The 55116-nt window shown below is 60.4% G+C and carries 55 protein-coding genes and 1 other RNA gene (2 of these 56 only partly in view); 28 read left to right on the top strand and 28 right to left on the bottom strand.

Annotated elements, in window-relative coordinates:
* Positions 1–170, bottom strand: partial view of a peptidoglycan-binding protein LysM gene (gene lysM, locus L4G42_RS13350; protein ID WP_237249989.1) — the 5' portion only. 277 nt of this gene lie to the left of the window's left edge; 170 of the gene's 447 nt are visible here — the first part of the coding sequence; the start codon lies at positions 168–170; its stop codon lies off the left edge, out of view.
* A gap of 171 nt (positions 171–341) precedes the next feature.
* Here lysM and L4G42_RS13345 point away from each other — a divergent pair, with 171 nt between their 5' ends.
* From L4G42_RS13345 to L4G42_RS13330, 4 genes are all read left to right on the top strand, one after another.
* Entirely contained in the window at positions 342–1229 is an 888-nt protein-coding gene (locus L4G42_RS13345) for a LysR family transcriptional regulator (protein ID WP_237249990.1), read from the top strand.
* A gap of 94 nt (positions 1230–1323) precedes the next feature.
* The gene (gene fdhD / locus L4G42_RS13340) at positions 1324–2163 is read left to right on the top strand and encodes a formate dehydrogenase accessory sulfurtransferase FdhD (protein ID WP_237249991.1); all 840 of its coding nucleotides are present in this window, start codon (positions 1324–1326) and stop codon (positions 2161–2163) included.
* A gap of 2 nt (positions 2164–2165) precedes the next feature.
* Positions 2166–4496, top strand: a complete 2331-nt coding sequence (locus L4G42_RS13335; protein WP_237259262.1) for an FdhF/YdeP family oxidoreductase — start codon at positions 2166–2168, stop codon at positions 4494–4496.
* A gap of 314 nt (positions 4497–4810) precedes the next feature.
* Positions 4811–5272, top strand: coding sequence for a glycine zipper domain-containing protein (locus L4G42_RS13330; RefSeq protein ID WP_037016408.1), 462 nt, complete (start codon positions 4811–4813; stop codon positions 5270–5272).
* Between the two features lie 70 nt (positions 5273–5342).
* On the opposite strand, the gene L4G42_RS13325 is transcribed toward L4G42_RS13330, so the two are convergent.
* On the bottom strand, positions 5343–5771 hold the full coding sequence (locus L4G42_RS13325; protein WP_237249992.1) for an acyl-CoA thioesterase: 429 nt from the start codon (positions 5769–5771) through the stop codon (positions 5343–5345).
* A gap of 52 nt (positions 5772–5823) precedes the next feature.
* Complete coding sequence (locus L4G42_RS13320) at positions 5824–7755, bottom strand: RecQ family ATP-dependent DNA helicase (protein ID WP_237260855.1); 1932 nt, start codon at positions 7753–7755, stop codon at positions 5824–5826.
* A 241-nt stretch (positions 7756–7996) separates the two neighbouring features.
* Between L4G42_RS13320 and L4G42_RS13315 the strand changes: the two genes are divergently transcribed.
* The 3 genes from L4G42_RS13315 to L4G42_RS13305 all read left to right on the top strand — a co-directional run bounded on the left by L4G42_RS13315 (position 7997) and on the right by L4G42_RS13305 (position 10342).
* Positions 7997–8803, top strand: coding sequence for a hypothetical protein (locus L4G42_RS13315; RefSeq protein WP_237260854.1), 807 nt, complete (start codon positions 7997–7999; stop codon positions 8801–8803).
* A 33-nt stretch (positions 8804–8836) separates the two neighbouring features.
* Positions 8837–9526 (top strand): hypothetical protein, encoded by a 690-nt coding sequence (locus L4G42_RS13310; RefSeq protein ID WP_237249995.1) that lies wholly within the window; start codon positions 8837–8839, stop codon positions 9524–9526.
* 96 nt (positions 9527–9622) lie between these two features.
* The gene (locus L4G42_RS13305) at positions 9623–10342 is read left to right on the top strand and encodes a hypothetical protein (protein ID WP_237249996.1); all 720 of its coding nucleotides are present in this window, start codon (positions 9623–9625) and stop codon (positions 10340–10342) included.
* 73 nt (positions 10343–10415) lie between these two features.
* Here L4G42_RS13305 and L4G42_RS13300 read toward each other — a convergent pair whose 3' ends face one another.
* Complete coding sequence (locus tag L4G42_RS13300; protein ID WP_237249997.1) at positions 10416–11957, bottom strand: phosphoenolpyruvate carboxykinase; 1542 nt, start codon at positions 11955–11957, stop codon at positions 10416–10418.
* Between the two features lie 191 nt (positions 11958–12148).
* Complete coding sequence (gene hslO / locus L4G42_RS13295; RefSeq protein ID WP_237249998.1) at positions 12149–13051, bottom strand: Hsp33 family molecular chaperone HslO; 903 nt, start codon at positions 13049–13051, stop codon at positions 12149–12151.
* Between the two features lie 98 nt (positions 13052–13149).
* Here hslO and L4G42_RS13290 point away from each other — a divergent pair, with 98 nt between their 5' ends.
* Positions 13150–13959, top strand: a complete 810-nt coding sequence (locus L4G42_RS13290) for a phosphatase PAP2 family protein (RefSeq protein ID WP_237249999.1) — start codon at positions 13150–13152, stop codon at positions 13957–13959.
* Between the two features lie 66 nt (positions 13960–14025).
* On the opposite strand, the gene L4G42_RS13285 is transcribed toward L4G42_RS13290, so the two are convergent.
* Positions 14026–14427: an RNA-binding S4 domain-containing protein gene (locus L4G42_RS13285; RefSeq protein WP_237250000.1), complete on the bottom strand. Its 402-nt coding sequence runs from the start codon at positions 14425–14427 to the stop codon at positions 14026–14028.
* A 118-nt stretch (positions 14428–14545) separates the two neighbouring features.
* Here L4G42_RS13285 and rimA point away from each other — a divergent pair, with 118 nt between their 5' ends.
* From rimA to rimK, 3 genes are read left to right on the top strand one after another with little or no spacing between them, the layout of a single operon-like run.
* Entirely contained in the window at positions 14546–15319 is a 774-nt protein-coding gene (rimA, locus tag L4G42_RS13280; protein ID WP_237250001.1) for a S6 modification regulatory phosphodiesterase RimA, read from the top strand.
* Between the two features lie 15 nt (positions 15320–15334).
* Positions 15335–15817: a retropepsin-like aspartic endopeptidase RimB gene (gene rimB / locus L4G42_RS13275; RefSeq protein WP_065987437.1), complete on the top strand. Its 483-nt coding sequence runs from the start codon at positions 15335–15337 to the stop codon at positions 15815–15817.
* Complete coding sequence (rimK, locus tag L4G42_RS13270; RefSeq protein WP_133773681.1) at positions 15814–16719, top strand: 30S ribosomal protein S6--L-glutamate ligase; 906 nt, start codon at positions 15814–15816, stop codon at positions 16717–16719. The genes rimB and rimK overlap by 4 nt, the downstream gene beginning before the upstream one ends.
* A gap of 81 nt (positions 16720–16800) precedes the next feature.
* Here the strand turns inward: rimK and L4G42_RS13265 are convergent, their stop codons facing one another.
* Together L4G42_RS13265 and ompR are read right to left on the bottom strand one after the other, a co-directional pair.
* Positions 16801–18114, bottom strand: coding sequence for an ATP-binding protein (locus L4G42_RS13265; protein ID WP_192171344.1), 1314 nt, complete (start codon positions 18112–18114; stop codon positions 16801–16803).
* A gap of 166 nt (positions 18115–18280) precedes the next feature.
* Positions 18281–19021: an osmolarity response regulator transcription factor OmpR gene (gene ompR / locus L4G42_RS13260; RefSeq protein WP_065987440.1), complete on the bottom strand. Its 741-nt coding sequence runs from the start codon at positions 19019–19021 to the stop codon at positions 18281–18283.
* 280 nt (positions 19022–19301) lie between these two features.
* On the opposite strand from ompR, the gene L4G42_RS13255 reads away from it, so the two are divergent.
* From L4G42_RS13255 to gshA, 3 genes are all read left to right on the top strand, one after another.
* Positions 19302–21626, top strand: coding sequence for a Tex family protein (locus L4G42_RS13255; protein ID WP_237250002.1), 2325 nt, complete (start codon positions 19302–19304; stop codon positions 21624–21626).
* Positions 21626–22009: a PaaI family thioesterase gene (locus tag L4G42_RS13250; RefSeq protein WP_122623487.1), complete on the top strand. Its 384-nt coding sequence runs from the start codon at positions 21626–21628 to the stop codon at positions 22007–22009. Before L4G42_RS13255 ends, L4G42_RS13250 begins: the two co-directional genes overlap by 1 nt.
* A gap of 197 nt (positions 22010–22206) precedes the next feature.
* Positions 22207–23793 (top strand): glutamate--cysteine ligase, encoded by a 1587-nt coding sequence (gshA, locus tag L4G42_RS13245; RefSeq protein WP_237250003.1) that lies wholly within the window; start codon positions 22207–22209, stop codon positions 23791–23793.
* Between the two features lie 391 nt (positions 23794–24184).
* On the opposite strand, the gene argA is transcribed toward gshA, so the two are convergent.
* Positions 24185–25483: an amino-acid N-acetyltransferase gene (gene argA, locus L4G42_RS13240; RefSeq protein WP_237250004.1), complete on the bottom strand. Its 1299-nt coding sequence runs from the start codon at positions 25481–25483 to the stop codon at positions 24185–24187.
* A 149-nt stretch (positions 25484–25632) separates the two neighbouring features.
* Positions 25633–26781: an acetylornithine deacetylase gene (gene argE, locus L4G42_RS13235; RefSeq protein WP_237250005.1), complete on the bottom strand. Its 1149-nt coding sequence runs from the start codon at positions 26779–26781 to the stop codon at positions 25633–25635.
* A gap of 166 nt (positions 26782–26947) precedes the next feature.
* Here argE and L4G42_RS13230 point away from each other — a divergent pair, with 166 nt between their 5' ends.
* Positions 26948–28315: a CYTH domain-containing protein gene (locus tag L4G42_RS13230; RefSeq protein WP_237250006.1), complete on the top strand. Its 1368-nt coding sequence runs from the start codon at positions 26948–26950 to the stop codon at positions 28313–28315.
* Between the two features lie 154 nt (positions 28316–28469).
* Here L4G42_RS13230 and L4G42_RS13225 read toward each other — a convergent pair whose 3' ends face one another.
* A complete protein-coding gene (locus L4G42_RS13225; RefSeq protein ID WP_237250007.1) occupies positions 28470–28940 on the bottom strand; it encodes an Lrp/AsnC family transcriptional regulator in 471 nt (156 codons plus the stop codon).
* 147 nt (positions 28941–29087) lie between these two features.
* Between L4G42_RS13225 and L4G42_RS13220 the strand changes: the two genes are divergently transcribed.
* Together L4G42_RS13220 and tfpB are read left to right on the top strand one after the other, a co-directional pair.
* On the top strand, positions 29088–29435 hold the full coding sequence (locus L4G42_RS13220) for a hypothetical protein (protein ID WP_237250008.1): 348 nt from the start codon (positions 29088–29090) through the stop codon (positions 29433–29435).
* 112 nt (positions 29436–29547) lie between these two features.
* Positions 29548–31332: a type IV pilus assembly ATPase TfpB gene (gene tfpB / locus L4G42_RS13215; RefSeq protein WP_237250009.1), complete on the top strand. Its 1785-nt coding sequence runs from the start codon at positions 29548–29550 to the stop codon at positions 31330–31332.
* Here the strand turns inward: tfpB and L4G42_RS13210 are convergent, their stop codons facing one another.
* On the bottom strand, positions 31333–32382 hold the full coding sequence (locus tag L4G42_RS13210) for an L-idonate 5-dehydrogenase (protein ID WP_237250010.1): 1050 nt from the start codon (positions 32380–32382) through the stop codon (positions 31333–31335).
* A gap of 14 nt (positions 32383–32396) precedes the next feature.
* Positions 32397–33167 carry a glucose 1-dehydrogenase gene (locus L4G42_RS13205; protein ID WP_237250011.1) on the bottom strand — a complete coding sequence of 257 codons (771 nt, stop codon included), beginning with the start codon at positions 33165–33167 and terminating at the stop codon, positions 32397–32399.
* A gap of 145 nt (positions 33168–33312) precedes the next feature.
* Here L4G42_RS13205 and L4G42_RS13200 point away from each other — a divergent pair, with 145 nt between their 5' ends.
* The 3 genes from L4G42_RS13200 to L4G42_RS13190 all read left to right on the top strand — a co-directional run bounded on the left by L4G42_RS13200 (position 33313) and on the right by L4G42_RS13190 (position 35097).
* Positions 33313–34251 carry an SPFH domain-containing protein gene (locus tag L4G42_RS13200; RefSeq protein WP_237250012.1) on the top strand — a complete coding sequence of 313 codons (939 nt, stop codon included), beginning with the start codon at positions 33313–33315 and terminating at the stop codon, positions 34249–34251.
* 3 nt (positions 34252–34254) lie between these two features.
* A complete protein-coding gene (locus L4G42_RS13195; RefSeq protein WP_237250013.1) occupies positions 34255–34701 on the top strand; it encodes an NfeD family protein in 447 nt (148 codons plus the stop codon).
* A 78-nt stretch (positions 34702–34779) separates the two neighbouring features.
* On the top strand, positions 34780–35097 hold the full coding sequence (locus L4G42_RS13190; RefSeq protein ID WP_065987516.1) for a DUF2388 domain-containing protein: 318 nt from the start codon (positions 34780–34782) through the stop codon (positions 35095–35097).
* Between the two features lie 97 nt (positions 35098–35194).
* On the opposite strand, the gene gcvH is transcribed toward L4G42_RS13190, so the two are convergent.
* The 8 genes from gcvH to L4G42_RS13150 all read right to left on the bottom strand — a co-directional run bounded on the left by gcvH (position 35195) and on the right by L4G42_RS13150 (position 44345).
* Positions 35195–35578: a glycine cleavage system protein GcvH gene (gcvH, locus tag L4G42_RS13185; protein WP_237250014.1), complete on the bottom strand. Its 384-nt coding sequence runs from the start codon at positions 35576–35578 to the stop codon at positions 35195–35197.
* Between the two features lie 65 nt (positions 35579–35643).
* Positions 35644–36726, bottom strand: coding sequence for a glycine cleavage system aminomethyltransferase GcvT (gcvT, locus tag L4G42_RS13180; RefSeq protein WP_237250015.1), 1083 nt, complete (start codon positions 36724–36726; stop codon positions 35644–35646).
* Positions 36727–36880: 154 nt separating this feature from the next.
* The gene (locus L4G42_RS13175; protein ID WP_237250016.1) at positions 36881–38497 is read right to left on the bottom strand and encodes an ABC transporter permease; all 1617 of its coding nucleotides are present in this window, start codon (positions 38495–38497) and stop codon (positions 36881–36883) included.
* Between the two features lie 138 nt (positions 38498–38635).
* A complete protein-coding gene (locus L4G42_RS13170; protein WP_237250017.1) occupies positions 38636–39637 on the bottom strand; it encodes an extracellular solute-binding protein in 1002 nt (333 codons plus the stop codon).
* Between the two features lie 280 nt (positions 39638–39917).
* Positions 39918–41138, bottom strand: a complete 1221-nt coding sequence (locus L4G42_RS13165; RefSeq protein WP_237250018.1) for a 2-octaprenyl-3-methyl-6-methoxy-1,4-benzoquinol hydroxylase — start codon at positions 41136–41138, stop codon at positions 39918–39920.
* A gap of 49 nt (positions 41139–41187) precedes the next feature.
* Positions 41188–42375, bottom strand: coding sequence for a 2-octaprenyl-6-methoxyphenyl hydroxylase (gene ubiH / locus L4G42_RS13160; protein ID WP_237259216.1), 1188 nt, complete (start codon positions 42373–42375; stop codon positions 41188–41190).
* The gene (pepP, locus tag L4G42_RS13155) at positions 42372–43706 is read right to left on the bottom strand and encodes a Xaa-Pro aminopeptidase (RefSeq protein WP_237250308.1); all 1335 of its coding nucleotides are present in this window, start codon (positions 43704–43706) and stop codon (positions 42372–42374) included. The genes ubiH and pepP overlap by 4 nt, the downstream gene beginning before the upstream one ends.
* A gap of 81 nt (positions 43707–43787) precedes the next feature.
* Positions 43788–44345 (bottom strand): YecA/YgfB family protein, encoded by a 558-nt coding sequence (locus L4G42_RS13150; RefSeq protein WP_237250020.1) that lies wholly within the window; start codon positions 44343–44345, stop codon positions 43788–43790.
* 149 nt (positions 44346–44494) lie between these two features.
* Here L4G42_RS13150 and L4G42_RS13145 point away from each other — a divergent pair, with 149 nt between their 5' ends.
* From L4G42_RS13145 to L4G42_RS13130, 4 genes are all read left to right on the top strand, one after another.
* Positions 44495–44704 carry a TIGR02449 family protein gene (locus L4G42_RS13145; RefSeq protein ID WP_037016503.1) on the top strand — a complete coding sequence of 70 codons (210 nt, stop codon included), beginning with the start codon at positions 44495–44497 and terminating at the stop codon, positions 44702–44704.
* Positions 44701–45024, top strand: coding sequence for a cell division protein ZapA (locus L4G42_RS13140; protein WP_237250021.1), 324 nt, complete (start codon positions 44701–44703; stop codon positions 45022–45024). The genes L4G42_RS13145 and L4G42_RS13140 overlap by 4 nt, the downstream gene beginning before the upstream one ends.
* A 31-nt stretch (positions 45025–45055) precedes the next feature.
* Positions 45056–45234: non-coding RNA, 6S RNA (gene ssrS, locus L4G42_RS13135), on the top strand.
* A gap of 100 nt (positions 45235–45334) precedes the next feature.
* Positions 45335–45964 (top strand): 5-formyltetrahydrofolate cyclo-ligase, encoded by a 630-nt coding sequence (locus L4G42_RS13130; protein ID WP_237250022.1) that lies wholly within the window; start codon positions 45335–45337, stop codon positions 45962–45964.
* A gap of 51 nt (positions 45965–46015) precedes the next feature.
* On the opposite strand, the gene L4G42_RS13125 is transcribed toward L4G42_RS13130, so the two are convergent.
* On the bottom strand, positions 46016–46165 hold the full coding sequence (locus L4G42_RS13125; RefSeq protein WP_122534092.1) for a hypothetical protein: 150 nt from the start codon (positions 46163–46165) through the stop codon (positions 46016–46018).
* Between the two features lie 193 nt (positions 46166–46358).
* Between L4G42_RS13125 and L4G42_RS13120 the strand changes: the two genes are divergently transcribed.
* Positions 46359–46808 carry an EVE domain-containing protein gene (locus L4G42_RS13120; RefSeq protein WP_237250023.1) on the top strand — a complete coding sequence of 150 codons (450 nt, stop codon included), beginning with the start codon at positions 46359–46361 and terminating at the stop codon, positions 46806–46808.
* 17 nt (positions 46809–46825) lie between these two features.
* On the opposite strand, the gene L4G42_RS13115 is transcribed toward L4G42_RS13120, so the two are convergent.
* Complete coding sequence (locus L4G42_RS13115; RefSeq protein WP_237250024.1) at positions 46826–47236, bottom strand: flagellar basal body-associated protein FliL; 411 nt, start codon at positions 47234–47236, stop codon at positions 46826–46828.
* A 135-nt stretch (positions 47237–47371) separates the two neighbouring features.
* Here L4G42_RS13115 and L4G42_RS13110 point away from each other — a divergent pair, with 135 nt between their 5' ends.
* Positions 47372–48349 (top strand): NADPH:quinone oxidoreductase family protein, encoded by a 978-nt coding sequence (locus tag L4G42_RS13110; RefSeq protein WP_237250025.1) that lies wholly within the window; start codon positions 47372–47374, stop codon positions 48347–48349.
* A gap of 64 nt (positions 48350–48413) precedes the next feature.
* Here L4G42_RS13110 and L4G42_RS13105 read toward each other — a convergent pair whose 3' ends face one another.
* Positions 48414–49052: an energy transducer TonB gene (locus L4G42_RS13105; protein ID WP_419789368.1), complete on the bottom strand. Its 639-nt coding sequence runs from the start codon at positions 49050–49052 to the stop codon at positions 48414–48416.
* Between the two features lie 252 nt (positions 49053–49304).
* Here L4G42_RS13105 and L4G42_RS13100 point away from each other — a divergent pair, with 252 nt between their 5' ends.
* Positions 49305–50447: an acyltransferase family protein gene (locus L4G42_RS13100; protein WP_237250027.1), complete on the top strand. Its 1143-nt coding sequence runs from the start codon at positions 49305–49307 to the stop codon at positions 50445–50447.
* A gap of 26 nt (positions 50448–50473) precedes the next feature.
* Here L4G42_RS13100 and L4G42_RS13095 read toward each other — a convergent pair whose 3' ends face one another.
* Positions 50474–51424 carry a WaaS/CpsH family glycosyltransferase gene (locus L4G42_RS13095; protein ID WP_237250028.1) on the bottom strand — a complete coding sequence of 317 codons (951 nt, stop codon included), beginning with the start codon at positions 51422–51424 and terminating at the stop codon, positions 50474–50476.
* Between the two features lie 218 nt (positions 51425–51642).
* Here L4G42_RS13095 and glpT point away from each other — a divergent pair, with 218 nt between their 5' ends.
* Positions 51643–52992, top strand: coding sequence for a glycerol-3-phosphate transporter (gene glpT / locus L4G42_RS13090; protein WP_237260851.1), 1350 nt, complete (start codon positions 51643–51645; stop codon positions 52990–52992).
* A 162-nt stretch (positions 52993–53154) separates the two neighbouring features.
* Here glpT and L4G42_RS13085 read toward each other — a convergent pair whose 3' ends face one another.
* The 3 genes from L4G42_RS13085 to ubiD all read right to left on the bottom strand — a co-directional run.
* The gene (locus tag L4G42_RS13085; RefSeq protein WP_237250309.1) at positions 53155–53829 is read right to left on the bottom strand and encodes a gamma-glutamylcyclotransferase; all 675 of its coding nucleotides are present in this window, start codon (positions 53827–53829) and stop codon (positions 53155–53157) included.
* 210 nt (positions 53830–54039) lie between these two features.
* Positions 54040–55008: a CDP-6-deoxy-delta-3,4-glucoseen reductase gene (locus tag L4G42_RS13080; protein WP_237250030.1), complete on the bottom strand. Its 969-nt coding sequence runs from the start codon at positions 55006–55008 to the stop codon at positions 54040–54042.
* On the bottom strand, positions 55008–55116 hold the final stretch of the coding sequence (gene ubiD / locus L4G42_RS13075) for a 4-hydroxy-3-polyprenylbenzoate decarboxylase (protein WP_237250031.1). Its footprint extends 1358 nt past the window's final position; only the last 109 of its 1467 coding nucleotides appear in the window; the start codon falls outside the window, past its right edge; its stop codon occupies positions 55008–55010. The genes L4G42_RS13080 and ubiD overlap by 1 nt, the downstream gene beginning before the upstream one ends.

Genomic DNA, 55116 nt, shown 5'->3' with positions numbered 1-55116 from the left:
TCGCCCGTCAAGGTGATCGTGTCGCCGTCGACCGTTGCATGAACGTTGGGATTGCCCAACCCGACAGATTCGATGTGCTTTTTCAGCTCATCGCTGGCGTTGGCGTTTCCTGGGGTGAGCAGGTCGATAAGCTTCTCGCCCGCTTCCTTCACAAAACTGAACAGACTCATGGGTTTCTCCTTAGTGTCTTTGTAGTGTCGTTGTGGTTTCCCGCGCAACATCGAATCCGCTGACATTGCCCGACAAAACTCCGACCCGATGCCGCGCCTCAAGGTTTCAAGCCATTCGACGTTCGGTCGCGATAGACTTCGCCGGGCGAGCCTGTGCCTCAAGGAATGAAGATGGACATTAAACAGCTGAAATTTCTCATCGCCCTCGACGAAACCCGTCACTTCGGACAGGCCGCTGCGCGCTGCCATATCACGCAACCGACACTGTCGATGCGTCTGCGCAGCCTTGAAGAAGAGCTGGACCTGCCGCTGGTCAATCGCGGCCAACGCTTCGAAGGGTTTACCGCGCCGGGCGAACGCGTTCTGGCATGGGCGCGTACGGTACTGGCGGCATACGACGGTTTGCAGGCTGAAGCGGCCGCCTGTCGCGGGCATCTGGTCGGCACATTACGCCTGGGCGTGGTGCCGCTGTCGAACTTCGATCCGCTGCCCTTGCTGCAACGCCTGCATTCCCTGCACCCGAACATGCGCTTCGAGCTTTCATCGCTGAGCTCCGAGCAGATCCTCGATCAACTCGCCAGCAACCGCCTGGACCTCGGGGTTTCGTATCTGGACCGACTGGACTCCGAGCGTTTCGACTCATTGCAACTGGCCGAGACCCGCATGGGTGTGATGTACGACCAGCGCTATTTCAGTTTTGCCGAAGAAACTTCAAGCTGGGAAAGCCTGACCGAACTCCCTTTGGGCCTGCTCACCAGCGGCATGCACTTTCGGCAATCCATCGATCACAACTTCCACAGCCGGGGCCTTCATCCGCAGCCGATCATTCAGACGGACGCCGTACATCAGCTGCTGCAGGCGGTTCATGGCGGTTTCTGCTGCGCGATCATGCCGTTGGACGGCGGCCTTGAATCACTGACCGAGCACCTCCGGCTGCAACCCATCGAAGACGCGCAGACCCTGGCTCGGCTGGGCTTGATCATGCGTCGCTCAGCGCCGCGCTCGGCACTGGCTGAAGCCTGTTTGGCGCTCTATCACACGATGATGGAAGAGACTTGATCGACGTCATCTATCGGTGCATCAGTACTAGCGATTAGACGTTATCCGACCAGGGGCCTAGGCTTAAGCCTAATTATTCTGCCGGTTACTCCCGATGCACGCCAAGCACATGGATATCACGGCGCCCGCACAGCAATTGCCCGCGCCCGCCGCAAGCCAGTCCTACAGCTACTCCAACCTCGAACACGACGTCAGCGAGCCCAATGTGCTTGCCGAGGAAGTCGCGCTGGCGGTTGCCTATAACGGCATCAGTCAGGCGGTCATGCTGGTCACGCCCACTGATCTGGAAGACTTTATCGTCGGCTTCAGCATCGGCAGCGGCCTCATCGAATCACCGGATGAGATCTACGACATCAAGCTCGGTGGTTGTGGCTCTGCGCAGACCGCAGAAGTCGAAATCGCCAGCCGTGCCTTCTGGAACCTGAAGACCCAGCGTCGGCAACTGGCTGGCACCAGCGGTTGCGGCCTGTGTGGCGTCGAAGCCGTCGAGCAGGCATTGCCCGAGCTCAACGTGCTGCCCGGCGCGCCCCTTCCCCCCGCTGAATGGCTGAAAGGTCTGCGCGAACGCATGGGCGCATTTCAGCCGTTGGGCGAACACTGCGGCGCGGTTCATGCGGCGATGTTCATGGACGCTCGCGGCGAAATTCTTTTAGGTCGTGAAGACATCGGCCGACATAACGCTCTGGACAAGCTGATCGGCGCACTGATTCGCCAGGACATCCCGACCACGGGCGGCCTGGCCATCGTCACCAGCCGCTGCAGTCTCGAACTCATTCAGAAAGTATTACGTGCCGGCATTCAGACCCTTGTCAGCCTGTCATCGCCGACCGGCCTGGCGCTGCAATGGGCTCGCCGCCACAACCTCAACCTCATTCATCTGCCTAAACACAGTGCGCCGCGGGTTTACAGTCCTGCGTTGGAGAATCAAGCGTGAGCATGCATAAAGAAGCCGACAAGGTATCGACCCCCCGCTATAAGCCCTACAAAGGCCCGGCCGGCGGATGGGGCGCATTGATCAGCGTCGCCCACTTCTGGCTGACCAGCGACAACGCCCTGAAGAACATCCGCACGATGCTCAAGACCAACCAGAACGGCGGCTTCGACTGCCCGGGCTGCGCGTGGGGCGATTCGCCGGAAAGCGGCATGGTCAAGTTCTGCGAGAACGGCGCCAAGGCAGTCAACTGGGAAGCGACCAAGCGCCGCGTCGATGCATCGTTCTTCGCCCGCTACAGCGTCAGCTCGCTGCTCGAACAAAGTGATTACTGGCTGGAATACCAGGGCCGTCTGACCGAGCCAATGGTCTACGACGCTCAGACCGATCGCTACAAGCCGATCGCCTGGGACGACGCATTTGCGCTGATCGCCAAGCACTTGAACAACCTGCCAAGCCCGAACATGGCCGAGTTCTACACCTCGGGCCGTGCCAGCAACGAAGCGGCGTATCTGTATCAGCTGTTCGTGCGTGCCTACGGCACTAACAACTTCCCTGACTGCTCGAACATGTGCCATGAAGCGAGCGGCGTTGCTTTGTCGCAAAGCGTGGGTGTCGGCAAAGGCACGGTGACGTTCGAGGACTTCGAGCACGCGGACGCGATTTTCGTCCTCGGCCAGAACCCGGGCACCAACCACCCGCGCATGCTGGAACCGCTGCGTGAAGCGGTCAAACGTGGTGCGCAAGTGGTGTGCGTGAACCCGCTGAAAGAACGTGGTCTGGAACGTTTCCAGCACCCGCAGCACCCGCTGGAAATGCTCAGCAACGGCTCCGAGCCGACCAACACGGCGTATTTCCGTCCGGCACTGGGCGGCGACATGGCCCTGCTGCGCGGTATGGCCAAGTTCCTGCTGCAGTGGGAACGTGAAGCCCAGGCGAACAACGAAGCATCGGTGTTCGACCACACCTTCCTCAACGAACACACCAATGGCGTGCTGGAATACCTGGCCGCCATCGACGACACCTCGTGGGAATTCATCGTCGAGCAATCGGGTCTGCCATTGACCGACATCGAACTCGCCGCGCGGATGTACGCCAAAGGCAAGAACGTGATCATGTGCTGGGCGATGGGCATCACTCAGCATCGCCATTCGGTGCCGACCATCCAGGAAGTCTCCAACCTGATGCTGCTGCGCGGCAACATTGGCCGGCCGGGCGCAGGCCTGTGCCCGGTGCGCGGTCACAGCAACGTGCAGGGCGACCGCACGATGGGCATCAACGAGCGTCCGCCGGCGTTCTTCCTTGATGCGCTGGAGAAACGTTTCCAGTTCAAAGTGCCGCGTGAAAATGGCCATAACGTCGTTGAAGCGATTCACGCGATGCTGGAAGGCCGCGCGAAGGTCTTCATCGGTCTGGGCGGCAACTTCGCCCAGGCCACCCCGGACAGCCCGCGCACCTTCGAAGCCCTGAGCAACTGCGACCTGACGGTTCAGATCAGTACCAAGCTCAACCGCAGCCATCTGGCCCACGGCAAGGAAGCGCTGATTCTGCCGTGCTTCGGCCGTACCGACATCGACATCCAGGCCGAAGGCCCGCAAGCGGTAACGGTTGAAGACTCGTTCAGCATGGTCCATGCGTCCAACGGTCAGCTCAAGCCGCTGTCGCCGCAGATGCGTTCCGAGCCTTCGATCCTGGCGGGCATCGCCAACGCAACACTGGGCAAGCAGCCGGTTGACTGGTTGTGGCTGGTGGCGGACTACAGCCGCATTCGCGACCTGATCGCCGACACCATTCCGTCGTTTCAGGACTTCAACGAGAAGATCAAGAACCCGGGCGGTTTCTATCTGGGCAACGCCGCAGGCTCCCGTCGCTGGAACACGCCAAGTGCGCGGGCCAACTTCAAGCCGAACGTACTGCCGAGCGATCTGGTGCATGAAAGCGTCCGCGGGACAGGCATCGTGCCGGACCTGATCATGCAGTCGATGCGTTCGCACGATCAGTACAACACCACCATCTATGGCCTGGACGACCGTTATCGCGGCGTGAAAGGTCAGCGTGACGTGATGTTTGTGAACGAGGCCGACATCGTTCGCCTGGGCTTCGTACCGGGTCAGAAGGTGGACATCGTGTCGATCTGGGGCGATGACATCACGCGTCGCGTAAAAAGCTTCACGCTGCTGCCGTTCGACATTCCGGCCGGCCAGGCTGCCGCGTATTACCCGGAAGTGAACCCGCTGGTACCGCTGGAAAGCGTGGGCGACGGCAGCAGCACGCCAACGTCCAAGTTCGTCGCCATCAAACTGGAAAGGCACGTGGAGACAGCGCGGATCATTTGATTCCGAGCTGAAAGCCTTGTAGGAGCGCGCTTGCCCGCGAAGGCGTCGGCAAAATCAACATCGACGCCGCCTGACGTTCTTCACGGGCAAGCGCACCTGCATTCCCGATGTATTCGCCAGCCACAAAAAAAGGCCCGAATCGCGAGATTCAGGCCTTTATCAAGTAGCGTATGACTCATTAACCTGACTTAGGTTCCCGAGTCAAAACAATAAGTTAGCGTTTTGCATACAAGTCGTGTTATTCGTCGGAATTCGATTGTGACATTTTCTTCATACTTGCAGGATCGCGGCGTCATCCCTATGAGCATCCATACATGAAGTATTCCTCGATTCTGTTGTTGTCGTTCTCACTGGTCAGCGGTTTTGCCTCAGCAGGCGATAACGTGACGGCCGGCGTGGGCGGCGCATTGGGTGGGGTACTCGGCTCCGTCGTTGGCCAGCAGGTCGGCGGCAGCACAGGTTCGGCAATCGGTGCCGGGCTTGGCGGCGCGGCCGGTGGCGCAGTGGGCGCCAACCGCCGGAACCGTACCGAAGCCGCAATCGGCGGCGGCCTGGGTGCCGCTGGCGGCAACGTGATTGGCCGCAGTGTCGGCGGCAGCACCGGCAGTCTGATCGGCGCAGCAGCGGGCGGCGGCGCCGGCGGCGCACTCGGCAACTACATGGGCGACGAAAGCCGCCGTGACGACGACCGAGGCCGTGGCTACCGTGGCGATCGCCGCGACTACAAACACGGTCGCGGTCACGCGTACGGTCATCGCAAGCACCATCGTGACTAACGCCGTCGAGTCCGACGCGCGCACCTGACCCGATGAACACCGGCCGCCCATAACGCGGCCGGTTTCATTTTCAGACCACCAATCGCTCAAGCGCCTGCCGCAACCCCGTCGGGATCGGTACCGGCTGATTGGACGCTCTATCCACGAACACATGCACGAAGCGGCCTGCTGCGCGCGCCTCGTCTTCCCCCGCCTTGAACACCGCCAGCTCATATTGCACCGAGCTGTTGCCCAGCTTGCCAACCCGCAGCCCGACTTCTATCAGCTCCGGATAGGCAATCGACGCAAAATAATCGCACGACGAACTCACCACAAACCCCACCGCCTCACCGTCATGGATATCCAGCCCGCCCTGTTCGATCAGGTAGGTATTCACCGCGCTGTCGAAAAAGCTGTAGTACGTGACGTTGTTGATATGTCCGTACACATCGTTGTCGTGCCAGCGCGTCACGATCGGCTGGAAGTGGCGATAGTCGTCGCGCTGCGGGGTGTCGTTCATGTGGCTTCCTCCGGTTTGTCTGTCGTTTTTTCGCTCATGAAATCCGTGACCGCTATTGAATCTGGCTCTGAGTCCATTCACGCACCTCGGCATACGGATACGCCTCCAACGCGCCAAACCCGCCGATGTTCCGAGCCTTGAGCCTGGTAAACATCGGCACGCTGATCCCGCAGAGAAACCGCGTCAGGCACTCGGCGCCCGGCTCATGCCCTCGGGCCTCAAGGTGCTTGCCGACGAACTCACTGCACAAGTCCGCGAAGTCCTGCTCGCTCAAAGGCGTCAGGGCTGGCGGCTCGGGGAGCACGGCCACGTGCCCCTCGCACACCGAGCAATGGCCGCAGTGCTCGGGCGCACGGTCGTCGCCAAAGTATTGAGCCAGACGATGACTGAGGCACTGCTCACTGGCGAACAGTTCGAGCATCGCGTGGATACGCGCGACTTCAGTCTTTTCGTGATGGACGAAGTAGTCATGCAACTCCTCGCTCAGCGCCTGCGCGTCGAAGTCGGCGGCGGTCAGACTGTAGACCTCGGTCATCTGCTTGCTTTCGAGTTCGATCCAGCCCTTTTCCTGAAAGAAATCCAGCGCCGTCACAACACGCCCGCGCTCGGCCTGATACTGCTGGTACATCGCGTCGAAGTTGACGGTTGCCCAGGTGCGCGCCCGGCTTGAAGTCTCGGTCAGCGCCTGCACAAATTCGCGTCGTTCGCCCTGGAAGCGCTGCACCAGCACCTGCGGTTCGATCAGGTATTTGAAGCGGTATTCCGCGAAGTACGAATAACGCGGCGCAATGATCCCGCGCAGTTCCAGCTGCACGAGGAGCGTTTTAAGCGGCAGTTGGCGAATGTTGCTGAGGTCCGACAAGGGCGCCAACAGAAACTCCCACTGACTGTCGTTACGCGCGCCTTGCAGATCTTCCAATACCAGCCGGATGCCTTCCTGCTCCGGTGTGTCGCCGTAGACGAAGTTCTCGAGGACGTTCAGGCTGTCGCGATTGGCCAGCACCAGACACTCCGACGTCGCCCCGTCGCGACCCGCACGACCAATCTCCTGGCTGTAGTTCTCGATGGATTTGGGCAAATCGAAATGCACGACGTTGCGGATGTCACTTTTGTCGATGCCCATGCCGAAAGCGATCGTGGCGACAATGCAGTTCAGACGCCCATCCATGAACTGGCGCTGGATCGACTCGCGCTTATCGTGGGGCAGACCGGCATGGTAGGCGTATGCCGGAATACCGTTCTGCGACAGATGAGCGGCCACGAACTCGGCAGTCTTCTGCAGCGTGACGTAGACAATGCTTGGCTGCCCGGCCCGTTCGCCGAGCCACTCCACCAGACGCCGACGCTTGTCCCGCCCCGCAACCGGCTCGACCCGCAGCGTGAGGTTGGGTCGGTAGAAGCCCGTCGTCACCACGTCGTCCAGCGCGATGCCGAACTTGCTCTGCATGTCATCGATGACTTGGGGTGTCGCGGTCGCGGTCAGGAGCAGCGCCTGGGGGATGTTGAACTCACGCTGGTAGTCAGGAAGCTTGAGGTAATCGGGCCGGAAGTTGTGGCCCCACTCGGAGATGCAGTGCGCTTCGTCCACGACCAGAAGGGAGATCGGCACCTGAGTGATGAAATGCCGAAAGCGCTCGTTCTTCAGGCGCTCGACGGAAATCATCAGGATTTTCAACTCACCGGAACGCGCCCTGGCCATGACATCGGCCACATCGTCGCGGCTTTGCGCGGAGTCAATGCTCGCCGCTGCAATGCCGTGTCGCTGAAGGAACGCCAACTGGTCCTGGATCAGCGCCAACAGCGGCGACACCACCAACGTCAGATGCGGTAGCAGCAATGCCGGCAGCTGATAGCAGAGAGATTTACCGGAACCTGTGGGAAATATCGCCGCGGCGGAGCGCCCTGCCAACACCGCAGTGATAGCGGCCTCTTGTCCGGCGCGAAACTGCCGATAACCGAAAACCTGCTCAAGGGTTTGATGCATGTGTGCCACTCCTTTGACCGTCGCAAGGCCGTGAACCATAGCGCGGTGGGTCTGGGCGCAATACACCTAAACCATTACAGAAATATCGGACAGGATACATCCCGGATACAAACACCGTGCGCGATGCTGGCAAAACGGCATTCCGAAGATTATTCTCGCGCGACGTATCTAACCGCTGCACGTCAGGCAGCCCGTTCGACTGCAAACCGGTCGGCGTCAGAAAGTTCGCCAAGGAGAGGCAATGCAACCCACACCGCAGCCTGAGGATGACGGGCTCATCATGCAACGGCTGGCGCCCGGTCAGTTTGACGTCGTGCTGGGTTCTCATCCCGCCCGAAGCAGTGTCGCATCGGGCAAAAGCAATTGGCCGCTCAGCAGCGTTCTGATCTGCCTCGCGCTGCTGATCGCAATCATCTTTCTTATCGCCCAGATGTTTCGCACACCCAAGCAGGCAGCGGCGGTCATCCCCGCCCCGCCCATCGCAGAAGTCGTCAGCGAGCCTGAGCCCGCACAACCCGTTGCTCAAGTGCGTAACGTTGAACAAGTCGTTTATATCGCCCCCAAGGCTGATGTCTCCCAGCCCGCCACGGCCCGGCCGCTCGACGCCTGCCTGAAGGACGGCAACGTCATCGACCGGGATGTCATCAATTGCCGCTTCGGTGAAGCTCAGGCCAACGACTCTCAAGCCATCCGTCCCCAAGGCATGGTTTCAGATCGTTACATGGCGAACTACAAGGCCGCCGCCGTCAAACCCAAAACTGATTCCGCTCGGCGTTACGAAGTAGCGGGTGTGTTTATCCGTGAAATTGACGGACGCAATCGCTACGAAGCCCGCTATCGCATTTCCAACAACCACATTGAAACCAGCAGTGTCTGCATGAACTTCCTGGCCGACAGTGTCGAACACCGTGAATGCCGCCGCGCCGCCGTACCCTACTTCAAAGACATGTGCAGCGACTGGAGCAAGCGCGCCGCCAAAGACAAGAGTGACAAGAACAAACTGGCGCAAGAGCAATACTGCGATGCCGCGCGGACGTATCAGCCGTGATTTCACGTCTTCGCGTTGAAAGGGCCAGGCCGAATGAAGCATGACCCGGACGACTGGGCGCGCAGCGAGCGCATGAGTGCTGACGAAGACGATCTCCGGCCCCGGAGTCGCGCCGTTGCCGGCTCGACGCTGTACCGCAATGTTTTCCTGCTGATGGCCGCCCTTGTCGGCTGCGCTTACCTATTCCTGCATGAGCGCCGTCCCGAACAGACTGCGCCTGCGCCCTCCCGCGATGTCGAGGTCACGCCAACACCCGTCGACCCGCCCCGCCCAGCCATGCAAGCCCGGGCCGCCGTCCCGCAGCCTCTGGCGGACTGCATCAAGGACGGCAATATGATTGACGAAACCGTTGTGCGGTGCCGCTTCGGCCAACACCCTCAACCCCGCGATAACCCGCAAGCTCAGGGCATGGTTTCCACAGCGTACATGGCACAGTTTAAAGCGGGCCAACAGCGGGCCGACAGACCGCACGAGCAGTTCAGCGAAACACGGCTTGTCCAGCAGTGGGACGGCAAAGCCTGGTACACGGCGCATTGGCTGGTTCTGAATAATCAGATCGACAGCACCAGCGTCTGCGCCAACCTGCGGCGCGGCTCTATCGAGTTTCGTGAATGCCGCAAGGGCGCGAAGGTCTGGTTCCGAAATGAGTGCCGCAAAGGCGGTGATGACGCCTCCCATCAGCGCTATTGCAGCGCAGCGAGCAGCTTCAACCCAATGGGATAGCAACTTTTTACGCGACGTTGCGATCCTCCCTTCGAATTCATGGTCATACCTTTCGCCAAGCAGAGGCTTTCACGCCGATCACTTCAGGAAGACCCCATGATTCACACCCGCTACCTGCCGTTTTTGCTCGCTGCCACGATTGCCACGCTCGCGGGGTGCGGCGACAACGACGCCGACAAACCCGCTCCGGCCACTGCCGATGCGCGCGGCTTGTCGAAGTCAATGACGGTGGACGTGAGCGGCGATCTCAATCTGCACTACAAGGCGACGGGGGATCAGGTCGGCGTTGGTTTCTTGCCCGGCAAACTGCCCGGCTCCAACTGGCTGACACTGAGCGCGGACCAGGAAGCCGAAGGCGACCGCAATGAGGTAAGCATCGGGCCAATCCTTGGGTTCTCTTTCGACAACCCTGATCAGGAGAAGAAAGCGATCATGTTTCAGGGTGGCCGCGTCGAGGTTGCCCACGATGAAAACAGCGCGTCCTACGACACCGGTTCGTACTATCAGTATTTCGATGCGGACAAGGGCGGCAACAACAGCAATGTCCAGCTCGTCTTCAGCAAAATCGAGAAACTCAGCTCCCCCAACAAACTGCTCGACCGCTACCGGTTGATCGGTACGTTTCAGTTCAACGCGGCGCTGTCCCCTGAGCAACCCACCGACGAATGCACCCGCGAAGCCGCTGCCTACGCCGCCGAGCATGGCGAACGCCATCCAGGGTTCGACGCGAAGCTGTGTAACGCGAAGAGCGTCGTGGCAAAGGGCAGCTTTGACATCACTCAGGACTTTCCGGTGACGACGAAGGCAGAGGGGTAGCAACAGCGCTGACTTAACATCCGTTAATAAAAAACCGCCCCGAAGGGCGGTTTCTTTTTAGCAGGTTCCGCTCTTACAACTTCGGACCCGCTGCCTTGATCGCGTCGCTCACTTCGAACTTCTTGAAGTTCTCGATGAACAGGCCGGCCAGTGCTTTGGCTGCTTCGTCGTACGCCGCTTTGTCAGCCCAGGTGTTGCGCGGGTTGAGCAGTACGGTTTCAACGCCTGGCACAGAAGTCGGAACGTCCAGGTTAACGGTGTGGAGGTGCTCGGTTTCAGCACCGATCAACGCGCCGCTCTGAATGGCTGCGATGACGCCACGGGTGGTCGGAATGTTGAAGCGCTTGCCGACACCGTAGCCGCCGCCGGTCCAGCCGGTGTTGACCAGATAGACCTTGGAGCCGAAACCGCGGATACGCTTGATCAGCAGCTCTGCGTATTCGCCCGCCGGACGCGGGAAGAACGGTGCGCCGAAGCAGGTTGAGAACGTCGACTTGATGCCGGCGCCTGAGCCCATTTCAGTGGAGCCGACCAGTGCGGTGTAGCCCGACAGGAAGTGGTAGGCCGCTTGTTCTTCGCTGAGGATCGACACGGGTGGCAGCACGCCGGTGAGGTCGCAGGTCAGGAAGATCACCGCGTTTGGCTCGCCGCCCAGGTTCTTCTCGGAGCGCTTTTCAACGTGCTCGAGTGGGTAAGCGGCGCGGCTGTTCTGAGTCAGGGTGCTGTCGGCGTAGTCGGCATGACCGGCCCCGTCCAGCACCACGTTTTCCAGTACGGCGCCGTGCTTGATGGCCTTCCAGATAACGGGCTCGTTCTTCTCGGAGAGGTCGATGCACTTGGCATAGCAACCGCCTTCGATGTTGAAGACAACGCCTTCGCCCCAGCCGTGCTCGTCATCACCGATCAGGTAACGGGTCTCGTCGGCGGACAGCGTGGTTTTGCCGGTGCCGGACAGACCGAAGAACAGCGTCACGTCGCCGTCTTCACCGATGTTGGCTGCGCAGTGCATTGGCAGCACATCGGACGCCGGCAGCAGGAAGTTCTGCACCGAGAACATGGCTTTCTTCATTTCACCGGCGTAACGCATACCGGCAATGAGGACCTTCTTCTGGGCGAAGTTGATGATGACGCAACCGTCGGAGTTGGTGCCGTCACGCTCAGGCACGCACTCGAAGTTAGCCACGTTGAGCACTTGCCATTCTTCACGGCCGGCCGGGTTGTACTGGGCCGGATTGATGAACAGGCAGCGACCGAACAGGTTCTGCCAGGCAGTCTGCGTGGTCATCTTGACCGCGAGGTAGTGGTCTTCGGCTGCGCCTACGTGAACGTGGGAAACGAAGTGTTCCTGGGCGTTGTTGAACGCCTCGACACGCGCCCACAGGGCGTCGAACTTGTCGGCCGGGAATTTGCGGTTGATCGGGCCCCAGGCGATCGCGGCCTGAGTGGAGGGTTCGTCTACGATGAAGCGGTCGACAGGCGAGCGGCCTGTACGGTGGCCTGTTTCCACGACGAGTGCGCCAGTATCGGACAGCACGCCTTCTTCGCGTTTGAGGGCTTCTTTAACCAGATCGTCGACACTGAGATCGGTGTGAACGGCGTTATTGGCTTGCGTCATGAGATTCCCCGTCGGCTCGGTGGCCGAGTGCTCCAAACGTTTTGTAGTAGAAAAACCAACACTACTACAGCTAAAAAGTGGCCGGATTATGCCAGAAAAGCCCAAAAAAGGTAGGGCCCTCCTGTCAGAACTACATGAAGAAGAGTCAAGCGGGCCGGGCGGAAAGCTTTCAGCGCAGGACCCGCACTACATTAATGGCGGGTATCGGAAGGGGTATCCACCCCACCCCCTGCAAACAGCTGCGCTACATCGGTTGCATCGAAGAGATAGCGCTGATTGCAGAACTGGCAGTCAATCTCAACCGCACCGTGATGCTCGATCACCAACTGCTGTGCATCTTCCAGACCAAGACTGACCAACGCATTGCCAGAACGTTCGCGCGAGCAGCTGCAACGGAACACCAGTGGCTGGACATCGAACATGCGCACGACGTCTTCGTGGAACAGCCGCTTCAATACGGTTTCGTTGGTCAGGCTGAGCAATTCTTCAGCGGTCAGGGTGTCGACCAGCACATTGACGTGCTGCCAGCTGGCCTCGCGCTCTTCCGGCTCTTTGAGCTTTTCAGCTGGCAACTGTTGCAGCAGCAGCCCGCGTGCGCGCTTGCCGTCGGCCTTGATCCAGAAGCGCGTCGGCAGTTGCTCCGACATCACAAAATACTCGGACAGGCACGCCGACAGGTCGACGCCGTCCAGGCCTACGATGCCCTGATAGCGCTTGCCCTGACGCGGGTCTATGGTCATGGTCAGGTCACCATTGGGCATCAGATCGAGCAACGTGGCGTCCGGCGTGACCAGGGCTTCGTCGTAACGCGCGATGCCGCGCAGTTCGCGCTCGCTGGAGCATTCGACCATGAGCAACGACACCGGTCCAAGCGACCGCGCCTGTAAAACCAAAAGGCCATCAAACTTCAGCGTGCCCACCAGCAGCGCGGCGGCGGCGAGCATCTCGCCAAGCAACTGAGCGACTGGCTCGGGATACGGGTGCTTGGCAAGTACCTCGGCATAGCTGCGCTCAAGGGCCACGAGTTCGCCGCGAACGTCGCTCTCGTCGAAGATGAAGCGCTGGGTGTAATCGGTATCCGGAAAGTCTGGCATAGGAGAAGGTATCTGAATGGATGACAAAATGATGACAAACGCCTATAAAGCGCGATTTAGCACCGACGGGTGCACTGTCATGCCGATGGGGGCATTTTATGGACTATCCCGCGTTGTTCCAACCCAAGTGGAACGCCAAAAAATTCTTGCTGTGTAATCTGGTTGCGCTGGCCCTGCTGCTGCTGTGGATCTGGCCCACGGGCCACGCGGCTTTCACGCATTTCGACGAAGGCCTGTTTCACGTACTGAACCGCCCGCTTGAGCAAAACGAGGCGTGGTTGTGGATCTGGACGATTGCCAGCATGCGGCCCTTCGATATCGTCGTCGGCCTGATTCTTCTCACGCTGCTTATAAAGGGCGACTGGGTGTTCAAATCCTTGCAAACGCGGGCGGCGCTGATCGGCTTTGTGCTGACGCTGATCCTGCTGCTGATCATCCGCACGGTGTTTTCCAAGATCATCGACCACAGCGCGCTGCAACATGACAGCGCGTCGGTGATGATCCCTGATGCCATCAAGCTCAGCGACATATTCCCGGAGCTGGAAGACAAGTGGCAGCTCAAGGACCGCTCCAGCCAAAGCTTTCCCGGTGACCACGCTTCCGTGCTGCTGATCTGGGCGATGTTCATGAGCGTTTACAGCCGTACGGTCGGCCAGCGCGTGGTCATCTGGGCGCAGGCGTTCCTGTTCATGATGCCGCGCCTGGTCGCCGGCGCTCATTGGGGGCAGGACGATTACATTGGCGGCGTGATGATCGCTTTGCTGGCATTGGGCTGGAGCTGCTACACCCCGTTCGTGGCCACTGCTACCGCCTTCCTGTTTCGCTTGACCGCGCCGGTCTTCAATATGCCTGGCCGCCTGCCGCTGCTCAAATGCCTGAGCATCATGAAGTCGGGTTCCCATTTGTAAGCTGCCTGTCGCTACTGAGCCGTCCGGGGTCGATGAATTCGCGATCCCGGACAAGCTGCGAGATCGTCAGTCGTCACCCGAATGAAAATGAAACAATTGCCGACGCTGCTTTTTGGTCGGCCTGCCGTCAGTGGTCACGCCCAAGCTTCCAGCCTTGCGCATTTCGGCGGCTTGCTCGCGTTTGGCGAGGCTCTCCGGCGTTTCGCTGTACAGCAGCTGAGCCTCGGGGGCACCTCGCCGGACAATCGACAACGCCTGAACCACCACGGTCCGCTCATCGAAGCCCGCTCTAATCTGGAACTCATCCCCTACGCGCGGCTCTTTTCCCGGCTTGCAACGCTCGCCGCGACAATGAACCTTACCGCTTTCAATGGCGGCTTTTGCCAGCGCACGCGTCTTGAAGAATCGCGCCGCCCAAAGCCATTTGTCCAGACGGACCTTGTCGTCCTCGTCTGACTTCTGTGTCATCTGAATTCCTCAATCGTGTAATGGTCAGAATCGTACTACGTCACGCCGGGGACGCAGTAACCTCAACCCTCGTTTACACTGCCCACCAAGACTAAAGCACCGGCTTCAGGAGAACGACGTGACAGACTTCCCAACGTCATTGACTGGTGGGTGCCAGGGCTGCAGAGAAAGCTCCGCGCTGGATTTCGAATTTGAATTCGCTTATCAGCCTATCGTGGACGTCCGCGACCGCTCGGTATTTGCCCATGAAGCCTTGGTGCGCGGGGTTAATGGCGAGGGGGCGCAGTCCGTACTGAACCGGGTTGACGACACCAACCGTTACCGCTTCGATCAATTGTGCCGAACCCGCGCGATTTCAACTGCCGCCCGGCTGGGAATGGATGAATACTTGTCGATCAACTTCCTGCCCAACGCGGTGTATCGCCCCGAACTGTGCATTCGCACCACCCTTGAAGCGGCTCGCGCCCACAACTTTCCGCTGGACCGGCTGATCTTCGAGACTGTCGAATCCGAGCACGTGGGTAACAACAGTCACTTGACCAACATCCTTCGGGAGTACCGCCAGTTTGGTTTCAAGACTGCCATCGACGACTTCGGCGCCGGGCATTCGGGACTGACCCTGCTCGCCGACTTCCAGCCCGACCTGATCAAGCTCGACATGGCGCTGGTGCGCAACGTCCATCTGGACCCCGCACGGCAGGCCATCGTGCGCGGCATTGTCACAATGTGTACGGAGCTGAACGTTACAGTGATCGCCGAAGGCATTGAACAGGCAGGCGAACGAGACTTCCTCGCCGACTGCAGCATTTACCTCATGCAAGGCTACTGGTTCGCCAAGCCTGCATTCCAGGCGCTGGCGCACATCGATGCCGGCGCATGGCAGAACGTGTAAACGAACGGAACCGCTTTGAAAACATTTGACCATCTGACAGTCATCGGCCTTCGCGAATGGGTGGCTTTGCCCCATCTGGGAGTCGCCGGGCTGCGCGCTAAAATCGACACCGGTGCCAGCACTTCCAGCCTGCACGCGACAGAAATAGAACCGTTCGAACGGGACGGCGAAAAATGGGTGCGCTTCAACGCGCACTTGGGGACGGTGGTGCAACTGCGCCATCGTCGCTGCGAGGCACAACTGGTGGCGATGAAAACCATCAAAAGCTCCAATGGCCACGCCCAGGTTCGCTACGTCATTCGTACGACGCTGGCGCTGGGGGATCGGGTCTGGCCGGTGGAATTCACGCTGGCCTGTCGCAAGGCCATGCGCTACCGGCTGCTGCTGGGTTCCAAAGCCCTGATTGACGGCCAATTGGTGGTCAATCCGGGTGTTACATATATTCAGGACAAGCCGGTGTTCCCGGCTTCAAATCTCTCTGCCACAGGTGCTGCATGAAGATCGCTGTGCTTTCGCGAAACCCGCGTCTGTATTCAACTCGTCGTCTGGTCGAAGCTGGGATTCAGCGCGGCCACGAGGTCGTGGTGGTCGATACCCTGCGCGCCTATATGAACATCGCCAGTCATAAGCCGCAGATTCACTACCGAGGTAAACCCCTGGAAGGTTTCGATGCGGTGATACCGCGCATCGGCGCCTCCGTGACCTTCTACGGCTGTGCCGTGTTGCGTCAGTTTGAAATGATGGGCGTGTTCCCGCTCAACGAATCCGTCGCCATCGCGCGCTCCCGCGACAAGTTGCGCTCGCTGCAGTTGTTGTCGCGACGCGGTGTTGGCTTGCCCGTCACCGGCTTTGCTCACTCACCGGACGACATCCCTGACCTGATTCAAATGGTCAACGGCGCACCCCTGGTGATCAAGGTGCTCGAAGGGACGCAAGGCATTGGCGTGGTGCTGTGCGAAACCGCGACAGCGGCTGAATCCGTGATCGAGGCCTTCATGGGTCTCAAGCAGGACATCATGGTGCAGGAGTACATCAAGGAAGCCGGTGGCGCCGATATCCGCTGCTTCGTGGTGGGCGACAAGGTCATTGCTTCGATGAAGCGTCAGGCGAAGCCCGGGGAATTCCGCTCCAACCTGCACCGGGGCGGCACTGCCAGTCTGATCAAGATCACCCCGGAAGAGCGCATGACGGCCATTCGCGCGGCCAAGGTCATGGGCTTGAGTGTCGCGGGCGTCGATATCCTGCGTTCCAACCACGGGCCACTGGTGATGGAAGTGAACTCATCCCCCGGTCTTGAAGGCATTGAAACCACCACCGGCAAGGATGTCGCGGGGATAATAATCGAGTACATCGAGAAAAACGGCGGGCCGCACATGACCCGCACCAAGGGCAAGGGCTAACGCCTACGCCCATTTCTGCACGGAGGCGTTGGTCGCGAGCACGCCCCCCGCCTGCGGCCTCCAGGCAGAATCACGAACGAATCAGTCGGCATCCCGCGGCAGCAACAACCCCAACGGCAGCCGAACTCTGGCCTCCAGCCCGCCTCCCGAACGATTACGCAATTCGACATTGCCGCCGTGCATCGCGGCAATGCGCTTGACGATCGCCAGGCCAAGCCCTGTCCCCTTTCCACTCCTGGCGCGGTCGCCGCGAATGAAAGGATTGAAAATCCCCTCCAATTCCGACGGGTCAATCCCCATACCCCGATCCAGCACGCTCAGCACCACGTAAGGCGCACCGCTGTCGCCAGAAACATAGGCCGCTACTTCAACGCCGTCACCGGCATGGTGCATCGCGTTGCCGATGAGGTTATTGAGCAGCCGCTTCATGGAAACCCGTCGCAGCGGGAAAGGCGGAATGGACTCCAGGCACAACCGGACCTGCTCCACAGGGTTGTTGTACGGCGCGACGACTTCGTGGACCAGCTCGACCAGATCGACTTCTTCGACCTCTTCATCGCGCCCGTCCCGGATGAATGCCAGGAATTGATCGAGGATGGCATCCATGTCTTCGATGTCGCGGACCATGCCTTCCATGAACTCATTGTTGGTCGGCATCAATTCAAGTGACAGACGCAGACGGGTCAACGGCGTCCGCAAATCATGGGACACCCCGGCGAGCATTAACTCGCGCTCCTGCCCCGCCTGCTCCACGTCTTCGGCCATCTGGTTGAACGCGCGGTACACCTCGGTCATTTCGCTGGGCGTGTCGCCCACCGGCAACCGCACACTGCGGCCCTGCCCTAACTGGCGGGCGGCAAAAACCAGGCGTTTGAGCGGCTGATTGAGCTGGCTGACGAATATCCATGCCGATGCCGTCGACAGCAATCCGATCGCCAGGAACCAGCCCAACACGCTCCAGATTTTCTGCCCGCGCAACGGATGCGGGTACAGCGGCACTTTCAGCCAGCCATCACCGAGACTCGGCGCCCTCACCCACAGCGCAGGGGGCGCGTGGACACGCAGGCGCACTTCGGTGTCCGCGCCCAGCTCATCCTGCATCTGCCGTTGGTAGATCTCGGAGTACGGCCAGTGCTGCTCGCCTTCCGGCACTCCACCACCCACCACGCGGATCAGCCCGGCGGCGTCGGCGATGGTCTGCCGGTCACTCTCATCGGCCGCCCAGTAAGCCCGCAAAGTGAGTGCAACGCCGTGGCTGTATTGGCGATCGACCAGAACATCCTCGTTCATCAGCAGATAGACGAGGGTCAGCGCTTTCGAAAACAGCACGACAATGAGCACCAGCCACAGGGTGCGGGAGAAAAAACTTTGCGGGAACCAGAGCGGTGTCTTCATAACAGCAGCTGCACACTTTGCGGAAGCGAGCCAGGCTCGCGAATTTGCGGAACACATGACACAGCAAAAACCAGTCACGCCAATGGCCGCTTTCACGAACATTGAGGTGACTGGCTAACGTAGGCGGGCGTGAGACAGGCCCGGCAGGTTACCGTCGAACTTGCTGTTACTGCTTGTTGGCACCGTCTGGAACGAAAACATAACCCACTCCCCAGACCGTCTGAATGTAACGCGGCTTGGCAGCGTCCACTTCAATCAGACGACGCAGGCGGGAGATCTGGACGTCGATGGAGCGCTCCAGCGCGTCCCACTCACGGCCACGGGCCAGGTTCATCAGTTTGTCCCGCGTCAGCGGCTCACGGGCGTGCATGACCAACGCCTTCAACACGGCGAATTCACCCGTGGTGAGCATGTGCACTTCGTCGCCACGCTTGAGCTCGCGGGTGGCGAGCGACAGAGCGTAATCGCCAAAGGTGACGGTTTCGTCTTCCGTGGCAGGCGCGCCAGGGACGGGTGCGGATTGACGACGCAGCACAGCGCGAACGCGGGCCATCAGCTCGTCAGGGTTGAAAGGTTTTGCGAGGTAATCATCGGCGCCGAGCTCAAGGCCCTTGATGCGGCTGAGCTCGTCGCCCTTGGCGGTGAGCATGATGATGGGGACTTGATTGTTCGCGGCGCGCAAACGGCGGCAGGCGGACAGGCCGTCTTCGCCTGGCAGCATCAGGTCAAGGACCACGAGGTGGAACACTTCGCGCGCCAGCAGCCGATCCATTTGCTCCACGTTGGGCACAGCCCGGGCGCGATAGCCCTTGCTGTTGAAAAAGCGTTCTAGCAGGCTGCTCAAGCCCGGGTCATCGTCAACGATGAGGATTTTCTCGCCTTCAGCCGTTTGTGCAGTGCTGCTCATTGGAAGCTCCTTTGATCTCGGCGCGCATTATGGCGTAGCTGCAGTTATGCGCACCGTGTGCATTGTTAGCAGATTTTTCCTGAATCCACATGGGTGCTCTCGCTCAGTCACTTGAGCGCGATTCACAGCGGCTGCGCGGGCTGAAATCGGCGCATCGACTGGCCGATCCCCTATTCAGGGCTCACTGGGTATAATGCGCCGCCTTCAAGGTCAGGCAACGCTCGTTCAAGGCGGTTCGCCAGCCGCTGATTTAATGCACACACATTTGCCAGGTGGTTTTATGGACAGTATCAACAGCCGCATCGCCGAGGAACTCGGCGTCCGCCCGCAACAGGTCGAAGCGGCCGTCGCGCTACTGGATGAAGGCTCAACGGTGCCTTTCATCGCTCGCTACCGCAAGGAAGTCACTGGCAGCCTCGATGACACGCAACTGCGTCATCTGGAAGAGCGCCTGCGCTACCTGCGCGAACTCGACGAGCGCCGCATCAGCATCCTTGCCAGCATCGAAGAGCAAGGCAAGCTGACCCCTGAACTGGCGCGCGACATCAAACTCGCCGACACCAAGACCCGCCTTGAAGACTTGTACCTGCCGTACAAGCAGAAGCGCCGCACCAAAGGCCAGATCGCACTGGAAGCCGGCCTGGGTGAGCTGGCCGACGGGATCTTCAACGACCCAACACTTACCCCAGAAGCCGAGGCCGCGCGCTTCGTCGATGCCGAAAAAGGCTTCGCCGACGTAAAGGCCGTGCTCGAAGGCGCCAAATACATTCTGATGGAGCGGTTCGCCGAAGACGCGACGCTGCTGGAGAAGCTGCGCAGTTTCCTCAAGCACGAAGCCGTGATCAGTGCGCGTGTAGTGCCGGGTAAAGAGGAAGAAGGCGCCAAGTTCCGCGACTATTTCGAACACAACGAGCCGCTCAAGAGCATGCCGTCGCACCGTGCGCTAGCGATCTTCCGGGGTCGCAACGAGGGCGTGCTGAGTTCGGCGCTGAAAGTCGGCGAAGAGCTGCCCGGCACTTTGCACCCGTGCGAAATGATGATCAGCGAGCGCTTTGGCCTGCAGAATCAGAACCGCCCTGCGGACAAGTGGCTGGCCGAAGTCGTGCGCTGGACCTGGAAGGTCAAGCTGTACTCCAGCCTCGAAACCGACCTGCTCGGCGAGCTGCGCGAAGGTGCCGAAACCGAAGCGATCAACGTATTCGCTCACAACCTGCACGACCTGTTGCTGGCCGCACCCGCAGGGCCTCGCGCCACGCTGGGCCTCGACCCGGGCCTGCGCACGGGTTGCAAGGTCGCCGTGGTCGACAGCACCGGCAAACTGCTGGACTACGCCACGGTTTACCCCCACGTACCGAAAAACCAGTGGGATCAGACCATCGCCGTGCTGGCAGCCCTTTGCGCCAAGCATTCGGTCGACCTGATCGCGATCGGCAACGGCACTGCCAGCCGCGAAACTGACAAGCTGGCCGGCGATCTGATCAAAAAGTATCCAGGCCTGAAGATGACCAAAGTCATGGTCTCTGAAGCGGGCGCTTCGGTGTACTCGGCGTCGGAACTCGCTGCCAAGGAATTCCCGGACCTCGACGTTTCGATCCGTGGCGCCGTGTCCATTGCCCGCCGCTTGCAGGATCCGCTCGCGGAGCTGGTAAAAATCGACCCGAAATCCATCGGCGTTGGCCAGTACCAGCATGACGTCTCGCAGCTCAAACTGGCCCGCGGCCTCGACGCGGTGGTGGAAGACTGCGTGAACGCCGTGGGTGTGGATGTGAACACCGCATCCGTGGCCCTGCTGGCGCGGATTTCCGGCCTGAACACCACGCTGGCGCAGAACATCGTTTCCCACCGCGACCAGAACGGCGCGTTCAAGACCCGTGCGGCGCTGAAGAAAGTCCCGCGTCTGGGCGAGAAAACCTTCGAACAAGCCGCCGGCTTTCTGCGCGTCATGAACGGCGACAACCCGCTGGATTCGTCAGCCGTTCACCCTGAGGCGTATCCGCTGGTGCAGCGCATCGCCGCCCAGACCGATCGCGACATCCGCTCGCTGATCGGCGACGCAGGCTTCCTGAAGCGTCTCGACCCGAAGAAATTCACCGACGAAACCTTCGGCCTCCCCACCGTCACCGATATCCTTCAAGAGCTGGAAAAGCCGGGCCGCGATCCGCGCCCGGGCTTCAAGACCGCTGAGTTTCAGGACGGCGTTGAAGACTTGAAGGATCTTCAGCCGGGCATGATCCTGGAAGGCGTGGTCACCAACGTCACCAACTTTGGTGCATTCGTCGATATCGGCGTGCATCAGGACGGTTTGGTGCATATCTCTGCGCTATCGGAGAAGTTCATCAAGGACCCTCGCGAAGCGGTCAAAGCTGGCGATGTGGTGAAGGTGAAGGTGATGGAAGTGGACATCCCGCGTAAGCGCGTCGGTCTGTCGATGCGCATGAGCGACACGCCGGGCGAGAAAGTCGACGGCGCTCGCGGTGCTCGTCCTGGAGCAGCGCCACGTCAGCAGCAAAGCAATGCCCCTCGCAAGGAAGCCGCCACCCCGGCGCCGAGCAACAATCCGATGGCGTCGCTGTTCGCTAACGCCAAGCCATTGAAGAAGCGCTGATGGATATCCCTGATGAACTGACCCAGAGCGCCTATTTCAAGACGCTCGGCTGCCGGGTGGTGCAACTGGACGAGGGCGTTGCTGTTGTGGCCTTGCCGCTGGAGCCGCACCTGCGCAATCGCGGCAACGTCATGCATGGCGGCGCGCTGTTCAGTCTGGTCGACATCACCATGGGGCTGGCCTGTTCCAGCGCCCACGGCTTCGACAAGCAAAGCGTCACGGTGGAATGCAAAATCAATTACATGCGCGCCGTGGCCGAGGGCGAAGTCATCTGCACCAGCACGGTGCTGCATGCCGGACGCCGAACGCTGGTGGTCGAAGCCGACGTTCGCCAGAACGACAAGCTGGTTGCCAAAGCGCAGGGCACGTTCGCAATCGTCTAGCTGTCCGATGGCGTTATGGGTTAATTTCGGCACTGTTCAGCAGTGTCGAAATTTTCTGATTTCCTTGTAGGAACGATCAGCGACGGGCATCGGCGTTAGGGCCATCGACGAGGCGAAAACGCCAGTTCCTTTCTTCACCCTTGTAGACCGCCATATCGCCCCCATATAGGGCCGACTGACGCGTGAAGGATTCCAACTTGAGCGAACTTCTCAACCGCCGCCTGACTCTGCTTGGCGAGCGCTCCAACCTCTCCCTTCTGGAGAAGTGCTTGCACGGCATCGAGCGTGAATGCCTGCGCGTTACGGGCGAAGGCCGTCTGGCGCAAACCCCGCACCCGGAAGCCCTCGGCGCGGCGCTGACCAACGAGCAAATCACCACCGATTACTCCGAGTCGCTACTGGAGTTCATCACTCCGGCCCTGGCCGACCCTGCTGATACGCTTGAGAGCCTGGATAAGATCCATCGCTTCGCGTACAGCAAACTGGGCAGCGAATACATCTGGAGCCCTTCGATGCCGTGCCCGCTGCCGGCCGAAGCGGAAATTCCGATTGCCTATTACGGCACCTCCAACATCGGCAAGCTCAAGTACGTCTACCGTCAGGGCCTTGCCTTGCGTTACGGCAAAACCATGCAGTGCATCGCCGGCATTCATTACAACTTCTCGTTGCCCGAAGCCATCTGGCCGGTGCTCAAGCAGGACGCGAAATTCGAAGGCGATGACCGTGATTTCCAGTCCGAGAGCTACATCGGCCTGATTCGCAACTTCCGTCGTTACAGCTGGCTGCTGATGTACCTGTTCGGCGCGTCGCCGGCGCTGGACGCCAGCTTCCTGCGCGGCCGTTCGCATCAGCTTGAGCAGTTCGACGCCGAAACGCTGTATCTGCCGTACGCCACCAGCCTGCGCATGAGCGACCTGGGTTATCAGAGCAATGCCCAGGCGGACCTGACGCCCTGCTACAACGACCTGCTGACTTACACCGACAGCCTGCGCCGTGCGGTGGCAACGCCCTACGCGCCCTACGTCGAAATCGGCACGCACAAGGATGGCGAGTGGATTCAGCTCAACACCAACGTGCTGCAGATCGAGAACGAGTATTACTCGACGATCCGTCCGAAACGCGTCACCTATTCCGGCGAACGCCCGATTCAGGCGCTCGTCGCGCGCGGCGTGCAGTACGTGGAAGTCCGCTGCCTGGACATCAACCCGTTCCTGCCGGTCGGCATCGACCTTCAGCAATCGCGCTTCATTGATGCGTTCATTCTGTATTGCGCACTGCACGACAGCCCGCAGCTGGCGAGCAACGAGTGCGGCAACGCCAGCACGAACTTCCTGACCGTGGTCAAGGAAGGTCGCCGTCCCGGCCTGCAACTGAACCGCAACGACACGACGATCGACCTGAAAGTCTGGGCCAACGAGATGCTGGACACGATCAGGCCGATCTGTGAACTGCTCGATGCCAGCCAGGGCACGGATCAGCACGTCAAGTCGCTGGACGTTCAGCGCGCGAAGGTGGCGGACGCGTCTCTGACGCCTTCGGCACAAGTGCTGTCTGCGATGACCGAGCACAAGGAAGGCTTCACGGCCTTCTCGCTGCGCCAGTCACAGCTTCACGCTGATCATTTCCGCAGCAATCCGCTGAGCGCCGAGGACCAGACCCATTTCGAAAGCAAGGCACGCGAGTCCCTGGCTCAGCAAGCGGAACTGGAACAGACCGAAGAGAAAGTGGATTTCGACACGTTTGTGGGCGCGTATCAGGCGAGCATTCTGGCGATCAGTAACTGATCAAAATGGGTCGTGTCATCAACTGACACGACCCGATCAACCCTGCGGGAGTGCCACGCCCCCCTGTAGGAGCGCGCCTGCCCGCGAAGGCGGAGTGTCAATCAACCGATCCGTCACAGCCAGAATGCGTTCGCGGGCAAGCGCGCTCCTACAGTGGATTTCGGTCGTTAAGCACCTGGGCAGCTGACCCACCGCCTTCGCAAGCAAGCTCACTCCAACAGGTTTAGCATCCAACGCCCATCTTCGGTGTGCAACAACGCAATGTAGGAGCGCGCTTGCCCGCGAAGGCAGAGTGTCAACAACAGATCCGTCACAGCCAGAATGCGTTCGCGGGCAAGCGCGCGCCTACAGGTGGTCGGGTCGATGCCGGTTTGAAATCCGGCATGACACCTTAGATCGCCTTCTCGAAAATCTTCGAATTACGCTGATAGTTGTACAGCGACGCACGCGCGCTCGGCAGACGATCAACGCTGCTGACCTCGAAACCACGCTCCTGGAACCAGTGCGCGGTGCGCGTGGTGAGGACAAAAAGGGTTTTCAGACCCAATGCCCGGGCACGCTCCTCGATGCGTTCGAGCAGCTCATCGCCGCGCCCGCCATGGCGGTACTCGGGGTTCACCGCCAGACACGCCAACTCACCCGCTTCGGAATCGGCAATCGGGTACAGCGCCGCGCAGGCGATGATCAAGCCTTCACGCTCGACCACGCTGAACTGCTCGATTTCCCGCTCCAGCACTTCTCGCGAACGACGCACGAGAATGCCCTGTTCTTCCAGCGGGGTGATGAGGTCGATGAGCCCCCCGACATCGCCAATCGACGCTTCGCGCACCAGTTCGAATTGCTCCTGGGCCACCAGTGTGCCGCCGCCGGCGCGGGTGAACAGCTCGGAGAGCAGCGCGCCGTCTTCGGCGTAGCTGACGATATGACTGCGCGCCACACCACCGCGACAGGCCTGAGCCGCCGCATCCAGCAGCTCCGCCTGGTAGTTACTGCCCAGGCGCTGAAGGTGCGCAGGGACCTGTTGTGGGCGCAGCTCACGGACCAATCGGCCCTGCTCGTCCAGCAAGCCTGACTCGGCGCCAAACAACAGCAGCTTTTCCGCACCCAGATCAATCGCCGCGCGCGTCGCAACGTCTTCGCAGGCCAGGTTGAAGACCTCGCCAGTGGGCGAATACCCCAGCGGTGACAGCAGCACGATGGAGCGTTCGTCGAGCAGCCGACTGATGCCCTTGCGGTCAATGCGGCGTACTTCGCCGGTGTGCTGGAAATCGACGCCTTCAAGGACGCCGATCGGGCGCGCCGTGACAAAGTTGCCGCCCGTCACACGTAGCCGCGAGCCCTGCATTGGCGAGGCGGCCATGTCCATCGACAAACGCGCTTCGATGGCAATTCGCAGGGCGCCGACGGCGTCGATCACGCATTCGAGCGTGGCGAAATCGGTCACGCGCATGTCGTGATGGAAATGCGGCGTCAGGCCACGCGCTTGCAGGCGGCTTTCGATCTGCGGGCGAGAGCCATAAACCAGTACGAGGCGCACGCCGAGGCTGTGCAGCAACACAAGGTCGTGGACGATGTTGCCGAAGTTGGGGTGCTCGACGCCATCGCCCGGAAGCATGACGACGAAGGTGCAATCCCGGTGGGCATTGATGTAGGGAGACGCGTGGCGGAGCCAATTGACATAATCGGGCATATCCGAAAGGAGCCTGTAGTGGATGGACGAAGGGTGGAAACACTCAAGACGGCATGAGCGTTATCGTCGGAACAGGCATAGCAACACGCGTATTCTCCTTTTCGGGTAATGCTCAGACAGGCCCTGACTCAAGCAGCACTTGGGCACACTCAAGGGGTAGCCAGGCAGTAATGTTCGATCAATTGACGTAACAGACGCACTGTAGGCTGCAAACGTGACATTTCAAGATACTCACCGGGCTGGTGCGCACAGGCAATATCCCCGGGCCCCATCACGATGGTTTCGCAACCAAGGCGCTGAAGATAAGGCGCTTCAGTGCCAAATGCCACTGCTTCGGCCGTGTGACCGGTCAGCCGCTCGGCGATTCGCACCAGTTCCGCATCGGCGCTTTCTTCAAACGGGGACACTTCCGAAAACAGCGGCGCGTAATCGATCTGCACCTGATGCAGTTCGGCGAGGGGTTGCAATTTCTGCCGAATCGCGGCGCGCAGCACTTCAGGGTCCATGCCCGGCAGCGGGCGCAGGTCGAACTCCAGCGAGCATTGCCCGCAAATCCGGTTCGGGTTGTCGCCGCCATGGATACATCCGAAATTCAGGGTCGGTTGCGGCACGCTGAACTGCGGATTGCGGTACTGCTCCTGCCATTGTCGGCGCAGGCCTTTCAGCTCGCCAATGGCGTCGTACATGGCTTCAAGTGCGCTACGCCCCAGGCTTGGGTCCGAGGAGTGACCGCTGCGGCCAAGAATCTCGATGCGCTCCATCATCACGCCCTTGTGCAGCCGGACCGGCTTGAGCCGGGTCGGCTCGCCAATAACCGCGGCGCGCCCCAGCACACCGCTCGCCGCAGCCAGCGCCTTGGCACCGGCCATCGAGCTTTCCTCATCGCAGGTGGCGAGAATGATCAGCGGCTGCTTGAACGGCTGATCGAGCAGGGGCTGCAGCGCTTCGATGGCCAGGGCGAAGAAGCCCTTCATGTCGCAGCTGCCCAGCCCTACCCAGTTGCCGTCAACTTCGGTCAGTTTCAGTGGATCGGTCTTCCACAACGCATCGTCGTAAGGAACCGTATCGCTGTGGCCCGCCAGTACCAGCCCGCCGGGGCCGGTGCCATACGTCGCCAGCAGATTGAACTTGCCGGGGCTCACGTGCTGGATGTCACAGGCAAAACCCAGGTCGCCCAGCCAGCCTGCCAGCAGATCAATGACGGCGCGATTGGACTGGTCGAGCGCAGGCTGCGTACAGCTCACAGAAGGCGCGGCGATCAGGGCGGCGAACTGGTCTTTCATGGACGGCAACGGCATAGGCGACTCCGGTGATGGGGTGCGACACGCAAGCCATCATAGGTCGATTGGCCCGCATGAATAAACTGTCACGGTTGATGTCCTGTACACTGCACGGCCCACGCAGCTGTGTCGATTCCGGCTGCGACCCCTGTTATCAGCGATAGAGCGTTTGGATTCTCCGGCCATGCAGAAAGAAACCGAAATCAAACTCCGCGTCAGCCGCGAAACCCTCATAGCCCTGCGCGAGCACCCGTTGCTGAAGAAGCGCAACAAGAGCGGCTGGGAGCGGTTGGAGCTGTTTAACCAGTACTTCGACACTCCCGAGCGCGAGCTGGCCCATGCCAAGGTTGCGCTACGCCTGCGCCGCGACGGCGACGCAATCATTCAGACCCTCAAGACCCGCGGCCAGAGCGTGGCGGGCCTGTCCGAGCGCAACGAATACAACTGGGACGTGCCAAAGGCCAAGCTGGACCTGAAGAAGCTCGACGGCGAATGCTGGCCCGAGCAACTGGCGGATCTGGACAAGAAAACCATCAAGCCGGTGTTCACCACTGATTTCGTCCGTGAGAAAGCGGAAATCGCCTGGGGCCGTGGCAAGTCCAAGGTGGTGATCGAGGCAGCGCTGGACCTGGGCAAGGTGGTCGCCGGCAAGCAGCAGGAAGAAATCTGCGAGCTGGAACTGGAATTGCGCGAAGGCGACCCTGCCGCGCTGCTGGAACTGGCCGCAGAGCTGGCCGAGAAACTGCCGCTGATGCCCTGCGATATCAGCAAGGCCGAACGTGGCTATCGCCTGTTCGACGCCAGCAGCTACTCGATCAAGCTGCCGACGCCCGAGCTGGATGGCGAACTCTCGGTAGACGACGCGTTCAGCGCAATCGCCTGGTTCCTGCTCGGCAGCAGCCAGCGTCTGGCCGAGCAATACCGTTTCAACGGTCACTGGAGCCTGTTGCAGGAATGGGTCGAAGTGCTCGCTGAACTGCGCGCTTTGGCCGGCAGCCTCGGTCAGGCCGCTCCGCGCGCAACGACCCATGACCTGCGTGCTGCGCTGGATGCCTTGCTGGAGGACTGGCGCACGCTGGTCCTCGCCGGCCAGGAAGATGGCGATGTACGCGCCGCCGCCCACGAGCAGTTCATCGAAGAGCTGCAAGACACCCGCTGGGGTCTGTTCTCGCTGACCACCTCGCGCTGGTTGATGGCGCGCAGCTGGACGGTGGAGCGTAACAACCGTGGCAACCGTCAGGGCCACGCGATGCTCAGCAGCTGGGTGCCGCGTTTCCTGGGCGATGAAGCCACCGCGCTGAACCTGCCGCGCTATCAGCAGCAGCCGGAAGACCTTGCCGAGCAGCTGCCACGCATCGAACGGATTCAGGTCTGGCTGCATTACGCCCGCCAGGCACTCGACCTGCCTGAGTTGGATCGCTTGTACGGCGAGCTGAACAAGCTCGAGCAACTGGCGCATCTGGACATCACCGACGAAATCCTCGATGCCCGCGTCCAGCAAACCATCACCGTGCTGCAAAGCCGGGCGTGGAAGACATTATTGAAGTTGTAAGACGCCGTCAGTAGGACCGGCTGACGCTGTTTCGTAGGACCGGCTTTAGCCGGGAATAGGTCAGTTGCAGCACCCGCAGTTTTGCGGCGTGCCTACCGACGCATTCCCGGCTGAAGCCGGTCCCACTAAATGCACGCAGCGCGGAATTGGCACCCTATCTGTTGATCGGCAAGCTCGTCGTCGATTTGATTTCCGACAGCGCCACTGTCGAATTCACTTCCTGAATCCCCGGCACCAGCGAGAGCTTTTCGAAGAAGAATCGCTCGTACGCTTCGATGTCGGGCGTAACGATGCGCAGCAAAAAGTCCACCGACCCCATCAGCACATAACACTCCAGCACTTCGGGAAAACCACGGATCGCCTCGGTGAATTCAGTGAAATTGGACCGACCGTGGGCGTTGAGTTTTACCTCCGCAAAGATCTGCGTATTCAGGCCAATCTTCTTGCGATCCAGCAGCGTCACTTGCCGCCGGATCACACCCTCCTCCTTGAGCCGCTGGATCCGCCGCCAGCAAGGCGACTGCGACAGGCCGACCTGCTCGGCGATCTGCGCGCTGGACAGCGACGCATCTTCCTGCAGCAGCGCCAGAATCTTGCGATCGTAGGCATCCAGCGCAATTTGCATAGTCAATTCCTGAAAGTAGGCTTCTGCACATAAACAAGTCTGGCACAGACTAATAAAGCGCGTCTTCGATCAGAAATTTCTTTTTCAGCGTGTAAAACTTTCTGCCATTCAACGTCATTGCAACGACGAGACTGTCAGGAGATCCACATGCCGCATTTCGAACCCGCCAGCCCTGCACCTCTTCGCCACGATGTCTGGTCCGTCGGCAACGCTCATTGCCTGTCGCGCTATCAAATCCTCGCCGAGGCAGAAGCTGACGTACTCTGCCGGCTGCTCAACCTGTTCGCGATGCAGTACCTGATTCCCCAACAGATCAGCGTGTTGCAGCAGGAAGGCATGCTGATGGTGAGCGTCGAGGTGGGCGGCATGACGTGGCACCGCGCTCGGGTGATTGGCGAAAAAATGCGCAACCTGGTCAGTGTTTGCTCGGTCGAACTTGAACCCATGGGCGATTTGCACGTCGTAACCGAGGCCGTCTCACTCGCCGCCAGTTGAGTGCTCCGAAAATATTGGCAACGCTTCGCTACCGGCAGGGCGCAACAACTGGCACGCTTGGGACTACTCTTGCTTATCACCGAAGTAAGCCGTCTCGTCCGAAGGAGCCCGCATGTCCGTCCTCGCCTCATCATCTCAGGACCGCTGGCTGGATCTGAACGAAGTATTGCGTGACCTCGTCGCGCAGGGATACCTCGATCAGGACAACGCCGAATATGCGCTCACGCTGCGCCGAGCCGCGCAGAACCTCCACGCCCACCCGCTCGAACTCATCGCCACCCAGCAGTTCGACAACCACAAACGGCCCGGCAAGAAACTCGACCTCGAAACCCTGACCGCCTGGCTGGCTGAGCAATCCGGCCAGCCGTACCTGCGCATCGACCCGCTGAAAATCAACGTGGCCGCCGTGACCCCGTTGATGTCCTACGCTTTCGCCCAGCGCCACAAGATTCTTGCAGTGGACGTCGATCGCGACGCGGTGACCATCGCCAGCGCGCAACCCTACGTGAATGCGTGGGAAGCCGACCTGACCCACGTGCTGAAGATGCCGATCAAGCGAGTCGTCGCCAATCCCGTCGACGTGCAGAAACTGGCCGTCGAGTTTTATCGGCTGGCGAAATCGGTCAGCGGCGCGAGTGCCAGCGATCAGAAAATCAGCAACATGGGCAATTTCGAACAGTTGCTCAAACTCGGCGCCAGCGATCAGGAGCCGGACGCCAACGACGCGCATATCGTCAATATCGTCGACTGGCTGTTCCAGTACGCCTACCAGCAGCGGGCGAGCGACATTCACATCGAGCCACGCCGTGAAGCCGGTACCGTCCGCTTCCGCATCGACGGCGTGCTGCACAACGTTTATCAATTCCCGCCACAGGTGGCGATGGCCGTCACCAGCCGCCTGAAAAGCCTTGGTCGGATGAATGTGGCCGAGAAGCGCAAGCCACAGGACGGCCGGGTTAAGACCAAGACGCCAGACGGCGGCGAAGTGGAGCTGCGGCTATCGACGCTGCCCACGGCCTTCGGCGAAAAGATGGTCATGCGGATTTTTGACCCGGAAGTGCTGCTCAAGGACTTCGACCAGCTCGGGTTCTCCGGCGATGACCTGCGTCGCTGGGAGGGCATGACCCGGCAGCCCAACGGCATCATTCTGGTGACCGGCCCGACCGGTTCCGGCAAGACCACCACGCTGTACACGACGCTGAAGATGCTCGCGACTTCGGAAGTGAACCTCTGCACCATCGAAGACCCGATCGAGATGGTTGAGCCTGCGTTCAATCAGATGCAGGTGCAGCACAATATCGACCTGACCTTTGCCAGCGGCGTGCGCGCGCTGATGCGACAAGACCCGGACATCATCATGATCGGCGAGATTCGCGACCTGGAAACCGCAGAAATGGCAATTCAGGCGGCGCTGACCGGTCACCTGGTGCTGTCGACGCTGCACACCAACGACGCGCCCAGCGCCATCAGCCGTCTGCTGGAGCTGGGTGTGCCGCATTACCTGCTCAAGGCGACGATCCTCGGCGTAATGGCCCAGCGCCTGGTGCGTACGCTCTGCCCGCATTGCAAGGCGCCGATCGAAATGGATGAGGTTGACTGGCAGACCCTGACGCGGCCGTGGCAGGCACCCGTTCCAAGCGGCGCGCACCGGGCGGTGGGTTGCGCGGAGTGCCGGGACACGGGTTATCGCGGGCGTGCGGGGGTGTACGAGATCATGCTGATGTCCGACGCCGTGAAGTCACTGATCACGGCGGACCTGGACCTGACGGCGTTGCGTCGCCAGGGCTTCAAGGACGGCATGCGCAGCCTGCGGTTGTCCGGCGCGCAAAAGGTCGCAGCGGGGCTGACAACGGTTGAAGAGGTGCTGCGTGTGACACCGCAGAGCGAGCAGCGTTAGTCACTGGTCCGGCACCCCGAAATCCAGCACGACTTTCATCGCCTGCTGCTTGTCGCCCGCCAGCTCGAACGCCTGGACCGCGTCTTGGAACGCGAGGGTGTGGGAGATCACCGGCGTCACGTCGATCACCTTGCGATTGAGCAAATCCACCGCCTGGGCGAATTCGGGGTGGAAGCGAAAGGTGCCGCGCAGGTCGATTTCCTTGCCCACCACCAGATTCAGCGGAATCGCCACATCGCCACCGAGCCCGACCGTCACCACAATCCCGCGCGGGCGTATGCAGGTCAGGCCATCGCGCAAGGCTTGCGCGCTGCCGGAGGCCTCGAACATCACGTCGAAATAACCCTTGTCGGCGGTATAGCGCGCCAGTGCTTCGGGCTCGTCGCGCAGATTGTGGGTCTCGCTGGCACCCATGCGGCGCGCGCACGCCAGCGCGCTGTCGCTCAGGTCTGCGCCGATAATCTGCAACGCACCCGCCGCGCGCAGGCTGCCGATCAGCAAATTGCCGATCGGGCCGCAGCCGGTCACCAGCACACGCTTGCCGAACACACCGCCGGCACGCTGGATCGCATGAAGCCCGACCGACAGGGGCTCGGCCAGTGCGCCTTCAGCCAGGCTAGTGGTCCGCGCCAGCACATGGGCCTGGCTCGATTCGATCACCAGATGCTCGCGGAATGCGCCCTGGATGTGCGGAAACGGCATCGCGCTGCCGTAAAAACGCATGTTCAGGCAATGGTTGGGCAGGCCTTCGTGACAGTATTTGCAGTCTCCGCACGGCCGTGACGGTGACACGGAAATCCGTTGCCCGACGCTGAACGCGCTCTGCGCGTCGCCGACTTCTTCGATGACCGCCGAGATTTCATGACCGAGGACCATCGGCTCTTTCAGCCGAACCGCACCGAAGCCGCCGTGCTGGTAGTAGTGAAGATCCGAGCCGCAGATACCGCCTCGAGCAACGCGTACGCGCAACTGGCCAGCAGTCAGCGGCAATGCTTCGTTGCCGGGCTCGACACGCAGGTCTTTCGCGGCATGGCAGACAATCGCTTGCATGGTCATTCTCCGGATTACAGCGATGCCGTGATGGCACCGTCGACGTAAAGGATGTGGCCGTTGACGAAGCTGGCCGCGTCGGAGGCCAGGAACACCGCCGCGCCCGCCAGCTCCGACACTTCGCCCCAACGACGGCTCGGCGTGCGCTGCACCAGCCAGTCGCTGAATTCGGTATTGGCCACCAGCGCAGCGTTCAGCTCGGTTTTGAAGTAGCCCGGCCCGATCCCGTTGACGTTGAGCCCGAACGGGCCCCAGTCAATCGCCATGCCTTTGGTCAGCATCTTCAGCGCGCCCTTGCTTGCCGTGTACGGCGCAATACCCGGGCGGCCCAGCTCGCTCTGCACCGAACAGATGTTGATGATGCGCCCGCGTCCACGCGGGATCATGCAGCGCGCGACGGCCTGGCCGACGAAGAAGGCGCTGTCCAGGTTGGTGCGCATCAGCTCGTGCCAGTCCGCCTCGGCGAACTCCGCCAGCGGCCCACGCCGTTGGATGCCTGCATTGTTGACCAGGATTTCCAGCGGCCCGACGCGCTCTTCGATTTCCTGAACCGCAGCGGCGACCGCCGCGCTGTCCGTCACATCAAAACGCTGGGTGTGGACCGCATGCCCCTCGGCCGCCAGGGCCTGGACGGCCGATTGCAGCGTCTCGGCACTGCGGCCGTTGAGCACGACCGTGGCGCCCGCTTCGGCCAGGCCCCGGGCAATGGCCAGACCAATACCTGCGCTGGAGCCGGTGATCAGCGCCACCCTGCCGTCGAGACGAAAACTTTCCAGAACAGCCATGACGCCCTCCTATTGTTTTTGCCGCTTAAATCTCAATGTGCTGCGCCAGCTATTCTTCCAGTGATACAAGAAAGGTTCGCGGCGCATAAGCCAGTCACCGTACTCTGCCTTATCAACTTCTCATCGTCATCAACAGGGATCCGTTATGCAAACCGGTAGTGTGGTTTTACTTTTCGTGGCGCTGGCCATCGCCATCGTGTTCATGGGCTTCAAGGTGGTGCCCCAGGGTTACCAGTGGACCGTCGAACGCTTCGGGCGCTACACCAACACGCTCAAGCCCGGACTGAACATCATCGTGCCGCTGGTCGACCGCATCGGGCACAAGCTGAACATGATGGAGACCGTGCTCGACATCCCGCCCCAGGAGGTCATCACGTCCGACAATGCCACGGTGCAGATCGACGCCGTGTGTTTCTATCAAGTGGTCAACTGCGCCCAGGCCGCCTATGAGGTCAACAACCTGCAACACGCTATCCGCAACCTGCTGCAGACCAATATCCGGACCGTGCTGGGTTCGATGGAGCTGGATGCGATGCTCAGCCAGCGTGACGGCATCAACGAGCGCCTGCTGCGCATCGTTGATGAGGCCACTGCCCCTTGGGGCATCAAGATCACCCGGATTGAAATCAAGGACATCAGCCCGCCCGCCGACCTCATGGCGGCGATGTCGGGCCAGATGAAGGCCGAGCGTATCAAGCGTGCGCAGATCCTTGAGGCCGAGGGCCTTCGCGCTTCAGCCATTCTCACTGCGGAGGGCAAGAAGCAGGCGCAGATTCTGGAAGCCGAGGGTGAGCGCCAGGCAGCCTTTCTGGAATCCGAAGCCCGGGAGCGTCAGGCCGAGGCTGAGGCACGCGCAACCCAGGTGGTTTCCGAAGCCATCGCGGCAGGTGACGTGCAGGCAATCAATTATTTCGTCGCGCAGAAATACATTGATGCGCTGGGGAAACTGGCGTCGGCCAATAACAGCAAGGTCATCCTCATGCCGCTGGAGGCCAGTCAGATGATCGGAGCCATTGGCGGTATCAGCGAGATCGTCAAGGCATCGTTCGACACGCCCAAGCCTGAAGCCGGCAAGCGAGTGTGAGCCATGTGGAATTATCTGCAAGATCTGTCGTTCTGGGACTGGCTGGGGCTCGGCGCTGTGCTGCTGATTCTGGAGGTGTTCGGCGCGGGCGGTTATCTGCTGTGGATCGGGGTCGCTGCGGCGGGCGTCGGCGTTCTCACTTACATTCTGCCGAGCTTGAGCTGGGAAGTGCAGTTCCTGCTTTTCGCCGTGCTGTCGGTCCTGACGGCGCTGTACTGGTGGCGGCGTCAGCGCAGTGTGCAGCGCAGGTCGGATCAGCCTGGCCTGAACATGCGCGGTTCGGAATTGATCGGGCACACGTTTGCCGTCCACGACGCCATTGTCAGCGGCCGCGGCAAAATCAAAGTCGGCGACGGCGTCTGGATGGTCACCGGCCCGGATACGCCGGCCGGCGACCAGGTCCGGGTGATTGCCCAGGACGGGACGATTTTGCAGGTCGAGGCTATATGAGGCCCTGCGCATGGGGAACTAGAACGGGAGATGGCGTATCAAATCGTTTCAGAACAAACCAACATCGGAGTACCCTTCATGCGTCTTAAACTTGCTGTAGCCACGTTAGCCTTGCTTTCCCTGCCGGTCGGTTCAGCGATGGCCGACGGTTTTCTGCGGGACGTGCTTTCGTCTGGTGCCACAACCGGTTCCACTTACCTCACCTTTCGTCACCACAAGCTGATCGTCGCTGCACAAGACGACGCTGGCAGCTTCGTGGCCAGCAACGGCGAAATCCGTGGCCCATACCTGGAAGCAGCCATGGACCAGGTGCGCAAGGACAACCCGGCCCTCAAGGCATCGGACATGGACTTGGCAAACGCCATCCTGGCGAAGAATCTGGTTGCCGAGCAATAAGTCGGACCTGTCGTGACGAGTTGGCAACATAAAGCCGATCTCGCTCCCAAAAAAAAGCCGCTCATCCGAGCGGCTTTTTTGTGTCTGACCGACCGGCTTATTCGCCGATCAGTGCCTTGTAGCCCGCTGCATCGAGCAGCTTGCCCAGGTCTGCGGCATTGGCAGGCTTGACCTTGAAGATCCACGAATCGTAAGGCGAGTTGTTCAATGCCTCTGGCTCCCCGGCCAGCGCCTCGTTGACTTCAACGACTTCACCCGCCACTGGCGAGTAGATGTCAGACGCAGCCTTCACTGACTCAACGACACCGGCCTGATCGCCTGCGGCGGAGAAAACTTTGCCCACCTCAGGCAGCTCGACGAACACGACGTCACCCAGCGCTTCCTGCGCATGATCGGAAATACCGACAACGATCAGATCACCCTCTTGCTTCGCCCACTCGTGGCTCTCGGCAAAACGCAGTTCGGCGGGAATAGTGCTCATGTTCTTATCCTCTCTACTTCATCAGGTCAGCGGAAAACCCGCCAGGGATGGCTTTCAAATCAGGGTTATATCAGGGCCTTGCCGTGACGCACGAATGCGGGTCGAACCACTCGAACCGGGTACCACTTGCCCCGGATTTCAACCTCGGCACGGTCAGCGGTGGCCATCGGCACTCGCGCCAGCGCGATCGACTTGCTTAGCGTAGGAGAGAAACTACCACTGGTGATCTCTCCTTCGCCAACTTCCGCTATTCGGACGACCTGATGAGCGCGCAAAACGCCCCGCTCTTCGAGGACCAGTCCTACAAGCCTTGAGGAGATGCCTCGCGCTCGCTCTGCTTCAAGCGCAGCGCGACCGATAAACTCGCGTTCTTCAGGCATCCACGCGACCGTCCAGGCCATGTTGGAGATCAGCGGCGAGACCTGCTCGTCGATTTCCTGACCGTACAGGTTCATGCCCGCTTCCAGGCGCAGCGTATCGCGTGCGCCCAGTCCGATTGGTGAAATGCCGGCACCGACCATGTCGTTGAAGAAACTGCAGGCTTCGGTGGCCGGCAGGATGATCTCCAGGCCGTCTTCACCCGTATAACCCGTGCGCGCGATGAACCAGTCGCCTTCTTGCTGGCCTTCGAAGGGTCTTAGGGTGTGGATAAGCGCGGTACGTTCCTGGTTGACCAGTTCGCCGATCTTCTGCCGGGCGTTCGGCCCCTGAATGGCGAGCATGGCCAGCTCCGAGCGGTGCTTGACGCGCACGTCGTAGCCGGCAAGGTTGGCGTTCATCCAAGCCAGGTCCTTGTCGCCGGTGGCTGCGTTGACCACCAGTCGATAACCTTCGTCGGTCTGGTAAACGATCATGTCGTCGACGATACCGCCGTGGGTGTCGAGCATCGCGCTGTAAAGCGCCTGCCCGGTCTGTTGCAATCTACCGACGTCGTTGGCCAGCAGATGCTGCAGCCAGGGCTTGGCCTGACTGCCGGATACGTCGAGCACATGCATGTGCGACACGTCGAAAATCCCGCAGTCCCGGCGCACCTGATGGTGCTCCTCGACCTGGGAGCCGTAGTGCAAGGGCATGTCCCAACCACCAAAATCGACCAGCTTCGCGCCGAGCGCGAGGTGCAGGTCAAAGAGGGGCGTACGCTGTCCCATGGGTTTCTCCTTCCGGGCGTGGCGAAGACGCAGTCACTGGCAATCCCGCAAATCCCCCGTGAATTGGGGTCTGAAACCTTTGCTAATTTGTGGAATTGTCTGACAGACCGAGTCGATTGCGGCGCATTGTAGCCGCAAGGTTGGGACCCCGCACCTAACCAATCGGCTTGGCCGAACGTCTGATCAAACCGATGACCGGAAGGAGCCCGACCAGCACCAACGTCAGCGCAGGCAAAGCCGCACGTGCCCACTCACCTTCGCTGGTCATTTCGAAGACGCGCACGGCCAGCGTGTCCCAGCCAAACGGGCGCATGAGCAGCGTGGCGGGCATTTCCTTGAGGACATCGACGAAGACCAGGAGCGCAGCGCTCAACGTACCCGGTATGAGCAGCGGCAGATAAATCCTGAAAAACAATTGTGGCCCGCTGACCCCCAGACTGCGCGCGGCTTCGGGCAGTGACGGGCGAATGCGCGACAGGCTGTTCTCGAGCGGCCCGTACGCAACCGCAATGAAGCGCACCAGATACGCGAGCACGAGCGCCCCCAGGCTGCCCAGCAGCAATGGCCTGCCAGCACCGCCCAGCCAGCTGGATAACGGCACGACCAGTTCCCGGTCCAGATAACTGAACGCCAACATGATCGACACCGCCAGCACAGAGCCGGGCAGCGCGTAGCCAATGTTGGCGACACTGACGCCCGAGCGAATGGCGCGGGTGGGGGCAAGGCGCCGGGCAAACACGAGGATCATCGCGACGCACACCGTGACCAGCGCAGCGAGGCCGCCCAGATAAAGCGTGTGCAGAATCAGCCCGGCGTAGCGCTCGTCGAGGTCGAAACGCCCGCGTTGCCAGACCCAGGCAATCAACTGCAACAGCGGCACGACAAACGCGCAGGCGAACACCAGTACACACCATGCGCTGGCGGCGGCGGCTTTCAGGCCATGCAGGTGATACAGCGCCTTCACCCTCGGGCGCTCGTTGCTCGGCCGGCTCGCCCCCCGCGCGCGATGCTCGCCGTACAGCAGGACCATGACGGCCAGCAGCAGCAGGCTCGCCAGTTGCGCCGCGCTCGACAGGCTAAAGAAGCCGTACCAGGTCTTGTAGATCGCGGTAGTGAAGGTGTCGAAATTGAACACCGACACCGCGCCGAAATCAGCCAGGGTTTCCATCAACGCCAACGCAACACCGGCACCGATTGCCGGCCTCGCCATGGGCAAAGCCACGCGCCAGAACGCTTGCCACGGCGACTGCCCCAAAATCCGGGCGGCCTCCATCAGGCCTTTGCCCTGCGCAAGAAATGCCGTGCGTGCCAATAGATACACGTAGGGATAAAACACCAGCACCAGCACGATAATCACACCGCCGGTAGAGCGCACCCGAGGCAGACGTAGACCCGAACCGAACCACTCGCGCAACAGCGTCTGCACCGGGCCGGCAAAGTCCAGCAAACCTACAAAGACGAACGCCAGCACATACGCCGGGATGGCAAACGGCAGCATCAGCGCCCAGTCCAGCCAGCGCCGTCCCGGAAACTCGCACAGCGCCGTCAGCCACGCGAGACTCACGCCCAGCAGCGTAACGCCAAGACCCACCCCGATCATCAGCGTGAAGGTGTTGCCCAGCAACCGTGGCATCTGGGTTTCCCAGAGGTGGGACCAGATCTGCTGATCGATGGTTTGCCAGGAGAATAGCAGCACGCTTAACGGCAGCAGCACCAGGGCGGCGATGGTGAAAACCAGGGGGTACCAGCGACGCTGGGGGGAGTGGGCCAAGGAGAATACTCATAGCGTTAGAGATCCCCTGTAGGAGCGCGCTTGCCCGCGATGACAGAGTGTCAGACACCTTTTATGTCACAGACATAGCCTTCGCGGGCAAGCGCACTTCTACAGAAGGGTGCTGCCTGGTTGCAATCAGTTCCAGCCCGCGCGGTCCATCATGCGAATCGCCTCGGCCTGCCGCCGACCCGCCACTTCCACCGGGATCGTGTCCGCCTTGAACGCGCCCCAGCTCGCCACTTCTTCAGACGGTGCGACTTTCGGGTTGGCCGGGAATTCCTGATTGGTGCCGGCGAATATCGTCTGGGCTTCGGGGCCCGTCATCCATTCCACCAACGCTTTGGCGGCGTCGGCATGGGGCGCGTACCTGGTCAGGCCAATGCCGGAAAGATTGACGTGCACGCCACGGTCCGACTGATTGGGCCAGAACAGGCGCACGGCGAGATCCGGATTGTCCTTGTGCAAGCGACCGTAGTAGTAGGTGTTGACGATGCCGACGTCGCATTGGCCTGCATTGATGGCTTCCAGCACCGCGATGTCATCGGAAAACACGTCGGTCGAGAGGTTGTTCACCCAGCCCTTGAGGATCTTCTCCGACGCCTCGGCGCCATGGGTTTCGATCAGCGTGGCGGTCAGCGACTGGTTGTAGACCTTCTTGGCGGTACGCAGGCAAAGACGCCCTTCCCACTGTTTGTCGGCCAGCGCTTCGTAGGTGGTGAGTTCTTCAGGTTTGACGCGATCGGTGGAGTAGGCAATGGTCCGCGCGCGCAGGCTCAGGCCGGTCCAGCTGTGGGTGGAAGAACGGTATTGGGGCGGAATGTTTGCGTCGATGACCGGCGAAGTGAACGGCTGCAGGATGCCCATCTGTTCAGCTTGCCAGAGGTTGCCGGCGTCGACGGTGAGCAGCAGGTCAGCCGTTGCGTTCTGGCCCTCGGCCTTGATGCGCTGCATCAGGGGCGCTTCCTTGTCGGTGATGAACTTGACCTTCACGCCGGTCTTGGCGGTGTAGGCATCGAACACCGGTTTGATCAGCTCATCGATTCGGGAGGAATACACCACCACTTCATCTGCGGCCTGGGCGGTGCTGCCGAGCATGGTTAATGCCAAGGCAGCCAAAAGACGCTTGCTCGCCTGCATGCAGGTTCTCCTGATTCGAGAGAGGGGAAAAACGAAGCGAAATGGTAGTGAATCGCATCTGCCATCTCAACCGAAGTCAGGATTGAGCCGTTACCGGATGTTGCTGAGTGCCAGCGGTGCCACACCCAGACTCACTGGATACGCGCGCGGTTTCAGTGGGACCGGCTTCAGCCGGGAAGAGGCCAGCTTGAACGCCATCAGATTCCCGGCGTAACGAATGGCGCTTTCCCGGCTAAAGCCGGTCCCACAGTGAAGCGCGCGGAGTGAAAGTGCTGTGTCGTCAGAGCTTTGCCAACTCGGGCAAATCACCGGTCAGGCCCAAGGCCTGGCGCACGAACAGCGCTTTGGCTTCTGCCGAATGATCGACCATCTTCAGCCCGGCGTTACGCAACAGGCGAACCGGCAGCGCGTCGGCCTGGAACAGTCGTTCAAAGCCCTCCATCGCCGCCATCAACGCCAGGTTATGCGGCATGCGCCGACGCTCGTAACGGCTCAACACACGTTCATCGGCCAGACGCTCCCCGCGCTCGACCGCATCGCGCAGCACTTCGGCGAGCACTGCTGCGTCAAGAAAGCCCAAATTGACGCCCTGCCCCGCCAACGGATGGATGGTGTGCGCGGCATCGCCGATCAGCGCAAGGCCGGGAGCCACATAGCGCTTGGCGTGGCGTTGACGCAGCGGGACGCTAAGTCGGGGGTCGGCAGAAATTACCTGCCCGAGGCAGCCTTCAAACGCATTTTCCAGCTCACGGCAAAAGCGCTCGTCGTCGAGCTTCATCAACCGCTCGGATTGCTCCGGCGTCACCGACCAGACGATGGAACACCAATGCTCGCCCTCTCGATCCAGCGGCAGAAAGGCCAGCGGGCCCTCGTCAGTGAAGCGCTGCCACGCGGTTTTTCGATGGGAGTCCGCCGTGCGCACGTTCGTCACAATGGCGTGATGCAGGTAGTCCCATTCCCGCGTCGCAGTGCCGGTCATGCGTCGCACGGTCGAGTTGGCGCCATCGGCTGCAACCACCAGCGGTGAGCGCAAGGTACGGCCGTCGGACAGGGTCAGAAGCCAGTCATCGCCGGAGTGACGCATCTGCTCAAGACGCGCATCAGCCAACAAGCCGATGCCGCTGTCATGCAGACGTTCGACCAGTGCATCCTGCACCACGCGATTTTCGACAATGTGCCCGAGCACGTCAGCGTGGACACTGGAGGCAGAGAAATGCACCTTGCCCGTGCCGCTGCCATCCCACACGTGCATGTCGCTGTAGGGGCTGACGCGCCGCGCAACGATGCCGTCCCAGACACCCAGCCGCTCGAGAATGCGCTGACTGGCGATGGACAGCGCGCTGACACGCGCTTCGAATGGCGCGTCGGCCACGAACGGCTTGACCGTCAGCGGTCCACCATCCACCACAAGAATGTTCAGCCCACTGTCTCGCAACGCCAGCGCGAGCGCGCTCCCCACCATTCCGGCCCCGACAATCAGCAGATCTGCGCGCGTTTCCATGCTTTAAATCGTTCTCGGTTGTGGCGAAGGCCACGAATGAATGAAGTGTTCAGACATCGCTTCGCGTTCCCAGGCCCATGGCCTGACGGGCGAACCAGCTCTTGGCTGAAGGCAACAGATCCAGGCCCAGGAGGCCCAGGTTACGGCCCGCAGTCACAAGGGACTGCTGACTGCTGAACACCCGCGTAACCTGATCGGAAAAGCCGACAGTCAGTTTTTGATCAACCCGCTGGCGCTCGCGGTAGGCCTGCAACGTCGACAGCTCGCCCAACGGCGCTTCACTGGCCAGCAGCGCCTCGGCCAGCGAGGCAGCATCACGCAGCGACAGGTTGAAGCCCTGCCCCGCAATCGGATGAAGACTGTGGGCGGCGTTGCCGAGCACCACCAGATGCGAGCGGATCTGCTCTTCGGCCTCGATCAGCGCCAGCGGATAGCTGTGGCGCGCACCTACTTGTTTCAGCGCGCCCAGCCGGTAGCCGAAGACGCCCTGCAGTTCTTCCAGGAAGCTTCGGTCGTCCAGCGCCATCAGCCGTTGAACGTCATTGCCGGTGCGCGTCCAGACCAGTGCGCAGCGGTTATCCGGAAGTGGCAGCAACGCCATGGGGCCATCTTCGGTAAACCGCTCGAAGGCCTGGCCACAGTGGGCGTCGCCCGGCGTGATGTTGGCGATCAGCGCGCTTTGATCGTAAGGCGTATTTCGCACTGCAATGCCCAGCTGCTCGCGCAGGCTGGAACGGCCGCCGTCGGCCAGCACCGCCAGGTCGCAGGTGAGCTGAGTTTCGTCGTTCAGGGTCAGGCGGTAGCCGTCGGTAAGCGCCTGCATGTGTGTGACTTCGGCCGGCACGCGCCAACTGATCACGTCCTTGTCCAGCGCCTGCCACAGGCATTGGCCCAGCCAGGCGTTTTCAACCACATAGCCCAGCGCCGGAACGCCTTCCTCCATCGAAGACAGGTGCGCAGCGCCGAACCGGCCTTTGTCGGAAACGTGAATGTTGAGGATCGGCTCGGCGCGGCGGCTGATGTGCTGCCACAGCCCCAGGCGCTCGTAGATCTGCCGCGCGCCGAAAGACAGCGCTGAAGACCGCGCGTCGTAGCTGGGCTGGTACGTATCGCCAGGCGCAAACGGCTCGATCAGGACAATTTTCCAGCCCCGCGCTTTCGCCCCGGCTTGCAGGGCGAGGGCCAGGCTTGCGCCGACCAGTCCGCCACCGACGATGGCCAGATTAAAGCGGCTCATGCGGCTTGCGTTCGTGCTGCGGCCATCAAGGCCTCGATCTCGGCAACGGTCTTCGGCACATCGCTCGTCAGGATTTCACAGCCTTTTTTGGTCACCACGACGTCATCCTCGATTCGCACGCCAATCCCGCGCCATTTTTTGGCGACGGTCTGATTGTCCGGGGACACATAAATGCCGGGCTCGACCGTCAGCGCCATACCGGCCTCCAGCACACGCCACTCGCCGCCGACCTTGTATTCGCCGACGTCGTGCACGTCCATGCCCAGCCAGTGTCCGGCGCGGTGCATGTAAAAAGCTTTGTACGCTTCGGCGGCAATCAGTTCATCCACCGCGCCTCGCAGCAGCCCCAGCTCAACCAGCCCTTCGGTGATGACACGAACCGTAGCCTCGTGGGCCTGGTTCCAGTGATTGCCGGGTTTGATCGCCGCAAACGCCGCTTCCTGGGATTTGAGCACCACCTCGTAAATCGCTTTTTGTTCGGGAGAGAATTTGCCACTCACCGGAAACGTGCGGGTGATATCGCTGGCGTAACAGTCGATCTCGCAACCGGCATCGATCAGCACCAGGTCGCCGTCTTTAAGCGGCGCGTCGTTCTCCTGATAGTGCAGGATGCATGCGTTGCGCCCCGACGCGACGATGGAGCCATAGGCCGGCATCTTAGCGCCGCCCTTGCGGAATTCGTAATCAAGCTCCGCTTCCAGGCTGAACTCGTAGAGCCCGGCGCGACTGGCTTGCATCGCCCGCACGTGGGCCCGGGCCGATATCTGCGCGGCCTCACGCATCACTTTCACTTCGGCCGCCGATTTATACAGGCGCATGTCGTGCAGCAGGTGATCCAGCGCAACGAACTCTTTCGGCGGCTGCGCACCCAGATGCGCCTTGGAGCGGATGACGTTGATCCACTCCATCACATGTCGGTCGAATTCAGGATTGCTGCCCATGGACGAATACACCCGATCGCGACCTTCGATGAGGCCGGGCAGGATGTCGTCGATGTCGGTGATCGGGAAGGCATCGTCGGCGCCGTACTCGCGCATCGCGCCGTCCTGACCCGCGCGCAGGCCGTCCCACAACTCGCGCTCGGGATTGCGCTCGCGACAGAACAGGACGTACTCACCGTACTCGCGGCCAGGGATCAGCACGATCACCGCTTCGGGTTCGGGGAATCCACTCAGGTACTGAAAGTCGCTGTCCTGGCGGTACACATGCTCAACGTCCCGATTTCGAATCGCCACAGCCGCCGCTGGCAGAATGGCGATGCTGTTGGGCTCCATCTGCTCCATCAACGCCTTGCGGCGGCGGACATATTCGGCTTTCGGGATATGAATCATGGGCAAGTGCGGTTCTCCGGGAGGTGCGCTTGGGCCTTCGTCGCACAAAGGCGGCGTGGCCGAAGCAGCAATGACGCGCTGTCAGTGCAAAGACGGCTTGGCTTCGTCTTCAGCTTCGGTTTTCTGGTTGAACTCGGTGAACAGCAGCAACGGCGCAACGCGCAGGTACTCCATCACTTCCATGTAGTCGCTCTCGCCGTCTTCGGACTCGTCCAGCGCGTCATGAACCTGAGCGATGGCGGCCAAATCCTGGAGCACGTCCCTGGCATCATCGCTCAGTGACTGACCACCCACCCGGGCAAAGCCGCTTAGGAAACCCTGGCACCACTGGGCCATGGCGGCGGTGCGGGTAGCCAGAGGCTCATCATCGCCGGGCAACAGCAACACGACAGTCATGTCGTCGCCGGTCAGTTCGTTTTTGACCATTGCCTGCAGGCCGATCAGGGCTTGGCGCACTTTGTCGTCAGGCTCTGTTTCCAGCAGCAGGTGAGCGTCTGCCAACCAATCATCTGCATCGAAGCCTGCGCCGGCGCAACTGCGGCCCAGCAAAAGGCCGTGCAATTCGGCAGGAGATACATGATGACCACTGCTGGCAAGCAGGGTGGCGAAGCCGTTGTACGGGGAATTCTGAATAGGCATGGGCAACTAGGCGCCAGGCGGCGCAATGTCTAGAATGAAGGCCTTGTATCGTAGCACCGGCAGACGCGCCCAAGCTATCAGGCGATGTCCGGGGCGAATCCAGACGCCAGCGCCTGCACCACTCATCTGAAAGTAATCAGTGGAAAACAATGGAAGACAACGACCTGCAAGCGCTGATGGCTCGACTGGAGTTATTGATCAATCGTGTCGAGCAACTAAAAAGTCAAAACGGACTCCTATTAGCTCAGGAAAAATCCTGGCGCGAGGAACGCGCTCAACTCATTGAAAAAAACGAAATCGCCCGGCAAAAGGTCGAGTCCATGATTTCGCGCCTCAAGGCCCTGGAGCAAGACTCATGAGTAATGGCAACAGCATCACCGTGCAAATCCTCGACAAAGAATATTCGATTATCTGCCCGCAAGAGGAGCGCACCAATCTGGTCAGCGCCGCGCGTTACCTGGACGGCAAAATGCGCGAGATCCGCAGCAGCGGCAAAGTCATCGGCGCTGACCGTATTGCGGTGATGGCCGCACTGAACATTACCCACGATCTTCTGCACAAGCAGGAACTGCCTCCAGCCCAAGCGCAGACAAATGGCGCTAACCGCGAACAGGTTCGCGACTTGCTGGACCGCGTGGACCTGGTCCTTGCCACGGATCCGGATAAAGCACAAGGCTGATTGTTGGGACATGATTCGGTATACTTGCGACCGCTCCCTGGAGTGCTTGCCAGTCGGTCATGTCCCTGAGCCGATACGCACAACCACGGGGGTTGCACGTTGGGGTTGGTGTGCATGTCCGCTCGACGGAAAGCCTTAAAACCTCCTGCAATCTCCACCTTGAACTTTCGGGTTCAAGGGCTACACCGACAGCGGTTCGTCGGGGAGTCTCGAACCTTCTACCCATCGCCAGGCGCCCCGTCTGGCGGTGGGCATCGTGAATCTGCCTGATCCACGACATCACTTTTCAAAGCCTCACGGACCCGCCAGCATGACCTCATCCGGCGCCGCTCCCCTCCCAAATCCTTCAAGCCTCTCTCGGCCACAGTTGCGCCGGCTGCTTCGCCATAATCGTCGCGCGCTCAGCCCGGCAGAACAGCGACAGGCGGCGCAGGGCTTGTACCGTCAGCTTGCGCAAAATCCACTCTTTCGCCGCGCCCGGCACGTTTCTCTCTACCTTCCGATGGACGGTGAGATCGACCCGCGCCTGCTACTTCGTGCCGCTCAAAAACGCGGCAAGACCACCTACCTGCCGGTGCTCAGTGCCTGGCCGCGAACGAAAATGGTGTTTCAGCGCGTGCGCCCCGGGGAGAAATTCAAGCCGAACCGGTTCCGCATCCCGGAGCCACGCATCAATGCCAAGCGACAGCGCAAGATCTGGACGCTGGACCTGGTGCTGATGCCGCTCGTGGGATTCGATCCGGAAGGGGGTCGTCTTGGCATGGGTGGCGGCTTTTACGACCGCAGCCTGGCGTATCTCGCGCGTCGTAAAACCTGGCGCAAGCCGGTGCTGCTGGGACTGGCCCACGAGTGTCAGAAAGTCGGGAAGCTGGCGGTCGCCAGTTGGGATGTCCCGTTGTCGGGAACGGTCACGGATAAGCGTTGGTATATGGCGGGGTGAATCGTCAGCATGGCGCGCTCCTGGGAAAAAAGCGCGCTGCGAAAAAGCGGTTTAGCGGCGGAGCTGTGGCTGCTGTTGCTGAGTGATTTCAACCGGCGCGTCTGCCTTCGCGGCCCACAGACTTTGCGCGTAACCGGTGGTGACGATTCCCAAGCCGAACAAAATTGCCAAAATCCACAGTACATCCGGCTTGCGTCGCATTCATCGTCCCCTTTGTAACGAATCAGAATCTGAAATCAATAACGTTTAAACAGGCTGCCAGATCGTGCAGCCCTTAAAATGCCGGCATTCTGCGGCAACGTGACGCAACACGCAAATACTGACGCCAGCCGACTGTCGGGTTGTCATAAAAACGTAGGACAACTTTCCCAACACCTGTTCAGGAGCCGTATAAATGGCCTATTGGCTGATGAAATCCGAGCCCGACGAGCTCTCGATCAGCGGGCTGAAAAAGCTTGGGCACACGCGCTGGGATGGGGTCCGTAACTATCAGGCCCGTAACTTTCTGCGCGCGATGGCGGTGGGTGATCAGTTCTTTTTCTACCATTCCAGCTGCCCGGAGCCGGGTATTGCCGGCATCGGTAAAATCGTCAAAGCCGCGTATCCCGACCCCACCGCGCTGGACGGCAAAAGCCCCTACTTCGACGCCAAAGCCACCGAGGAGAAAAACACTTGGAGCGCTCTTGATGTGGCATTCGTCGAGGCGTTTCCGAACGTGCTGGGGCTGGGTTTTCTGAAGCAACAAGCCGCACTGGAGCAGATGCCTCTGGTGCAGAAAGGCAGCCGCTTGTCCGTCATGCCTGTGACGGACGAACAATGGGCCGCAGTGCTGGGCCTGCGCTGAGTTCAGAATGCCGCGCGTTACTGGGCGATAAAGTTGTTGAACAGCAGATCGTCAACCACGGGCTTGCCGGTTTCCTGGGTCAGCACTTGCTGGGTCTGCTTCAGCGCTTCCTGACGCAGTTTTTCCTTGGCATCGACGTTGCCCATGCTGTCGACCGTTTGCTGAGTGAACAACGCCACCAGTTGATTGCGAATCAGTGGCTCGTTTTGCTTCACCAGTTTCTGCGCTTCGGCGCCGGTCACCCGCAAGGCGACGTCGGCCTTATAGACGTGCAGTTTCGGGCTGCCGTCCAGTGAGTAGTTGCCTACGAAGGGTGGCGTCAACGCCACGTAGGAAACCTTGTTCGGATCTTCTTTCTCGCCGCCCTCTTCGGCCAGCGCCACAACAGGCATCGACAATGCCATCAACATCAGAATCCACGCTTTCACAGTCCGCTCCTCAATCCGCTTCGCCGCACAGCTTACTTCAGCTTATGCACACCTATCAGGCCGGGGCATGCTCATTGACCCCACAACCTCGCTACCTGTACTTATCGGCCATCCCCGAAAAAGGAATAGCCTTCGATGAAAGCCGTGCTTTGTAAAGCCTTCGGTCCCGCTGCAGATCTGGTGCTGGAGGACATCCCCAGCCCGGAGCCGAAGAAGAACGAGATTCTTATGGACGTACACGCTGCCGGGGTCAACTTCCCTGACACGCTGATCATCGAAGGCAAATACCAGTTCAAGCCGCCTTTTCCATTTTCGCCCGGAGGTGAAGCGTCGGGCGTGGTGACGGCTGTCGGCGAAAAGGTCAGCCATGTTCGTGTGGGTGACCGGGTGATGGCGCTGACCGGCTGGGGCAGCTTCGCAGAACAGATCGCGGTGGCCGGTTACAACGTCCTGCCCATTCCCGAAGCGATGGACTTCACCACCGCCGCCGCCTTCAGCATGACCTACGGCACGTCCATGCACGCCCTCAAACAGCGCGCCAATCTGCAGGCCGGCGAAACGCTCCTCGTCCTTGGCGCCTCGGGAGGCGTCGGCCTTGCTGCCGTGGAGATCGGCAAAGCCATGGGCGCTCGCGTGATCGCCGCTGCCAGCAGCGCAGACAAGCTTGAGGTCGCCAAAAACGCAGGCGCCGACGAGCTGATCAACTACAGCGAAAGCAATCTGAAGGATGAAATCAAACGCCTCACCAACGGCAACGGCGTCGATGTGATCTATGACCCTGTGGGTGGTGACCTTTTTGATCAAGCTGTTCGCGGCATCGCCTGGAACGGTCGATTGCTGGTAGTCGGCTTCGCCAGTGGTCGCATCCCCGAGCTGCCGGTCAATCTCGCGCTGCTGAAAGGCGCCTCGGTTGTGGGTGTGTTCTGGGGCTCATTTGCCCAACGCCAGCCCCAAGACAATGCGGCGAATTTCCAGCAACTGTTCACCTGGTTCAGCGAGGGCAAGCTGAAGCCGCTGGTGTCGAAGGTTTACCCGCTGGAGCAGGCGGGTGAAGCGATTGAATCGTTGGCGCAGCGCAAGGCGGTGGGCAAGGTGGTGGTTAGCGTCAGGTAGCGTGCATCGGGATCGAACCCGATCGTTGAGAAACGGGGCTGATCCTGCAGGTTTCTGCACGCGCTCACAGCATCCTCCTCACCTCATCAGGCAGCACGTCCTTATAACGCAGTTCAGGATTCGCGCCGCAGCGCTGAATGACTTCCGGAGCGGCCACTGCCAGCGCATCCCCTAGCGCGAACCGTTGCTCGTCGGACAGCTTGCGGTAAGTGGCGACCCTCGCCAGCACTTTGAAGGTGTGTCGGAAAACGCTCATGTCGATCTCTTCAAGACCGGATGAGTTTTGCTGGAAGTCCTCCAGCCGGTTGTTGAACCGGGTGCAGGTCAGGTGACGCAGGCTGCGATGGAGCCAGGTGACAGGATTGGTGCCTTCCCGCGGGTGGAGAAAATAATGCTCGTGGCGCAGTGAGACGACTGCCGGACGCTCGTCACTGACCGCCCAGGGCTTCACGCGCCATGTGGGCACAATATTTACCACCGCGCGGGACATCAGGGGATGGGAGCTTTCCAGCACTTCAGGCTCAGAAACACGCCCGTCGTGATGCGCCTTGAGGTCGAGCAGAACCCACCCGGACACGCCCGACTTCTGCAGCGAATACGGCCAAGCGGGCGCCCTGCGGTAGTCAAACTCCACATCGCCTTCCTCCGCGTTGGCCGCGATACAGATTGCACAGATCACACATAAAACCCACCTGCTCATCACTGCTATCACCTGTGCGCTTTTTCCGGTCTGCCTCCTGCGTGGGTGCAAAAGGCGGGCGCGCATTTTGTGCGTTGGTCTGCGCCTGCAACAGCTCATGACTTCCCAACGCTGCGTAGGACGGGTCCCAAAATCAACACCTCGTTAAACAACCCGCGACGGCGCCTGATGTGTTCCGTATATTTCACGGCCGATACATACCGAACACGAGCTCATTCGGTATCGACTCCCATACGAACTGCGGACCCCGTGTTGATGACCGTCACCCTGATTCTGATCACGCTGTACGTGCTGACGATCGCAATGTTTTGCTTCGCCACTCAGCGAATGCCGATCCTCTCCCAAGAAGCGCTCCATCGTGTTTCGTCGCTGGACGGGCTGCGTGGCGTGCTCGCAACCGCAGTCATCGTTCATCACTTCATCGTCAGTTATTACTGGCACGTCAACGGGGTCTGGGAAACCACGGACAGCCGCGTGCTGAACAACATGGGCACGGTACCGGTGTCGCTGTTTTTCATGATCACGGGTTACCTGTTTACCGCGAAGATCTACCGAAGCGAGCCGAAATGGCGGCTGATCCTGTCTTCACGGGTACGGCGAATCTTCCCGATGTACCTGTTCAGCGTCGCGCTGATCACGGCCATCGCGCTGTATCAATCCGCAGGCGTCAACGCGCCGGTCATGGACACGATCAAGGCGCTCGGGCGATGGGTGATTTTCATCGGTAGCCCCATCAATGGTTTCCCGGACACAGTCCGAATCAATGCTTCAGTGCAGTGGACGCTGCTCTATGAAGCGGTCTTCTACCTGTCGCTGCCGGTGCTGTATTGCCTGCTTCGGCGCAAGCTCCCCGGCATGGCCGTCGTCGTCGCGCTGATTGCGCTGGCGTGCCTGTGGGGTGAGTACCATCATCACTTTCACAACCGGTTCATCAAACTGTTTGCTGTCGGCATCGCGGTGGCGGTCTCTGAAGACCGGATGCGCCGCTGGCGAATCGACTTCACGGGCGTGCGCTGCACGTTGGTTGCGGTCGCGGTACTGCTGATCAGCATGAAGCTCAAATCGTACTCGACGCTGCAAATGCTGATTCTGGGGGTTCCGTTTGCGCTGTTCGTGCTCGGCAACAGCCTGCACGGGGTGCTGGAGATTCGAGGGTTGAAGATTCTGGGCGAGGCCAGCTTCAGCATTTACCTGCTGCATGGCATCGTCATCTACAGCGTGTTCAGTCTGATGGGCGCGTATGACTTCGCCACGTCGGATCCACTCAGCTACGCACTGTACTTACCACTGATCATCTTGCTGACCAGCAGTATCAGCGTCGCGACGTACTGGTGCATCGAGCATCCGTTCCTGCGCAAGAAGTCTGCGACGGCCGACGCAGCCTTGCTGCGACCTTAAGATTTGCTCATCGGCAGGTGATGGAGTCATGGGCTGAAAACCTCGTTCGCCCAGCTGGCCATGCTGTACCGCTGCACGACTTCTTCGGGCGGGTCCACGTATTCCCCGCTGATGAACGCTTCAGGGATCATGGGGTGACCGCTGTCGATGATCAGAATGTTGCGCGGATCATAGAAGTCGTAATCCGCCACCGATGCGTTGTTGGTGATCATTTTCTTGCGATAGAGCAGCGCTTCGAAAAAACGGAAGCTCAAACCCGCGTGCCCCGGCCGGACGATGTCGATCAGTATTTCCGAACGCCTGACGTATTCGGCCGTTTCATCGATGCCCATGCGCTGGCGAAAGAAGGTCAGTAGTGGACTGGCTCCCGGCACAGGCTTGCTTTGCACCAGAAACTTGCAGGTACTGGTGTAGCCCAGTTGTTCAAACGCTTGAGCCACCCGGCCGAGCACATCCACGCGGTGCTTGCCGCCCATCACGACAAAAGCCTTGAAGTCGCACGTCGTTTTGAAATCGGCGTGTTCTTCGTAGATGTAGTTGTAGAGCTTGCGCAGTTGATACTCGTGAGCATCAGCGCCATCGAAGGTGTAGACCTTGTCGAAGGTCGCCAGTTGATCAATCGGCATCGACAATCGCGCAATCCCGTCAGACAAATACGCGACGGTGAGCGTTGCCGCAGCCTGGGCCTGCAGGACCAGGCCGTGATCCAGCTGACTCGGGTTCACCACCAGCAACGCGTCGACATCCCCTGCTGCCCGGATCGCAGCCTTGGCACGCCGAACGATCAGGTACTTTTTCAGCCATCGCCGCATTTTCCCCGGAAGCCAGGGCAGCTCTTTCGCGCCTTGGGTCAGGTCAATGAACACAACGTCGTTCGACTTACCGAGAAAGTGACTGAGCCGGCCAAGGTATCCGCCGACATCGCGGCACAGAATGATGATCTTTTGATTCCGAATCCCAAGCGTGGGTGACTGCATGTGGGTTTGCCAATCGTGAGCGCATGAGCGCGCCACTTTACCTGTCCCGCGCACCGAAACCCAACTGTACGCAGCACTGCACAAACGCGATGTTCGCAAAGGAATTCGCTCTTGGCCCGTATTTACGCCCTTATTATCCGATGAGAAGCCTTCCTATTTTCTGTAACGAAAATGTAATATTCGGATTCGCATAACAAGAAAATAAATGGAGTGTCCCGATGTTTGCCTTTTTCCGTCCTGCCGCACATCAGGCTCCGCTGCCTGAGGAGCGTGTCGACTCCACCTACCGCCGCCTTCGCTGGCAGATTTTCGCCGGCATTTTCTTCGGCTACGCCGGCTACTATTTGCTGCGCAAAAATATCTCGCTGGCCATGCCTTACCTGATCGATGAGGGATATACCCGCGGTCAGCTGGGGCTTGCGATCTCGGCGATTGCCATTGCGTACGGGCTGTCGAAATTCCTGATGGGGCTGGTGTCTGATCGCTCCAACCCGCGTTACTTCCTGCCCTTCGGGCTGGTGATTTCCGCGCTGGTGATGTTCGTGTTCGGATTCGCGCCCTGGGCGACGTCCAGCGTGACAATCATGTTCATTCTGCTGTTCATCAATGGCTGGGCCCAGGGCATGGGCTGGCCGCCGAGTGGACGCACGATGGTGCACTGGTGGTCGCAGAAGGAACGTGGCGGCGTAGTGTCGGTGTGGAACGTGGCGCACAACGTCGGCGGTGGCTTGATCGGCCCGCTGTTCCTGCTCGGACTTGGATGGACCAACGACTGGCACGCAGCGTTTTACGTGCCTGCGGCGGTTGCCCTGTTTGTCGCCCTGTTCGCCTTCGTCACCATGCGCGACACCCCGCAGTCGGTGGGCTTGCCGCCGGTCGAGGACTACAAGAACGACTACCCGGAAGGCTACGACGCGAGCCACGAAGAGGAATTCACCGCCAAAGAGATCTTCGTCAAATACGTTCTGCGCAACAAAATGCTCTGGTACATCGCGCTGGCCAATGTGTTCGTTTACCTGCTGCGTTACGGCGTGCTGGACTGGGCGCCAACGTACTTGAAAGAAGCCAAGCACTTTGACGTAGACAAGACCTCATGGGCCTACTTCTTCTATGAGTGGGCGGGCATTCCGGGCACGCTGTTGTGTGGGTGGATGTCCGACAAGATCTTCCGTGGCAACCGTGGCCTGACCGGCATTGTGTTCATGGCGATGGTGACTGTTGCGACGCTGGTCTACTGGCTCAATCCCCCAGGCAACCCCACCGTCGACATGATTGCTCTGGTCTCGATCGGCTTCCTGATCTATGGCCCGGTGATGCTGGTCGGCTTGCAAGCGCTTGAGTTGGCACCGAAGAAAGCAGCCGGCACCGCAGCGGGATTCACTGGCTTGTTCGGGTACCTCGGTGGCTCGGTCGCGGCCAGCGCACTGATGGGTTACACGGTCGACCACTTCGGCTGGGACGGCGGCTTCGTCCTGCTGGTGTCCGCTTGCATCCTCGCGATGGCGTTCCTGGTGCCGACGCTGCGGCATACGCGGGTGGCAAGTCAGTCGCGAGAGGAAATGGCTTAGCATCTTTCTCAGCGAAAATGTAGGAGCGCGCTTGCCCGCGATTGCGATCTGTCTGAGATAGATTTGTTGACTGACACAAAGCATTCGCGGGCAAGCGCGCTCCTACAGGTGAAGCGCTAAGGCGTGCCCATCAGTCAGAACCAACGTGAGCGAGTCAGGCGGCTATATCGCCAACAACACCGGCTTACACCGCTTGAACCGCGCTTCCAGGCTCAAGTCCGGCATGGCGTGGGTGCGCAGTGCGTGGATGGTTTGTTCGACGTATTCCCACGTGGTTCCGTATCGCCCGCTGGCATTGGCCAGCACCTGCGTGAGCACGCTGTCGGGCAGGTTGCCGGCGTAACTGGGCAGATGCCGCTCCAGCACAAATCCCAAAGCCTGCACCTTGGTGCCGTCTTCAAGTCGGCAGTTGAGCCAGTGCGGGCGGTAGGACGGGAACGGCATTTCTCTCTGCCACAACGCCAGTAGGGATTCGTCGATATTGTCTTCGGGCAATCGGTAGGCAAATCCGCTGCAGGAGCCGCCGCGATCCAGACCGAATACCAGCCCTGGCTGCTCGGGCGTGCCACGGTGTTCGTGGGACCAGAGATAGAGACCGCGATGATAGCCATGGACCCGACCGCGCTGACGCTCGACGGCGCTGCACTCGGGTCGCCAGATCAATGATCCGTAAGCGAATAACCAGATCGGACCGCCCTGATGGCGGCTCATCGTGGCATGGATGGAAGCAAGCAGCTGTTCGCGGCTCAGTTTCGGCCCAAGATCGATGACCGGCGGGTAGGACAAGCCCAAGCCGTCATGGACGGCTTCCGCCAGGATATTGATTTGATTCCCCATCTGGTTCCCCCCACCGGCAAGGCTGACGCCGGTGCAACGCTGAACACTCATGAAACGGGTCTGGCAACAACGAATGAACAATCAGACGGCATCGCAGGCAGTGTGACGTTGTGACTCGGCCACCGGCGCATTGGTCACGCCGGAAAACCGATATCTGACAAACAGTCATGCAATACGCTGTCCACATCCGGCTCGGTGAGTGGCTGCGCTTTAGGGCCTCGGCGCGTAAGCGAAAACATCGGCACGCATCTGCTGCGCATCCATGCCGGCCAGCACCAGCGCATCAAGGGTCGAATAGACCATGGCCGGTGAACCGCTGGCGTACACATAAAGCGACTTCAGATCGCTGAAGTCCTCACAGACCGCCTCGTGCAGCATGCCGCAGCGCCCTTCCCAACCGCACAGATCACTGACGACCTTGTGCAGGAAAAGGTTGGGTAGCGTCTGCCATTCATCCCAATGCGTGAGCTGATAGAAATCTTCCGGACGGCGCATTCCCCAATAGACATGCACCGGATACGGAAAACCCTTGGATCGGCAATGCTCGATCAGGCTGTGCATCTGCCCCATACCGGTGCCTGCTGCGATCAATACCAGCGGCCCGTCGGGCAATTCGCCCAGATGAGTGTCGCCGAACGGCAATTCGACCCGGGCCATGCCATCGCGCTGTAACTGCTTGATCAGATTTTGCGCACTCGCCTCGCGGGCAAGCACGTGGATTTCCAGTTCTCGCCCGCTCTCCGGCGCTGAAGCCATGGAAAACGCTGATTTCTCGCCGTCGTCCCGATGGATCATCAGGTACTGACCGGCGTGATAACGCGGAGGCTTGCCCGCAGGCGCACGGAGCATCACCCGCCAGACATCGCCTCCGACTTCAACGCACTCGCTGACCTGGCAGGCGAACGTGCGCACCGGCAACTCACCGAGCGCCAGCACGCTGTCCCAGAGGACAACACAGTCTTGCTGCGGCACCGCCAGGCACGTATAGATTTCGCCGTGGGTGCGGATCTCTCCGGCCTGCTCAACGCTGCCTTCAACCAGCAGCGCGGAACAGATGTGGCAATTGCCGTTTCGACAGCTCTGAGGGCATTCGTAGCCCAGGCGCTGAGCGGCGTCGAGGATCCGCTCGCCTGGCAATGTCTCGATGACTGCGCCCGATGGCTGCAAGGTTACACGCATCAATCAATTCCCAGCTGAGTCCAGATTTCATCGATCCGGCGGGTCACCGCTTCGTCTTTGACGATAGCGCGACCCCATTCACGGGTGGTTTCGCCCGGCCATTTATGC

Origin of the sequence: Pseudomonas petrae (assembly GCF_021728295.1) — a bacterium.
Classification (GTDB): domain Bacteria; phylum Pseudomonadota; class Gammaproteobacteria; order Pseudomonadales; family Pseudomonadaceae; genus Aquipseudomonas; species Aquipseudomonas petrae.
Note: the sequence above shows the minus strand (reverse complement) of the source record. Positions and strands in the feature narration are given on the sequence as shown.

Excerpts from the sequence above, each read along its gene's own strand:
- gcvT (WP_237250015.1), bottom strand. The coding sequence starts at position 36,726 with ATGGGACAGCGTACGCCCCTCTTTGACCTGCACCTCGCGCTCGGCGCG.
- L4G42_RS13165 (WP_237250018.1), bottom strand. The coding sequence starts at position 41,138 with ATGGAAACGCGCGCAGATCTGCTGATTGTCGGGGCCGGAATGGTGGGG.
- L4G42_RS13205 (WP_237250011.1), bottom strand. The coding sequence starts at position 33,167 with ATGGCTGTTCTGGAAAGTTTTCGTCTCGACGGCAGGGTGGCGCTGATC.
- L4G42_RS13250 (WP_122623487.1), top strand. The coding sequence starts at position 21,626 with ATGGATATCCCTGATGAACTGACCCAGAGCGCCTATTTCAAGACGCTC.
- L4G42_RS13225 (WP_237250007.1), bottom strand. The coding sequence starts at position 28,940 with ATGCAAATTGCGCTGGATGCCTACGATCGCAAGATTCTGGCGCTGCTG.
- L4G42_RS13195 (WP_237250013.1), top strand. The coding sequence starts at position 34,255 with ATGTGGAATTATCTGCAAGATCTGTCGTTCTGGGACTGGCTGGGGCTC.
- L4G42_RS13085 (WP_237250309.1), bottom strand. The coding sequence starts at position 53,829 with ATGGGGAATCAAATCAATATCCTGGCGGAAGCCGTCCATGACGGCTTG.
- L4G42_RS13100 (WP_237250027.1), top strand. The coding sequence starts at position 49,305 with ATGACCGTCACCCTGATTCTGATCACGCTGTACGTGCTGACGATCGCA.
- ompR (WP_065987440.1), bottom strand. The coding sequence starts at position 19,021 with ATGAGCAGCACTGCACAAACGGCTGAAGGCGAGAAAATCCTCATCGTT.
- L4G42_RS13150 (WP_237250020.1), bottom strand. The coding sequence starts at position 44,345 with ATGCCTATTCAGAATTCCCCGTACAACGGCTTCGCCACCCTGCTTGCC.
- L4G42_RS13330 (WP_037016408.1), top strand. The coding sequence starts at position 4,811 with ATGAAGTATTCCTCGATTCTGTTGTTGTCGTTCTCACTGGTCAGCGGT.
- L4G42_RS13140 (WP_237250021.1), top strand. The coding sequence starts at position 44,701 with ATGAGTAATGGCAACAGCATCACCGTGCAAATCCTCGACAAAGAATAT.
- fdhD (WP_237249991.1), top strand. The coding sequence starts at position 1,324 with ATGCACGCCAAGCACATGGATATCACGGCGCCCGCACAGCAATTGCCC.
- L4G42_RS13095 (WP_237250028.1), bottom strand. The coding sequence starts at position 51,424 with ATGCAGTCACCCACGCTTGGGATTCGGAATCAAAAGATCATCATTCTG.
- L4G42_RS13145 (WP_037016503.1), top strand. The coding sequence starts at position 44,495 with ATGGAAGACAACGACCTGCAAGCGCTGATGGCTCGACTGGAGTTATTG.
- L4G42_RS13335 (WP_237259262.1), top strand. The coding sequence starts at position 2,166 with ATGCATAAAGAAGCCGACAAGGTATCGACCCCCCGCTATAAGCCCTAC.
- glpT (WP_237260851.1), top strand. The coding sequence starts at position 51,643 with ATGTTTGCCTTTTTCCGTCCTGCCGCACATCAGGCTCCGCTGCCTGAG.
- L4G42_RS13345 (WP_237249990.1), top strand. The coding sequence starts at position 342 with ATGGACATTAAACAGCTGAAATTTCTCATCGCCCTCGACGAAACCCGT.
- L4G42_RS13130 (WP_237250022.1), top strand. The coding sequence starts at position 45,335 with ATGACCTCATCCGGCGCCGCTCCCCTCCCAAATCCTTCAAGCCTCTCT.
- argE (WP_237250005.1), bottom strand. The coding sequence starts at position 26,781 with ATGCCGTTGCCGTCCATGAAAGACCAGTTCGCCGCCCTGATCGCCGCG.
- L4G42_RS13325 (WP_237249992.1), bottom strand. The coding sequence starts at position 5,771 with ATGAACGACACCCCGCAGCGCGACGACTATCGCCACTTCCAGCCGATC.
- L4G42_RS13200 (WP_237250012.1), top strand. The coding sequence starts at position 33,313 with ATGCAAACCGGTAGTGTGGTTTTACTTTTCGTGGCGCTGGCCATCGCC.
- L4G42_RS13170 (WP_237250017.1), bottom strand. The coding sequence starts at position 39,637 with ATGCAGGCGAGCAAGCGTCTTTTGGCTGCCTTGGCATTAACCATGCTC.
- L4G42_RS13300 (WP_237249997.1), bottom strand. The coding sequence starts at position 11,957 with ATGACGCAAGCCAATAACGCCGTTCACACCGATCTCAGTGTCGACGAT.
- L4G42_RS13265 (WP_192171344.1), bottom strand. The coding sequence starts at position 18,114 with ATGAAGACACCGCTCTGGTTCCCGCAAAGTTTTTTCTCCCGCACCCTG.
- L4G42_RS13310 (WP_237249995.1), top strand. The coding sequence starts at position 8,837 with ATGAAGCATGACCCGGACGACTGGGCGCGCAGCGAGCGCATGAGTGCT.
- L4G42_RS13190 (WP_065987516.1), top strand. The coding sequence starts at position 34,780 with ATGCGTCTTAAACTTGCTGTAGCCACGTTAGCCTTGCTTTCCCTGCCG.
- ubiH (WP_237259216.1), bottom strand. The coding sequence starts at position 42,375 with ATGAGCCGCTTTAATCTGGCCATCGTCGGTGGCGGACTGGTCGGCGCA.
- L4G42_RS13110 (WP_237250025.1), top strand. The coding sequence starts at position 47,372 with ATGAAAGCCGTGCTTTGTAAAGCCTTCGGTCCCGCTGCAGATCTGGTG.
- L4G42_RS13320 (WP_237260855.1), bottom strand. The coding sequence starts at position 7,755 with ATGCATCAAACCCTTGAGCAGGTTTTCGGTTATCGGCAGTTTCGCGCC.
- rimK (WP_133773681.1), top strand. The coding sequence starts at position 15,814 with ATGAAGATCGCTGTGCTTTCGCGAAACCCGCGTCTGTATTCAACTCGT.
- gcvH (WP_237250014.1), bottom strand. The coding sequence starts at position 35,578 with ATGAGCACTATTCCCGCCGAACTGCGTTTTGCCGAGAGCCACGAGTGG.
- L4G42_RS13255 (WP_237250002.1), top strand. The coding sequence starts at position 19,302 with ATGGACAGTATCAACAGCCGCATCGCCGAGGAACTCGGCGTCCGCCCG.
- L4G42_RS13305 (WP_237249996.1), top strand. The coding sequence starts at position 9,623 with ATGATTCACACCCGCTACCTGCCGTTTTTGCTCGCTGCCACGATTGCC.
- L4G42_RS13230 (WP_237250006.1), top strand. The coding sequence starts at position 26,948 with ATGCAGAAAGAAACCGAAATCAAACTCCGCGTCAGCCGCGAAACCCTC.
- L4G42_RS13080 (WP_237250030.1), bottom strand. The coding sequence starts at position 55,008 with ATGCGTGTAACCTTGCAGCCATCGGGCGCAGTCATCGAGACATTGCCA.
- L4G42_RS13210 (WP_237250010.1), bottom strand. The coding sequence starts at position 32,382 with ATGCAAGCGATTGTCTGCCATGCCGCGAAAGACCTGCGTGTCGAGCCC.
- L4G42_RS13315 (WP_237260854.1), top strand. The coding sequence starts at position 7,997 with ATGCAACCCACACCGCAGCCTGAGGATGACGGGCTCATCATGCAACGG.
- L4G42_RS13285 (WP_237250000.1), bottom strand. The coding sequence starts at position 14,427 with ATGACACAGAAGTCAGACGAGGACGACAAGGTCCGTCTGGACAAATGG.
- L4G42_RS13125 (WP_122534092.1), bottom strand. The coding sequence starts at position 46,165 with ATGCGACGCAAGCCGGATGTACTGTGGATTTTGGCAATTTTGTTCGGC.
- L4G42_RS13290 (WP_237249999.1), top strand. The coding sequence starts at position 13,150 with ATGGACTATCCCGCGTTGTTCCAACCCAAGTGGAACGCCAAAAAATTC.
- L4G42_RS13120 (WP_237250023.1), top strand. The coding sequence starts at position 46,359 with ATGGCCTATTGGCTGATGAAATCCGAGCCCGACGAGCTCTCGATCAGC.
- pepP (WP_237250308.1), bottom strand. The coding sequence starts at position 43,706 with ATGATTCATATCCCGAAAGCCGAATATGTCCGCCGCCGCAAGGCGTTG.
- tfpB (WP_237250009.1), top strand. The coding sequence starts at position 29,548 with ATGTCCGTCCTCGCCTCATCATCTCAGGACCGCTGGCTGGATCTGAAC.
- argA (WP_237250004.1), bottom strand. The coding sequence starts at position 25,483 with ATGCCCGATTATGTCAATTGGCTCCGCCACGCGTCTCCCTACATCAAT.
- hslO (WP_237249998.1), bottom strand. The coding sequence starts at position 13,051 with ATGCCAGACTTTCCGGATACCGATTACACCCAGCGCTTCATCTTCGAC.
- L4G42_RS13220 (WP_237250008.1), top strand. The coding sequence starts at position 29,088 with ATGCCGCATTTCGAACCCGCCAGCCCTGCACCTCTTCGCCACGATGTC.